Raw genomic sequence first — 56,082 nt, 5'->3', positions numbered from 1 at the left:
CACGCCTCGGGCTTCTGCGTCTACAACGACGCCGCCATCGCGATCTCCTGGCTGCTCGACAACGGCTTCGACCGGATCGCCTACATCGACGTCGACGCCCACCACGGCGACGGCGTCCAGGCCCAGTTCTGGAACGACCCGCGGGTGCTCACCGTCTCCCTGCACGAGGACCCCCAACACCTGTGGCCCAACACCGGCTACCCGACGGAGCTCGGCGGTCCCGAGGCGCGTGGCACGGCCGTCAACATCCCGGTGCCCGCGTTCTGCCCCGATGGGCTGTGGCTGCGTGCCTTCCACGCCGTGGTCCCGTCGATCGTCCGCGAGTTCCGGCCCCAGCTCATCGTGAGCCAGTGCGGCTGCGACTCCCACGCGTCGGACCCACTGACCGACCTCTCGCTCACCGTCGACGGGCAGCGCGCCGCGATCCTCGCCATGCGCGACCTCGCCGACGAAGTGTGCGACGGCCGATGGCTCGCGATCGGTGGAGGCGGCTATCAGCTCGTGCACGTGGTGCCCCGCACCTGGACCCACCTGATCGGTGCCGTCGTCGGGGTCGACATCGATCCGGCCACACCCATTCCCGAGGAGTGGAAGGAGTTGGCCGCGAGCTTGCCCACCGACCAGGTCGGCGCCGTGAGCGGCCTGCCGGACACGATGGGCGAAGGCGGGGTGACCGCGTTCACCCCGTGGGAGCCCTCTTCCTACGACCCGACCGCCGCCCCCGTGGAGGCCACCGCCGACCGCTTCATCGCCCGCGCCCGCTCCGCTGTCTTCCCTCTCCACGGACTGGACCCGGAGGATCCTCGTGACTGACGACATGCCCCTGCACCCCTCGGGTCCTGCCACCGAGCCGTTCCCAGCGCCGAGCCCGCAGGCACCGTCGGGACCGTACGAGTTCCCCGCGCACTGGGTCGCCGACGTGCTGGCCTCCGACGGCGGCGTCGTCCACCTGCGGCCCGTCGTGCCCGACGACGCCGACGACATGGTCGCCTTCCACGCCGGACTCTCCGAGCGCACTCGCTATCTGCGCTATTTCGGTCCCTATCCGGTCATGCCGCCGCGCGACGTCGCCCGGATGACCACCGTCGACCACGAGCAGCGCGTCTGCCTGCTCGCGATCCTCGGCGGCAAGATCATCGCCGTCGGGCTCTACGAGGGCCTTGCCGACACCGGCAAGCCGACCTCGGCGGAGGTCGCCTTCGTCGTCGCCGACGAGCACCAGGGCCGCGGCCTCGGGCCCATCCTGCTCGAGCACCTCGCCGGGGCCGCGGCCGAGAACGGCTTCCACCGCTTCGAGGCGGAGGTGCTCGCCGAGAACCGCTACATGGTCAATGTCTTCAAGGCCGCCGGATACGAGCTGCGGCGCAGTTTCGACGGCAGCGTGGTGCACGTGGAGTTCGGCATCGACCCCACCGAGGCACTGGTCGCGGTGCGCAACGCCCGCGAGCTCGCCTCGGAGGCGCGCAGCGTGAGCAATGCGCTACGGCCGGAATCGATCGCCGTGATCGGTGCGTCGGCCACCCCCGGCAAGGTTGGCCACGCGGTGCTGCGCAACATCATTGCGGGCGACTTCGCCGGCCCCGTGTACCCGGTGCACCCGGAACGCCGTTCCGTGGCGGGCATCCGCGCCTACGAGTCGGTGCGCGACATCCCGGACCAGGTCGACCTCGCCGTGGTCGCCGTGCCCGCCGACAACATGGACCAGGTTCTCGACGACTGCCTCGCCAAGGACGTACGGACGCTACTCGTCGTCTCGTCCGGCTTCTCCGACGCTGGAGGCCGGGGCAAGGAGTCGGAGCGGCGACTGCTCAAAGCCGTACGCTCGCACGGGATGCGGTTGATCGGCCCCAATGCGCTCGGCGTCATCAACACCGACCGCGCGGTACGGATCAACGCGACCCTCGCCCCCGTCGTCCCCGGGCGCGGCAACGTGGGCTTCTTCTGCCAGTCCGGCGCCCTCGGCATCGCCATCCTGGACACCGCGGCGAAACGCGGTGTGGGCCTGACGACTTTCGTCTCCGCCGGTAACCGTGCCGACGTCTCGGGCAACGACGTCTTGCAGTACTGGGATACTGACGACGCCACCGAGGTGGTGCTGCTCTACCTCGAGAGCTTCGGTAACCCGCGCAAGTTCGGCCGCATCGCGCAGCGGCTGTCCCGGCAGAAGCCGATCGTCGCCGTGCATCGTGGCGGGATCGACGCCGACCGTCGCCGCCGCGGCTCGGAGGCGCTGTTCGAGAACTCGGGTGTCGTCCAGGTCGATTCGATCCCCGAGCTGTTCGACTGTGCGACCTTCTTCAGCTATCAGCCGCTGCCCGTTGGCCCCCGAGTCGCTGTCATCGGCAACTCGACGGCCCTCGGGATCCTCGCCACACACACCGGAATCCGCGCGGGGCTCGACGTCGCGCAGCCCGTCGACCTCGGCGCCGCGGCCACGCCCGAGGAGTTCGGCGCCGCAATCGACGCCGCGCTGGCCGACGACGCGGTGCACGCGATCATCGCCGTCTTCGTCCCACCGGTGGAAGCGCCCCCCGAGGCGCACGCAGCGGTCCTGCTCGAGGCCTCCCGCAAGCAGATCAAGCCGATCGTCTCGACCTTCCTGGCCTTCGACGGCGTCACCGAACTGCTCGCCGTCACCGACGAGGACGGCGTGCGGGTCCGCGGCTCGGTCCCGTCATACCCCGAGCCCGAGCGTGCGGCCCGGGTCCTCGCCCACGGCTGGCGGTACGCGCAGTGGCGCGCCCGGCCCGTCTCCGACACCGCGCGGCCCGACCGCACCGACGTCGAGACGGCCCGTACCCGCGTCCGGGAGTGGCTGCCAGGCAATGGCGCCGACACGGGCGCCGTCACGCTGAGCTTCGATCAAAGCGCGGAGCTGATGGGGCTGTACGGGATCGGCGTCGTCGCCTTTGACGTGGCTTCCACACCGGAGGCAGCGGCGGCGGCAGCGGACAGGCTGGGGTACCCCGTCGCGGTCAAAGCGATGGGAGAGCGTTGGCGCCTGCGCGCCGACCTCGCGGCGGTCCGCCTCGACCTCGCGAGCCCGCAGGCCGTGGCGGACGCCTTCGCCGAGCTCGCCGAGGCGACGGGGGAGTCGACGCTGCATGTGCAGCGGATGGCGCCCAAGGGCATCGGCTGCGCCGTCGGCTACGAGAACGACCCGCGGATCGGTCCGCTGCTGTCTTTCGGTCTCAGCGGTGCCGTGCCGGAGCTGTTGGGGGACCGTGCCTACCGGCTGCTACCGCTGACCAATGCTGCGGCCGCGGATCTCGTCACGGCCACCCGTTCGGCCCCGCTGCTGGACGGTTTCGCTGGCGAGTCCGGTGTCGATCGCGCGGCGCTCACCGACGTGGTGACCCGCTTGGCGGCCCTGGCCTACGAAGTGCCCGAGATCGCCTCGATCGACTGCCAACCGATCCTCGCCACGACCGACGGCGCCTCGGTGCTGTCCGCGGTGATCCGCATCGGCCACGCCAGCGACGTTCTCGCCCAACAAGCGGAACCGCGCCGGCTGTGACAGCCGACGCGGTTCCTGAGAGAGTGGTTCGGGACTAGCTCGCGTATGCGCGCAGCCGGTCGGCCCGCTCGCCGTTGCGGAGCTTGCTCATGACCTCGCGCTCGATCTGACGCACGCGCTCGCGGGACAGCCCGAAGAGCTTGCCGATCTGGTCGAGGGTACGCGGCTGGCCGTCGTCGAGGCCGTAGCGCAGCCGAATGACCTGCTGCTCCCGCTCGTCGAGAGTGCCGAGCACTGAGCGCACGTCGCTGTGCATGAGTCGCGAGATCACGGCGGACTCTGCGGACGCCGCTTCCGCGTCCTCGATGAAGTCACCGAGCGGCGCCTCCTCGTCGGACCCGACCGGCATGTCGAGGCTTACCGGATCACGCGAGTGGTCCATGAGGTCGGCGATCTTCTCCGCCGGGATGCCCGACTCCTCCGCGAGTTCCGCGTCCGTGGCCTCGCGGCCCAGCTGCTGGTGCAGCTCGCGCCGGATGCGGGCCAGCTTGTTCACCTGCTCCACGAGGTGGACGGGCAGGCGGATGGTGCGGGACTGGTCCGCCATTCCGCGGGTGATCGCCTGCCGGATCCACCAGGTGGCGTAGGTCGAGAACTTGAAGCCCTTGGCGTAGTCGAACTTCTCCATCGCGCGGATCAGGCCGAGGTTGCCCTCCTGGATCAGGTCCAGCAGCGGCATTCCGCGCCCGGTGTAGCGCTTGGCCAGCGACACCACGAGGCGCAGGTTGGCCTCCAGCAGGTGCTGGCGGGCCGCCTGGCCGTCGCGCACGATGAACGCCAGGTCGCGCTTCTTCGAGGCGGCCATCCGCTTTTTAGTGGCAAGGAGGTGCTGTGCGTACAACCCCGCCTCGATGCGCTTGGCCAGATCAACCTCGTCCTCCGCGGACAGCAGCGCGGTGCGGCCGATGCCGTTCAGGTACACCCGCACCAGATCCGCGGCGGGACTCTGTGCATCGAGATCGGCCTCGGTCAGCGGGGGCCGCACCCGATCAGCGGGGCGGGCTGCGGTGCTAGCAGTGTTGACGCGGTGTGCCATGTGGCTGCCTCCTGTTCGCCGGTACATCAGGTTCAACGGACGGCGGGCGCACAGAGTTCCCGAGCCCGGATCCCCTGACCTGCGAAAACAGCGAGGCGTTCTGAGAAGTTGCTTAGAGGAAGGTTACGAATCCGTGCCGGTGCAGGTCGGCGAGCAACCGGCGGGCCGGATCTGCCAGGTCGTCCTCACCCGTGGCCGCCTCGAGCAGGACGACGAGGTCTTCGGTGGGGAGTTCGCCGCGGCATCCGGCGAGCAGGCGTGCGCCGGCGTCGTCGAGCTCGTGCACCCAGCGCGGGCCCGACATCCGGGTCACGCGCACCGCCACCTCGTCCCAGCCCTCGTCGCCGGTCACCGACACGCGCTCGAGCGCGACGTCGTCGCCGAGCAGCGGGCGGGCGGCGTCCAGGTCGGCGTCGCGCAGCCACGCCATCCGCGCGAAGTGCGCGGGGACCTCGTCGCCGAGGGGATCGTCGAAGGGCTGGCTCAGCTCCTCGCAGACCACCTCCGACGGGCCGTCGATCGCCCGGAGAAGCACGAAGCCGAAGCCGATGCCGGTCACTCCGGCGTCGGCGAGGTGGGCGAGCCAGCGGTCGGACTTCGCGCGACCCTCGCCGACGCGGGGGTCGAGTCCCTCATCGCGGAGCCAGGTGCCCACGTACAGCGCGGGATCGGCGACGTCGCGCTGCAGCACCCACGCGGCGATGCCGTCCGCGGGCAGCCAGGACGCGACCCGGGCCTGCCAGGTCTCGTCGTCGCCGTGCACCCACGAGGCGAGCAGCGCCGCGGTGCCGCGCGGCGCCAGATGATCGGGCGCGCCCCGCACCACCAACTCGGAGGCGCCGTCGAGATCGAGGCCGGAGTCGCGATAGGTGTGGTCGACCCGGCCCTCGCCCACGACGAAGGGCGGGTTCGCCAGGAGCAGGTCGAACCGGCGTCCCGCGACGGGCGAGAACCAGTCGCCGGTCAGTACTTCGACGTCCGCGCCGTTCAGCGCGGCGGAGGCGGCGGCGAAGCCGGCGGCCCGCTCGCTCAGGTCGGTGGCGGTGACCGCGCCCGCGAACCGGGTCGCGGCGCACGCGTGCACGCCGCAGCCGGTGCCGAGGTCGAGGACGGTGCCCACCGGCTCGCGGGGCGTGGCCCGCAGCAGCGACTGCGAGGCGTGGCCCACGCCCAGTACGTGCTCGCGGTGCTGCGCGTGCGGTCGCATGAGGCCGTCGAGGTCGGAGAGGAACCACTGCGGACCGTCGGGCAGGTCGAGCGGCCGCAGGCTCAGCGCGGCCCGCACCCGCGAAGGGTCCTCGGGATCGGCCTCCAGCAGGCCGGCTGCCAGGGCCTCGTCGACGGTGACGGGAGCCAGGGCACCGTCGACCTGCGCGCGGGGGACCGGCGCGGCGGCGAGGAACAGGCGGATCAGCACGTCCAGGGGCGCGCCGCCGGAGGCCGCGGCCTCGACGGGGCCGGGCTCGCCGCGCGAGAGGCAGCCGTAGGCGTCACCCAGGCGGCCGGCGACGGCGGCTTCCGAGAAGTCGGCGGCGGCCAGCACGGGGCCGAGCCGACGGCACAGTGGTGCCAGGCCGGGGGAGAGCAGCACCTAGTCGCCGCGCGTCGAGACGGTCGTGATCGGGTGACCCTGCAGGGCGAGGCGATCCAGCTTGCGACGGGTGAAACGGTCGGGCTCGCCCTTGCGTTTCTTGGGCCGGTCGTTGGCGCGGATCACGGCGATCCACGGGATGGGGATGGAGCCGCCGAGCACGGCGAGCGCGATCATCCAATTGCCGGTGGCCGAGTAGATCCACGCGGAGATGACGAGGGCGGGAATGCGGATCGCCATGATCATCAGGTAGCGGCGGACGCGCCGCCGATGCTGCTCGTCGTACGAGTCCTCCGCGTCCGTGATGACGTAGGTGTTCTCACCTTGGTTTCCCACACTTCGATCGTCCCACTGCGGCTGGCAGAATGAAAGTCATGAGTACGAAGACCCTGGAGAAGCCGGACGTCGACGTCGACGCCGATACCGGCACCGACGACGACACCCCCAAGTTCTTCCACTACGTGCGGAAGAACAAGATCGCCGAATCGGCCGTGATGGGCAACTACGTGGTCGCGCTCTGCGGCGAGACCTTCCCGGTCACCAAGTCCGCCAAGCCCGGCTCGCCGGTCTGCCCCGAGTGCAAGAAGATCTACGACCGCATGAAGAAGTAGCCGCTCACCGCGGCTCCACCTCGCGCGGGGGCCGGGCAGGCGGCACGCGTGGGGCCTCGGGCTCGACGGTGCGCCGCGCCGGCACGTCGGTCTCGACGGTGCGCTGCGGCGCGACGGCACTCGGCGCGGCGGCGGGCGACCCTCCGGAGACCGGCGTTTCGGTGTCGGCGGACGGTTCGTCGGCCTCCGCCCGCTGGCGCCGGCGGATCGGGTCGGTCGCGCGGCGCAGGCCCTCGGCGGCGGCTTTGCCGGGATCGGGAATCCCCGCCTCTTTGATCTGCTCGACGACCCAGTCCCGCAGCTGATCGGTGCGGATCTCGCGCGCGGGCCAGCGGTTCTGCAGCGCGGCGTTGAATTCGGCGCCGACCATGACCGCGAAGCCGAGGAAGAACGTGAACAGCAGGAAGGCGATCGGCGTCGCGAGCGCGCCGTAGGAGATGCCGCTTCCCGACGCGATGAACGACAGGTACACGCGGAGGCCGGTCGAGGCCACGAGGAAGATCAGCGCGGCGAGCGCTGCACCCGGCACGTGCCGGTACCAGGGCAACGGCCGCGGCAGCGCCTGCCGATAGAGCAGCGCGAGGCCGCCGACCAGCATGAGCACGACGAAGGGCAGGTACCCGAAGTCGATCAGCTGGGCGACTGCGGGGTGCCACGACGCGGGGATGTACTTGATGATGAAGCTGGGCCCCAGAGCGACGAGCGGCAGCGTGAACACTGCGATCACCAGGAACTCGAGGTAGAGCACCAGTGCGAACAGCCGCTGGTACACCGGATTGCGCACCGTGTGCTGATCGTGCGCCATGCTGATCGAGTCCACGTACGACGACAGCGCCGACGACCCGGCCCACAGCGCGAGGATGAAGCCCACTGAGACCACGTCGCCGCGGCCCTGCTGGAGCACCCCGTCGACCATCGGCCGGATGATCTCGTCCACCACGTTGGGCGTGAAGACCCGCAGGCCGAAGGAGATGAGCCGGTCATGGATCACCCCGATCGTGTCGGGGCCGAACCAGTTCGCCACGTAGCCGATGAGGCCCATCAGTGCCAGCAGTAGCGGCGCCAGTGACAGCGTGGTCCAGAAGGCCGCCTGGGCGCTGTGCCCGACGATCGAATCGTCCCAGGACTTCACGACGGTGCGCCACAGCACCTGCGGCATGCCCTTGACGACGCCCCACGCCCGGGTGGGGAAGGAGGCGCGCCGGGGCCGATCCAGGTCCTGGGTGTGCGGACCCGGATCGCGTGGCTCGGCGTCCTGTGCCGGGCCCGGTTGCCGGCCTCCCGGCGTGCCGTGTGCGTCGTCCATCATGTTCAGTCTTCCGCACCGGGGCCGATCACGCCGTAACCGGGATCGCCGCGTGTTGCGAGTAGACTGCTCCCGGGTTCACGATCGACCCGCCCGCGCCGCGGACTCGCGCCGGACGGGCTTCTCTCGCGGTTTAGGGGTGCGTTTCTCGATGGCGGTTTCACTTCGTGTCTGGCAGCGCCGTGCGCTCACGAAGTACCTGACCTCGAAGCCTCAGGACTTCCTCGCGGTCGCGACTCCCGGCGCCGGAAAGACAACGTTCGCGCTGCGCGTCGCCGCCGAGCTGCTGGCCGATCGCACCGTCGAGCGGATCACCGTCGTCGCGCCGACCGAGCACCTCAAGTACCAGTGGGCCGAGTCGGCCGCGCGGAACGGCATCAACCTCGACCCGAACTTCACCAACTCGGGCGGCAGCACCTCGTCGGACTTCGACGGTGTCGTCATCACCTACGCCCAGGTGGGCATGCACCCGTACAAGCACCACGCGCGCACCTCGGCTTACAAGACGCTTGTCATCCTCGATGAGATCCATCACGCCGGTGACGCGAAGAGCTGGGGCGAGGGCGTGCGCGAGGCCTTCGCGCCGGCGACGCGACGGCTCGCCCTCACCGGTACCCCGTTCCGCAGCGACGACAACCCCATCCCGTTCGTCACGTACGAGCCGGAGTTCGGCGGCGGCCAGCGCTCCAAGGCCGATCACGTCTACGGCTACTCGGACGCGCTCGCGGACGGCGTCGTCCGCCCCGTCGTCTTCCTGGCCTATTCCGGGCAGGCGAGCTGGCGCACGAGCGCGGGCGAAGAGTTCACCGCCCGCCTCGGTGAGCCGCTGAGCAAGGAGCAGACGGCCCGCGCCTGGCGCACCGCCCTCGACCCGCACGGCGACTGGATCCCCGCGGTGCTGCACGCCGCGAACACGCGGCTCGAGCAACTGCGTCGTGCGATGCCCGACGCGGGCGGCCTGGTGATCGCCACCGATCAGACGACGGCGCGCGATTACGCCGAGCTGCTCGAGGAGATCAGCGGCGAGAAAGTCACCGTCGTGCTGTCCGACGACCCGACGGCGTCGAAGCGGATCTCCGCCTTCTCCGAGGGCACGGACAAGTGGATGGTCGCCGTCCGCATGGTGTCCGAGGGCGTCGACGTGCCGCGCCTCGCCGTCGGCGTGTACGCGACGAGCGCCTCGACGCCGCTGTTCTTCGCTCAGGCCATCGGGCGTTTCGTGCGATTGCGCGTGCCGGGCGAGACCGCGAGCGTCTTCCTCCCGTCGGTCCCGGTCCTGCTGGACCTCGCCGCGAAGCTCGAGGAGCAGCGCGACCATGTGCTCGGCAAGCCGCACCGCGAGTCCGACGGGCTCGAGGACGCGCTGCTCATCGACGCGAACAAGCAGAAGGACGAGCCCGGCGAGGAGGAGAAGGCGTTCGTCTCGCTGCACGCCGACGCCGAGCTGGATCAGCTGATCTACGACGGCTCCTCGTACGGCACCGCCACTTTCGCGGGCAGCGAGGAGGAGGCCGACTACCTGGGGCTACCGGGGCTGCTGGATGCTGAGCAGATGCGTGCGCTCCTCAAACAGCGTCAGAAGGACCAGGTGGACACCCGCTCGGTCGAGGCCGAGCGCCCCGCGGCGCCCGCGCAGGTCGAGGAGCGGGCGACCGCCGGCGCCCAGCTCTCCGCGCTGCGGCGTGAGCTGAACTCGCTGGTCGCGATGCATCACCACCGGACCGGCAAGCCGCACGGCGTCGTGCACAACGAACTGCGTAGCAGGCTCGGCGGACCTGTGACCGCGATGGCATCGGCGGATCAACTGCGCGAGCGGATCGCCGCCCTCCGCACCTGGAAGTGACCCGGCGCCCGCACGGCACCGGCGGAAAGACGGCGACGGCGCCGTGCACCCGGAAGTAGGGCGGGTGCACGGCGCCGTCGCGTCGGAGGAACCTAGACGGTGGCGGGCTCGCCTGTGATGCTCGCGCCCTGCGCCTCGAGCTTCGAGCGGTGCTCGCTGAAGTGGTGGCCGCAGAAGAGCAGCTCGAAGCCCGACGGGAGTACCGCGCGGACCTGAGCGGCCGCCGAGCAGCGATCGCAGCGGTCGGACGCCGTCAGGGGAGCGAGGGCATCGCCCGTAGGGGCCTCTGAAGTGACTGTGTTGGTCATGACTCCTCCGTTCCTCACGAACCGTTCTTACATCTCTATATACGTCCGAGGGTACCCATTTGTTCCACCACACCGGGGAGGCGGGCGGCATGTTCTCCCAGGGTGAACAACTCTCCGGCGGGCAAACGAGGTGCGGGGCGAACGCACGGTCCCTTAGGGTGAGCCGCGTGACACCGCTGATGATCCCCGCGATGTTCGTGATCGGGGCGATCAGCCAGTATGTCGGCGCCTCCCTGGGCGTCGGTCTGTTCGAACACCTCTCGCCTGTCGCGGTCGCGTGGTTGCGCGGCGCCGGTGCAGGCCTGATCCTGCTGATCGCGCTGCGCCCCCGCCGCGCCGACTGGACAGCGGCGCGGCTGCGTGCCGCCGCCCTGTTCGGCACCGTCACCGTTGCCATGAACATGGCCTTCTACGAGGCGATCGACCACATCGACCTGGGCACGGCCGTCGCGATCGAGTTCCTCGGCCCGATCGCGGTGGCGGTCGCGGGCTCCCGGCGCACGGTGGACCTGGTCGCCGCCGCGGCGGCGCTCGTCGGAGTCGTGTGCGTCGCGGGCGTCAACCTCGACGGTGCGGGCCTCGGCTCCGGCGGCGCGATCGGGATCGCCTGCGCGCTGCTCGCGGCTGCCTTGTGGGCGGGCTACATCGTGCTCGGCAAGCGGGTCGCCGACGCGGGCGGCGGCATACAGGGGCTCGGCGTCGGTCTGGCGGCCGGTGCGCTCGTCCTCGCCCTCCCGGGTCTCGGTCCCGACCTCGTGAGTCGCCCCGAGGCCTTCCTCGGCTGGGAGGTGTGGGTCCTCGGCCTGGGGCTCGGCCTGCTCAGCTCGGTGGTCCCGTACGCGCTCGACCAGGTGGTCCTCTCCCGGGTCGGGCGTGAGCGGTTCGCGCTGCTCCTCGCCCTGCTGCCGGTGACCGCCACGGGCGTCGGCGCGGTGATGCTGGGCCAGCGGCCGGGATGGCTCGAGGCCGTCGGCATTGCGCTCGTCGTGATCGCCATCGCCCTCACCTCGCGGCGGACGCCGGCGCCAGACTCGGGTGGTTAGCGTGTCGCACCATCCTCGCCGTCGATCGGGTTAGATTCGGGTATGCAGATCGGTGATCCCCATTCGTCCGCCCACCCGCCCCGCCCGGATCGCGACCCGTTCGGCGCACCGTCGGGCGGGCTCGACCGCCGGCGGTTCCTCGCCGGCTTCGGCGTGCTCGCGGGCACCGCTGTCCTCGCGGCCTGCGGCGTATCGGGGCCCGGCGGCGGATCGCCGTCCTCCTCCGCGAAGCCGCCGCGGCCGCTGACGGGGCCCGACCTGAGCGGCGCGGCGCCCGGCGTGCGCGTGCAGGACGACCTGTTCCGGCACGTCAACGGCGCTTGGGCCGACGGCTATCGCATCCCCGCGGACAAGGCCTCCTTCAACACCTTCACGGACCTGTCGGACCGCGCGCTGGACCAGCTCAAGGCAATCATCGAGAGCATCAAGGACCCGCGAACCCGCAGCGACGAGGCGAAGATCCGGGACGTCTACGACTCCTTCATGGACACCTCCCGGATCGACCGAGAGGGCGCCGGCCCGATCAAGCCCGATCTGGAGGCGATCGACAAGGCCGCCGACAAGGCGGCCCTCCTCGACGTCATCGGTGCGCACGAGAAGCAGGGCGTGGACGGGCTCGTCGGCTTCTACGTCGACACCGACCAGAAGGACTCCTCGAAGTACGTGCTCAGCCTGGTGCAGTCGGGCATCGGCCTGCCCGACGAGGCCTACTACCGCGATGCGAAGTACGCCGAGGTGCGCGACAAGTACCGCGCGTACCTGGAGAAGGTCGCCTCGCTCGCGGGCCTGGCCGATGCGCCTGGCGTCGCGGCCCGGGTGTTGGCCTTCGAATCGTCGGTGGCCAAGGGGCATTGGGACCGGGTCCGCTCGCGCGACGCCACCGCAACCTACAACCCGTACCCGTGGGCCGAGCTCGCGAAGCTGGCCCCGGGCTACGACTGGGACCGCTGGCAGAAGGCGGTGGGCATCAAGGCCGACGATGCCAAGAACGTGGTCGTCTCGCAGCCGAGCTTCCTCACCGCCGCGGCGAAGCTGTGGGGGGACACCGACCTGAACACCCTCAAGGACCACGCCCGGATCCAGGTGGTGCGGGCCTACGCGGCCTACCTCTCCGAGCCCTTCGTCACGGCGAACTTCGAGTTCTACTCCAAGACCCTCAGTGGGGTCGAGCAGCAGCGCGACCGCTGGAAGCGGGGTGTCGCCGTAGTCGAGGGCGCGCTCGGCGAGGCGCTCGGAAAGCTGTACGTCAAGAAGCACTTCCCGTCCGACTCGAAGCAGCAAGCCGAGCAGCTGGTGAACAACCTCCGCAGTGCCTACCGCGCCAGCTTCGAGGACCTCGACTGGATGACCCCGGCCACCCGGCGGGCCGCCTCCGCCAAGCTGGAGAAGATCCGCACCAAGATCGGCTACCCCGACCAGTGGCGCGACTATGGCGATCTCAAGACCGACGGTACGTCGATCGTCGCCAACGTCCGTGCCTCGGGCGAATTCGAGAACGCGTACCAGCTGGCGAAGCTCGCCAAGCCGGTGGACAAGGGCGAGTGGCTGATGACGCCGCAGACGGTGAACGCCTACTACAACCCCGGTATGAATGAGATCGTCTTCCCAGCGGCGATCCTGCAGTCGCCCTTCTTCTCGCCGGACGCGCAGGCCGCGGTCAACTACGGCGGAATCGGCGCTGTGATCGGTCACGAGATCGGCCACGCCTTCGACGATCAGGGCGCCAAGTACGACGGCGACGGCAACCTCAAGGACTGGTGGGAGCCGGCCGACCGGGCCGAGTTCGACAAGCGCACCAAGGCGCTCATCGCGCAGTACGACGCGCTGGTCCCCGCCGGGCTGCCGCCGACCAACAAGGTCAACGGCGGTCTCACGGTGGGGGAGAACCTCGCCGACCTGGGCGGCCTATCCATCGCCATCGCCGCCTACCGGATCGCCGTGGCGAATCGTGACGTCGGCACCGAGGGCGCGGCATCGGCGAGCGGCGCACCGTCGGCCGGCGCGAGCGCCTCGCCGAGCGCCGGAGCGGCCGCCGGGCCGGACCTGACGCCGCTGTTCCTGAGCTGGGGCCGGATCTGGCGGAACAAGGCGCGGGAGGCTTCCGCGATCCAGTCGCTGGCGACGGACCCGCACGCGCCGAACGAGTTCCGCGCGAACCAGGTGGTGAAGAACGTGGGAGCGTTCGTCGAGACCTTCGGCGTGAAGCCCGGCGACAAGGAGTGGCTGGAGCCGCAGAACCGCGTCAAGGTCTGGTGACGGTCCTCCCGCCGGGCTCGTCGGGCCCGGCTGGGTGGAACCGCCAGGTCCAGTCCGCGGTGCGGCGGCGGACGGCGGGGATCCGGGTGACGGGCCAGAGCAGGTAGCCCAGGAGCACCGCCCGCAGGTGCCCGAGCGTCGAGTACATGCCGAAGAAGGGCAGCGTCAGCCGTACCAGCACGGGCAGAGCCAGCATCGCGGCGAGCCGCCAGCGCCATCGCGGGATCCGGTAGACGAGCAGTCCGAGCACGCACAGACTGCCGTAGCTGACGCCGACGTCGATCATGCCGCGCAGGTCGAGATCGTCGGTGATGATCCCGTGCGCCAGCAGGCGATTCGCCGAGAGCACCGAGATCAGCGATGCGGTCGCGCTGCCGGCGAAGTAGATCAGCGGCATCCCGATGTGCCCCAGCCAGCGCTCGGCGGGCCCGAGGACGAGCACCGTCATCAGTGTGGCGAAGACGATGTCGACGGGCTCGATCCACAGCGCCGAGGTGATGAGCGCCTGTAGCGGGTGGGTGCCGAACCGGTCGAGGTTGGTGCTGTGCACCTGCAGGACCTCGTCGGCTAGGCGGTCCGGCAGGCCGAGCAGCATCACGGCGTTGACCGTGACGACGAGCCACAGCACCGCCGCGACGGGGCTCGCGATGACCCACGCCCGGGCGTACCGGGCCGAGCGGAGCATCCACCCCGATCCGGGCCCGGCGCGCCGGACGTTCCCGACGGCGGCCCAGAGGAGCGCGACGGCGATCAGGCCGATCAGCAGGTCCATGTGCCCAGTACAGCACCGTCGTGCGGGGTGAGGGCTACAGGCCCATGTCCTTGGCGATGATGGTCTTCATGACCTCGGACGTGCCGCCGTAGATGCGGTTGACGCGGTTGTCGGCGTAGAGCCGGGCGATGGGGTACTCGTTGATGTAGCCGTAGCCGCCGTGCAGCTGCAGGCAGCGGTCGATCACGTCGGAGGCGGCCTCGGTGCAGAACAGCTTGAGCGAGGCGGCGTCGGCGGCGGTCAGCTGGCCCGCGTCGTGCAGCTCGAGGCCGCGGTCGACGCTGGACTCCATGGCGTCGACCTTCGCCTTGCACGCGGCGAGCTCGAACTTGGTGTTCTGGAACGAGGCGACGGACTTGCCGAAGATGTTGCGGTCCTGCGTGTACGCCTGCGCGAAGCGCACGGCGGCGGAGGCCTGCGAGTACGCGCCGACGGCGATCGACAGGCGCTCCTGCGGCAGGTTCTGGCCGAGGTAGGAGAAGCCCTTGTTCTCCTCGCCGAGCAGGTCCGCGACGGGCACCTTCACGTCGGTGAACGAGAGCTCGGCGGTATCGGAGGTGCGTAGGCCGATCTTGTCGAGCTTGCGGCCGACCGAGTAGCCCTCGAGCGCGGTGTCCACGACGAAGAGTGAGATGCCGTGGCGACGGTCCTCGGGGGTCGACGGTGCGGTGCGCGCGCAGACGATCACGCGGTCGGCGTTCACGCCGCCGGTGATGAAGGTCTTGGCGCCGTTGAGGACGTAGTGGGTGCCGTCCGCGGAGAGCTTGGCGGTGGTCTTCATGCCCGCGAGGTCGGAGCCGGTGCCGGGTTCGGTCATGGCGATGGCGAACATCAGCTCGCCCGCGGCCATGCCGGGCAGCCAGCGTTGCTTCTGCTCGTCGGTGGCGAGGCCGGTCAGGTAGGGCAGGCACAGCGCGATGTGCACGCTCGAGCCGCCGAAGGAGACGCCGGCGCGGCCAAGTTCCTCGCTGATCACGGCCTGGTACTTGAAGGACTCGATGCCCGCGCCGCCGTACTCCTCGGGCACCTCGATGCCGAAGACGCCGAGTTCGCCGAGCTTGGGGTAGAAGTCCTTCGGCACGATGCCGTTGGCGTACCACTCGTCGTAGTGCGGCACGACCTCCGCCTCGATGAAGGCGCGGAGGGTCTCGCGGAAGGCCTCGTGATCGGCGGTGTAGACGGTGCGACGCATGGTGGTTCTCCTCAGGTTCTCTACTTCGGGGTGTCGGTGGTGTTCGCCCCAACGGTGCGCAGGGCGAGGTCGGCGTAGAAGTCGCCGATGCGGTCGGGGGTGATCTCGCCGCCGTCGTGGTACCAGCGGCCGATGTCGATGCCGCTGGAGAGGACGGCGATGGTGGCCATCCGCGGGTCGGGCGTGTCGAAGGAGCCGTCCGCGACGCCGGCGTCGACGATCGCGCGCAGCCGGCGGGTGATCTCGCGGCGGAGGCCGCCGATCTCGGCGCGGTGTTCCTCGGTGAGCGCGTCCAGTTCGTAGTTGACCACGCGGACACTGGTGTGCGACGACGCGTGGTGCGTCGCGAACGCCCGCATCGCGGCGGTGAGCCGCCGAGCGGGGGTGTCAGCGTGGTCGTCGACGGCGTCGATCGCGTCGATGATCCGTTGGTGTCCGACGCGCGAGAGCTGGTGCAGCAATTGTTCTTTGGACTTGTAGTGCACGTACACGGCGGCGGGGCTCATGCCGGCGGCCGAGGCGATGTCGCGGGTGGTGGTGCCGTGGAAGCCGCGTTCGGCGAAGGCCGCCGCGGCGGCCGACAGCAGCCGCGCGCGGGTGGCGTCCGCGCGGGATGGCGCTTCGGGTTCGGTCATCGTTTCCCTCCGGCGGCACCGCGATGCGGCACGTCGACGCGGTGTCTCTAGTGTGAACGGGACCACAGAGATCGGTCCGTTGACGACCGGCTCTCAGTGGTGCACAGTAGATGGTACACCGCTAAGCGAGCGCTTAGTTAGTAATGGTTCAACTCGGAGGTCATCCCATGCCCGAAGCCGTCATCGTCTCCACCGCCCGGTCGCCCATCGGGCGTGCAGCGAAGGGCTCGCTCAAGGACGTCCGTCCGGACGACCTCTCGGTCCAGATGGTGCGCGCCGCCCTGGAAAACGTGCCCGGGCTCGACCCCCGCGAGATCGACGACCTGATGTTCGGCTGTGGGCAGCCCGCGGGCGAGTCCGGCTTCAACATCGCCCGCGTCGTTGCCGTCGAGGCCGGCCTCGATCACCTGCCCGGCGTCACCGTCAATCGCTACTGCAGCTCGAGCCTGCAGACCACGCGCATGGCCTTCCATGCGATCAAGGCGGGGGAGGGCGACGTCTTCATCTCCGGCGGCGTCGAGACCGTGAGCCGCTACATCAAGGGCAACGCCGATGGCCTGCCTGACACCAAGAATGCTCTCTTCGCCGACGCCGAGGCGCGCACCGCGACCTTCGCGGGCGGCGGCCAGACCTGGGTCGACCCGCGCGAGGCGGGCGTCCTGCCGGACGTCTACATCGCGATGGGTCAGACCGCCGAGAATGTCGCCCAGTTCAAGAACGTCAGCCGCCAGGACCAGGACGAGTGGGGCGTGCGCAGCCAGAACCGCGCCGAGGCCGCCATCGCCTCGGGCTTCTGGGCCAAGGACATCACGCCGGTCACGCTCGCCGACGGCACGGTCGTCTCGACGGACGACGGTCCGCGCGCCGGCGTCACGTACGAGGGCATCGCCGGGCTCAAGCCGGTCTTCCGCCCGGACGGCACCGTCACGGCCGGCAACTGCTGTCCGCTCAACGACGGCGCGGCCGCCGTGGTGATCATGTCCGACGAGAAGGCCAAGGCGCTCGGCCTGACGCCGCTCGCGCGCATCGTCTCCACCGGCGTCACGGGCCTGTCGCCCGAGATCATGGGCCTCGGCCCCGTCGAGGCGTCGAAGCAGGCGCTGCAGCGCGCCGGCCTGTCGATCGGCGATATCGACCTCATGGAGGTCAATGAGGCCTTCGCGGCGCAGGTTATCCCGTCGGTGCGCGACCTCGGCATCGACGCCGACAAGGTCAACGTCAACGGTGGCGCCATCGCCGTGGGCCACCCCTTCGGCATGACGGGCGCGCGCATCACCAGTACGCTCATCAACTCGCTGCAGTGGCACGACAAGCAGTTCGGCCTCGAGACCATGTGCGTCGGCGGCGGCCAGGGCATGGCGATGATCATCGAGCGGCTCAGCTGATCCGCTTCTGACTCTTCCTAGAGCGGCCCGCACGTCCTCGACGTGCGGGCCGCTCCGTCGTTTCCGGGTGTGCGCACATAACGATCCGTACTGTGAGGAGCGTCACAGGAGTTCATGCACTCAAGAGGGTCGTCACACGCCGCGGTGTGTCGTAGGCTACAAACTAAGCGAGCGCTTAGTCAGTTTGAACGGAAGGTGTGTGGAGCATGACCCGATTCGCCGGGAAGACCGCGATCGTCACGGGAGCGAGCCGCGGCATCGGCCTGGCCATCGCCCAGAGGCTGGTGGCCGACGGTGCGAAGGTCGTCATCACGGCCCGCAAGCAGGAGGCGCTCGACGCCGCGGTCGCCGGGCTGGGCGGCCCCGAGGTGGCCGTGGCCGTGGCGGGTTCGGGCGACGACGAGGCGCACCAGGACCACGTGATCGCCACCGCGATCGAGACCTTCGGCAGCGCCGACTTCTTCGTCAACAACACCGGCATCAACCCGGTCTACGGCCCGCTCATGGAGATCGACATGGCGGCCGCGCGCAAGATCTTCGAGGTCAACGTGCTCTCCACCCTGTCCTGGACCAAGAAGGTGTACGCCGCATGGCAGAAGGAGCACGGCGGCGCCATCGTCAACGTCGGTTCCGTCGCCGGCCTGCGCCCTGCGCCCGGCATCGCCTTCTACGGCGTCTCCAAGGCCGCGGTCATCCACCTCACCGAGGAACTCGCCGTCGAGCTCGGCCCGGACATCCGGGTGAACGCCGTCGCGCCCGCCGTCGTCAAGACCAGGTTCGCCACCGCCCTGTACGAGGGCCGCGAGGAGCAGGTCTCCGCCGCGTACCCGCTCAAGCGGCTCGGCGTGCCCGACGACATCGGCTCGGTCGTCGCCTTCCTGCTCTCCGACGACGCCGCCTGGATGACCGGCCAGACGCTCACCGTCGACGGTGGCGTCCTGCTGACCGGCGGGGTGTAGCCCGTGGCAGGCTTCGACCCGAAGGACAAGGGCGTCGTCGTGACCGGTGCGGGCAACGGTATCGGCGCGGCACTCGCCCGCGAGCTCGCCGCGCGCGGGGCTCGCGTCGTCGTCGCGGACCTCGACGCCGACGGTGCCGCACGGACCGTCGCCGAGATCGCCGCTGCCGGCGGCTCCGCGTACGTCGCGCCCGGCGACGCCGCCTCTGAGGAGGGCGTCACCGCCCTCGTCGAGACGGCGCGCCGCGAGCTCGGCGCCATCGACGCCTGGTACGCCAACGCCGGCATCGACCGCGGGCGCGGCCTCGAGACCCCGGAGTCCGACTGGGCGCTGTCGCTGGACGTCAACGTGATGGCCCACGTGCGTGCCGCCCGGCTGCTCGTGCCCGAGTGGGCCGCGAGTGGCGGCGGCAGGTTCGTGGTCACCGCCTCCGCGGCAGGGCTGCTCACCATGCTCGGCGCCCCCGCCTACTCGGTGACCAAGCACGCCGCCGTCGCCTTCGCCGAGTGGCTCTCCACGACGTACCGCCATCGCGGCGTGGTGGTCCAGGCGATCTGCCCGCAGGGCGTGAAGACCGGCATGCTCGAGCGCTCCGGCGAACTGGAGGAGCTGCTCAGCCGCGACTCCGCCCTCACGCCCGAGCAGGTCGCGACGCTCGCCGTTGACGCCCTCGCAGGCGATGAGTTCCTGATCCTCCCGCACCCCGAGGTGGCGGGCTACTACGCCGTCCGCGCGACGGCGACCGACAAGTGGCTGCACGGCATGAACAAACTGCAGCAGCGACTCGAGACGAAGGAGAGCGGCCGATGAGGGCCTGGCAGGTACAGGAACTGGGGGAGCCGCTCGCGGTGCTCCGCGAGGTCGACGCCCCGAAGCCGGATCCGGGTCCCGGACAGCTCACCGTCCGCACGCTCGCCGCGGCGGCGAACTTCCCCGACGTGCTCATGTGCCGCGGCCTCTACCAGGTCAAGCCCGACCTGCCCTTCACCCCCGGCGTCGAGCTGTGTGGCGAGGTCGTCGCCGTCGGCGAGGGCGTCGACGGCTTCGCCGTGGGTCAGCGGGTTCTCGGCGGCTCGGCGCTCCCGTCGGGGGGATTCGCCGAGTACGCCCTTCTCACTGCGGCGCAGACGTTCCCGGCGCCGGCGTCGCTCGACGACGCCCAGGCCTCGTCGCTGTACATCGGCTACCAGACCGGATGGTTCGGGCTGCATCGTCGTGCGCACCTACAGGCCGGCGAGACGCTCCTCGTGCACGCCGCCGCCGGCGGCGTCGGCAGCGCCGCGATCCAGCTCGGTAAGGCCGCGGGCGCCAGGGTGATCGGCGTCGTCGGCGGAGCGGACAAGGCCGAGGTCGCGCGCGCCCTGGGCGCCGATGTCGTCGTCGACCGGCGCACTGACGACTTCGTCGAGGTGGTCAAGGCGGAGACCGGCGGACGCGGCGCCGACGTGATCTACGACCCGGTCGGCGGCGACACCTACAAGCGCTCCACCAAGTGCATCGCCTTCGAGGGCCGGATCCTCGTCGTGGGCTTCGCCGGTGGCACCATTCAGGAGGCCGCCCTGAACCACGCGCTGATCAAGAACTACTCGATCGTCGGACTGCACTGGGGCCTGTACAACGCCTACGACCCGGCCGCGGTGCAGCAGTGTCACGCGGAGCTGACCGCCCTCGCCGACCAGGGCCTGGTGAATCCGCTCGTGAGCGAGCGCCTCGCCTTCGACGCCGTCCCCGACGGCCTGCAGCGCCTCGGCGACGGCACCACGGTGGGCCGCGTGGTCTACCAGGCGGCGCAGTGACCGCCGCGAGCCGTGAGGTGGACGCCGTCCTGTTCGACTTCGGCGGCGTCCTCACCGAGCCGATGCGGCACAGCATCGAGGCGTGGATCGCGGACGAGGGCATCGAGCCGGCGAGCTTCACCGCGACCCTCAAGGCCTGGCTCGGCCGGGATGCCCACGCGGGCAGCCCCATTCACCGGCTCGAGACCGGCGAGCTGCCCGAGCCGGAGTTCGACGCCGCCTTCGCCACGGCGCTGCGCACCCGCTCGGGCGTGCCGGTGAACCCCGATGGGGTGTTGCGTCGCATGTTCGCTCGGATCCAGGAGGATCCGGCGATGTGGGCGCTGGCCGCCGACCTGCGCGCCGCGGGCGTGCCCGTCGCGATCGTCTCCAACAGCTGGGGTGGCGGGAACCTCTACCCCCGTGAGCGTCTCGCGGCCCTCTTCGCGCCCGTGATCATCTCGGAGGAGGTGGGGCTGCGCAAGCCCGACCCCGCCATCTTCCGGCTCGCCCTCGACCGGCTCGGCGTGCCGCCCGAGCGTGCCGCTTTCATCGACGACGCGACTCCCAACGTCGCGGGCGCGGCGGCCCTGGGCATCCGCGCGATCCACCACACCGACGCCGGCACCACCCGGACGGCGCTGCGGGAACTCGTTCCCGCACTGGCCGACACCCCCATCCACCCCTGAAGGAGAACACCATGACCCAGCGCATCGCCATCGTGACCGGAGCCGCCCGCGGCATCGGCGCCGAGGTGGCCCGCCGCCTCGCCTCCGACGGGCACGCCGTCGCCGTCCTCGACCTCGACGAGGCCGCCTGCCAGGCGGTCGCCGAGCAGATCACCGCCGCCGGCGGCCGCGCCATCGGCGTCGGCGTCGACGTCTCCGACGAGGAGAAGGTCACGGCCGCGGTCACCCGCGTCGCCGACGAACTCGGCGCCCCCACGATCCTGATCAACAACGCCGGGATCCTCCGCGACAACCTGCTGTTCAAGATGTCCGTCTCCGACTGGGACCAGGTCATGGCCGTCCACCTGCGCGGCGCCTTCCTCATGTCGCGCGAGGTGCAGAAGTATCAGACCAAAGAGGGCTGGGGTCGCATCGTCAACCTGTCCTCGACCTCGGCGCTGGGCAACCGCGGCCAGGCGAACTACTCCGCGGCGAAGGCCGGCATGCAGGGCCTCACCAAGACCCTCGCCATCGAGCTCGGCAAGTTCGGCGTGACCGCGAACGCGATCGCCCCCGGCTTCATCGCGACCGACATGACCGCCGCGACCGCCGAGCGCATCGGCGTGCCCTTCGAGGACTTCAAGGCCTTCTCCGCGAAGGAGATCCCCGTGCAGCGCGTCGGCGAGCCCGCGGACATCGCGCACGCCGCCAGCTTCTTCGCCAGCGAGGGCGCGGGCTTCGTCTCGGGCCAGGTGCTGTACGTGGCCGGCGGGCCCAAGGACTAGGTCCGAACAGGACGAGGAGACGAGAAACATGCGGGTACTCAACGGACTCGAGGAACTGCAGGCGGCCGTGGGGGAGCACCTCGGCTACAGCGACTGGGTCGAGATCGACCAGAAGCGGATCGACCTGTTCGCCGAGGCGACCGGGGACCACCAGTGGATCCACGTGGACCCGGACAAGGCAAAGGCCGGCCCGTTCGGCTCGACGATCGCCCACGGCTACCTGACCCTGTCCCTCATCCCGATGCTGGTGTGGCAGATCTACACCGTCGAGCGCACGAAGATGGGCGTCAACTACGGCAGCAACAAGGTTCGCTTCCCCTCACCGGTGCCCGTCGGCTCGCGCGTGCGGGCAGGGGTCGAGCTGGTCTCGGTCACCCCGGGCGGCGGCGGTCAGCAGGTCGTCGCGCGCGTGACCATCGAGCGCGAGGGCGGCGACCGGCCCGCTTGCGTCGCCGAGACCGTCTCCGTGGTGGTCTTCTGATGGCGGAGCAGCACCCGGGCCTCGATCTCGACGTCCTCGGCACGTGGCTCCCGCAGCACGTGCAGGGCGCGGGCTCGCAGCTCGCGGCCGTCCTGATCGCGGGCGGCAAGTCCAACCTCACGTACCGCATCTCCGACGGTGCCTCGTCCTGGATCCTGCGCCGCCCACCGGTCGGCAAGCTCCTGCCGTCGGCGCACGACATGGGCCGCGAGTACCGGATGATGTCCGCGCTCGGCGGCACCGCCGTGCCGGTCCCGGTGATGTACGCCTACTGCGACGACCCCGAGGTGCTCGGCGCGCCGTTCTACGTGATGAGCGAGATCGACGGCGTGCCGTACCGCCGCGCGACGGAGCTGGGGGCGCTCGGCGCCGACCGCACCCGCGCCATCTCCGAGCGGCTGGTCGACACCCTCGTCGAGCTGCACCACGTCGATCCCGCGAGCGTCGGGCTCGGCGACTACGGCCGCCCCGAGGGCTTCCTGGGCCGGCAGGTGCAGCGCTGGCGCAAGCAGTTCGCCGCGGCGCACACCCGCGACCTGCCCAAGGTCGACGAGCTGTTCACCGCGCTCGAGGGCCGGGTGCCCGCGGACGCGGTGCCCGGCATCGTGCACGGCGACTACCGCCTCGACAACGTGCTGGTCTCGCCGCAGGACGAGCCCGCCGCGGTCGTCGACTGGGAGCTCGCGACCATCGGCGACTCGCTCACCGACCTCGCCCTGATGGTGGTCTACGGGCGCCTGGCGAAGATCTCCGCCGGCACCGTCAGCGACGTGAGCGAGGCGCCAGGCTTCCTCGACGAGCAGCAGATCATCGATCGCTACGCTGCCGGATCCTCCCGGGAACTCGGGGATTTCGGCTTCTACATCGCCCTCTCCTGCTTCAAGCTCGCAGGCATCGTCGAGGGCATCCACTACCGCTACGTCAACGGCCAGACCGTGGGCGAGGGCTTCGCGGAGGCCGGGGAGGCAGTGAATCCGCTGCTCGACGCCGGACTCGACGCACTGAAGGAGAATTGACATGGATTTCGCGTACGACGCCAAGACCACGGAGTTGATCGGACAGGTCAATGACTTCATGGACAGCCACGTCTACCCGGCGGAGGAGACCTTCCAGCAGCAGCTCGGCGCGCTGGAGAATCGGTGGGCCTGGGACAGCGCCCCGGTGCTGCACGAGCTACGCGCCGAGGCCCGTAGCCGCGGCTTCTGGAACTTCTTCCTCCCCGGCGAGAACGGTGCGGGCCTGACCAACTTGCAGTACGCGCCCCTCGCCGAGATCTCCGGTCGGAGCCTGCACCTCGCGCCCGCGGTGTTCAACTGCGCCGCCCCGGACACGGGGAACATGGAGGTGCTGAGCGAGTTCGGCACAGCCGAGCAGAAGGAGCAGTGGCTGACCCCGCTCCTGAACGGCGAGATCCGTTCCGCCTTCGCGATGACGGAGCCCGACGTCGCCAGTTCCGACGCCACCAACATCGGCCTGTCGATCGTCCGCGACGGCGACGACTACGTGATCAACGGCCGCAAGTGGTGGATCACGGGCGCCATGAACCCGAACTGCAAGATCTTCATCGTCATGGGCAAGACGGCGCCCGACGCCGAACGCCACCGCCAGCAGTCGCAGATCCTCGTGCCGCGGGACACCCCGGGCCTGGAGGTGCTGCGCGGCATGGAGGTCTTCGGGTATGACGACCACAGCCACGGCGGCCACGCCGAAATGCGGTTCACCGACGTCCGTGTCCCCGCTGCCAACCTGATCGGCGAGGAGGGCGACGGTTTCGCCATCGCGCAGGCCCGCCTCGGGCCCGGCCGCATCCACCACTGCATGCGCTCGATCGGCGTGGCGGAGCGGGCCGTCGAGCTCATGTGTGACCGGGTGGCGGGCCGCACCGCGTTCGGCAAGCCGTTGTCGGAGCAGGGCGTGATCCGCGACTGGATCGCCGAGTCGCGCGTGCGGATCGAGCAGCTGCGCCTGCTGGTGCTCAAGACCGCGTGGCTGATGGACACCGTGGGCAACCGCGGCGCCCACACCGAGATCCAGGCGATCAAGATCGCCACCCCGCAGACGGTGCAGTGGATCCTCGACAAGGCCATCCAGGCGCACGGCGCCGGCGGACTGTCGCAGGACTTCCCGCTCGCCGAGTACTACGCCGGGATCCGCACCCTGCGGTTCGCCGACGGCCCCGACGAGGTGCACAAGAACTCGCTGGCCCGGGCGGAGCTCAAGCGCGTCGCCGCCAAGAAGGCGCAGTGACGGCGCCGGGCCCGGAGGAACTCGCCCGGAAGGTCGACGACTTCCTCGCCGCGCACCCGCCGGCCACGACGGATCCGCTCGAGTTCCTCCGCGCCCGGTACGACGCGGGTCTGGCGTGGGTCGCCTACCCCGAGGGGCGCGGCGGCCTGGGGCTCTCGCGATCGCTGCAGCAGGGCGTGGACGCCCGGTTCGCGGCGGCCGGCGCGCCCGACAACCGCAGTCATGTCAACGGGATCGGCCTCGGGATGGCGGCGCCGACCATCCTGGCCTTCGGAACGCAGGACCAGATCGACCGCTTCCTGCGGCCGCTGTGGACCGGCGAGGAGATCTGGTGCCAGTTGTTCAGTGAGCCCGGCGCGGGCTCCGACCTCGCGGGCCTCGCGACCCGCGCGGTCCGCGACGGCGATGACTGGATCGTCACCGGGCAGAAGGTGTGGACCTCCGGCGCGCACAACGCACAGTGGGCGATCCTCGTCGCCCGCACCGACCCGGACCTGCCGAAGCACAAGGGCCTCACCTATTTCCTGTGCGACATGTCCGACCCGGGCATCGACGTGCGGCCCCTGCGGCAGATCACCGGCGAGGCGGAGTTCAACGAGGTCTTCCTCGAGGGCGTCCGCATCCCGGACGCGCATCGCCTGGGCACGGTGGGACAGGGCTGGCAGGTCGCGAACGCCACGCTCAACAATGAGCGGGTCGCCATCGGCGGCCGGGCGTCGCAGCGCGAGGACGGCATGATCGGCGTGGTCGCCGACACCTGGCGCGAGCGGCCCGAGCTACGCACGCCGGACCTGCACGACGATCTGCTCCGCCTGTGGGTGGACAGCGAGGTCGCCCGCGTGACCGCGCTGCGCCTGGGCCAGAAGCTCGCCTCGGGGCAGCCCGGCCCGGAGGGCGCGGCGATGAAACTCTCCTTCGCCCGGCTCAACCAGAAGCTCTCCGGCCTCGAGCTGGAGCTGCTCGGCGAGGACGGCCTGCGGTACGGCGACTGGACGATGGTCCGCCCCGACCGGGTGGACTTCTACGGCCGCGACGCCGGGTACCGGTACCTGCGTGCCAAGGGCAACTCCATCGAGGGCGGCACCTCGGAGATCCTCAAGAACATCGTGGCGGAGCGCGTACTGGGGCTTCCGCCGGAGCACCGGGTCGACAAGGACCTGCCGTGGAAGGACGTGCCCAAGTGAGCTTCACCCCCCAGCTGCTGAGCAGCGACATCGAGGACGACCTCCGGGCCGCGGTCCGCGACCTGGTCGACCGGCGGGTCGCGCCGGCGGACCTGATCGCCGCCTACGACGGTGCCGCTGCCCCCGGCCTGCAGGCGGAGCTCGCGGAGATGGGCGTCACCGGCCTCCTCGTCCCGGAGGAGCTGGGCGGTGCCTGGGCGGGCGCCGCCGTCGCGGGCGTGGTCGCCGAGGAGCTCGGCTCCGCCTGCGCGGCGGGGGACTTCCTCACGTCGGCGATCGCAGCGTCGGTCGCGGTCGCGGCGGGCGCACCGGTCCTGGCCGGGCAGCTCGCCGAGGGTGCGCGGATCGCCGCGTTGGTCGTGCCGTTCTCGGTGGACCCGCACGGGACGGCGCCGGCCGTCTCCGTCGCCGACGGCGCCCTCTCCGGCACCGTCCGGTCGGTGGCCGGCGCGGTCGGCGCGGAGATCCTGCTCGTGCTCGACTCCGACGGTGCCCTGCAGGCCGTTCCGGCGGCCGACGCGCGGATCGAGGTGGTGTCGTCGCTCGACATGACGCGGCAGGTGGCGGACGTGACCTTCGACGGAACCCGGGGCACGGTCCTCACGTCCGATGGTGTCGCCGCCGTCCGCGCGGGCCTGCTCACGGGGGCCGCGCTGCTCGCCGCGGAGCAGGCCGGGGTGGCGCGATGGTGCGTCGCCACGACGGTCGAGTACCTGAAGCAGCGCAAGCAGTTCGGGCGTGTGGTAGGCGGCTTCCAGGCCGTCAAGCACCGCCTGGCGGAGCTCTACGCCGACGCGGAATCCGCCGCCGCGGTGGCGCGGTCGGCGACGGTGGCCCTGGCGGAGCTCGGGACCGAGGACCCGGAGACCGTGATCGCCGTGGCCGTCGCGGCCGCGTACTGCTCGGACCTGGCTGTGCGCGCGGCGGAGGAGGCGGTGCAGCTGCACGGCGGCATCGGCATGACCTGGGAGGCGCCGGTGCACCTGTACCTCAAGCGCGCCAAGGCGGACCAGATCGGTCTCGGCACCCCGGGGCGGCACCGCGCCGCGCTCGCGGGCCTGATCGACCTCCCCGCCTGAGAAGAAGACACCGTCGGAAAGTAGGAACCATGGGAGTCGTCCACACCGTCACCGGAGACGTCGACGCCGCCGATCTCGGCGTCACGCTCATGCACGAACACGTCTTCGTGCTCACTCCGGACATCCAGCAGAACTATCCGGAGGACTTCGGCGACGAGGACGCCCGGGTGGACGACGCCGTCGCGCAGCTGCAGAAGGCGTACGAGGCCGGCGTGCGCACCATCGTCGACCCGACGGTGGTCGGTCTCGGACGGTACATCCCGCGGATCCAGCGGATCGCCGAGCGCACGCCGGTGCGGATCGTCGCGGCGACGGGCGTCTACACCTATCGCGACCTGCCGCGCTACTTCATGTATCGCGGTCCCGCCCTGACCGCGATGACGGGGATCGACTTCCCGGATCCGATGGCGGACATGTTCGTCCGCGACATCACGGAGGGCATCGGCGAGACCGGGGTCAAGGCCGGCATGCTCAAGTGCGCGATCGACCACCACGGCCTCACCGAGGGCGTCGAGCGGGTGATGCGGGCGGTCGCGAAGGCGCACAACGCCACCGGCGTGCCGATCACCGTGCACACGCACCCGGGCTCGGAGACCGGTCTGCTGGTGAAACGGGTGATGTGCGACGAGGAGGGGGTCGACCCGAGCCGGATCGTGCTGGGGCACAGCGGCGACTCCACCGACGCCGAGCACCTGTCGGCGCTCGCCGACGCCGGCTTCACGCTGGGCTTCGACCGGTTCGGCATCAACCTGGAGACCACCTTCGAGGCCCGCAACGACACCCTCATCGAGATGGTGCGCCGTGGCTACACCGAGAAGATCGTGCTGTCCCAGGACGCCTCCTGCTACATCGACTGGATCGACCCGAACGTCAAGGCGGGCATGCTCCAGTGGCACTACACGCACGTCTTCGACGACGTCTTCCCGTACGTGCTTGAGCGCGGCGTGAGCCAGGACCAGATCGACACCATGCTCGTGGACGTACCGCGCCGCGTGCTGACCGGAGAGGCGTAGATGTCCTTCAACCTGGCGACGATGCTGCGCGAGTCGGCATCGTCGACGCCCGACGCGCCCCTGCTGTTCTTCGGTGATCGCGAGATCAGTTACTCCCAGCTCGACGAGCAGTCGGGGCGCCTCGCGGCCTCGCTGCTGGCCCGCGGCCTCGTCCCCGGCGACAAGGTCGCCGTCCAACTGCCGAACCTGCCGGAGTTCGTGGTCGCCTACTTCGGGATCCTCAAGGCGGGCCTGACGATGGTGCCGCTCAACCCGCTGTTCACCGCGCCGGAGATCGGCTACCACCTCGGCGACAGCGATGCGAAGCTGCTCGTGGCCTCCGACTTCTCCGCCGAGGCCGCGCTCGTCGGCGCGGCGGAGGCGGGCGTCGGCGACGTGGTCGTGGTCCCGCTGGGCGCGCCGACCCCGTCGGGCGCGACGCCGTTCGCCGAGCTGCTGGCCGAGCCGGACACGGGGGAGATCCACCCCACGAGCTCCGACGACACCGCCGTGCTGCTGTACACCTCCGGCACCACCGGTCGGCCGAAGGGCGCTGAGCTCACGCATTTCGAGCTCTACATGAACTGCACGATCGCGCCGCAGCTGTTCGGGATGCGCGACGACGACGTCGCACTAGGTGCCCTTCCGCTGTTCCACGTCTTCGGCCTGTCCAGCGTGCTCAACGCGGCGGTCCGCTACGGCGGTTCGGTGGCCCTGGTGCCGCGGTTCGAGGCGGAGGCGGTGATCGACGTCATCGAGCGCCGCCGGGTCACGGTGCTCTCCGGCGTGCCCACGATGTACGTGGCGCTGCTCGGGGTCGACCTCGCCGGCCGCGACGTCTCCAGCATGCGCGCCGCCGTCTCGGGAGGCGAGTCGATCCCCGGCGGCGTGATCAGCGCCTTCGAGGAGAAGTTCCCGGGGCTGGCGATCCTCGAGGGCTACGGGCTCTCGGAGACCGCGTCGACCGCGACCTTCAACATCAGCGCCGAGCAGCGCAAGGTCCTCTCGATCGGCAAGCCCATCTGGGGTGTCCAGATGCGGGCCGTCGACCTCGACGGTGCCGAGTTGCCGCCCGGGGCGGACAACATCGGCGAGATCGTGGTCCGTGGACACAATGTCATGAAGGGGTACTACAAGCGTCCCGAGGCGACTGCGGAGGCGCTGCGCAACGGCTGGTTGCACACGGGCGACCTCGGCTACCGCGACGAGGACGGCTACTTCTTCATCGTCGACCGGCTGAAGGACCTGGTGATCCGCGGCGGCTACAACGTGTACCCCCGCGAGGTCGAGGAGGTGCTCTACGCGCACCCCGAGGTCGTCGAGGCCGCCGTCGTCGGCCGCCCCGACGACAGGCTGGGGGAGGAGGTCGTCGCCTTCGTCGTCCTGCGTCCGGGTGCGAGTGCGGACGCCGCGGGCCTCACCGAGTTCAGCCGGGAGCGCCTGGCGGCGTACAAGTACCCGCGCGAGATCCACCTGCTCGCCGAGCTGCCGAAGGGCGGCACCGGCAAGATCCTCAAGCGGGAGCTGCGCGCGAGGTAGTTCTCGGAGGCGGCGGCTCGGCGGTGACCGCCGGAGCGCCGCCTCCGTTCCCCGTCAGGCGATCACGCGCTCGACGAAGGCGAGGAGCTCGGCGGCCACGTCGTCGCGGGTCTCGGGCTCGTTGTGCACCTCGTGCCGCACGCCGGGGTAGACGCGGGTCCGCACGTCGGGATGTCCGGAGGCGACGAGGGCGTTGGCCACGTGGTACGCGCCTTCGCCGTAGTTGGTGACCGGGTCCTGGTCACCCGCGAGAATCAGCACGGGCGTCTCCGCACGGAGCGCGGCGTAGAAGGCGTCGCCGTTCGCGGCGTCGTACAGCTCGATGAAGCCGCGCAGGAACCGGGCCGACATCGGAGCGCCGAAGTTGTTGAACGGGTCGACCGCGTGGTCCCGCACGACGTCTGCGTCCCGCGCGACCCAGTCGGTCGGGCCCGCTCCCGCGCCGAACCGGGAGACGAAGCCGTCGAACAGCTCTCCGACGTAGCGCGCCGGCGCGGGCCCGGCCTGATCGGGTTCGGCCGCGAGCGCCGCGCGGTCGACGACACCGTCGATCCCGGCGATCTGCGCGGCGATCCCGCACAGGACCAGGCCGTCGATCCCGTCGGGCTGCGCGGTGGCGAGACCGCGGGCGATCATCGAGCCCATCGAGTGCCCGAAGGCGACGTAGGGCAGGCCCGGGTGGAGTTCCTGAACCTTCGCGCGGAGCGCCGCGGCGTCGGTGACGAGGACGTGCGCCGCGTCCTCGCCTGCATCGCCCCACACGCCCGAGGCCATCGCCGTCGCGCCGTGTCCCGCGTGGTCCTCGGCGGCCACCACGAAGCCGGCGTCGAGCAGCGTCGTGACGAGGCGCAGGTACCGGCGCGAGTGCTCGCCCAGGCCGTGGATCACCTGCACGATCGCGCGGGGCTCGCGGACCGGCGTGTAGATCCAGGCGTGGACGGTGTCGCGGCCGTTGGCGGACGGGAAATCGGGTTCGACGAGTGCCATGTGCTCTTTGTACGTGATCGAGGTCGGCGCCGGTGTCGAACGGGTCCGAAGCCCTGGAAACGGTCTCCCAACTGCGTAAGCAAACGCTTAGCAATTTTCGAGAATCGGTTGACACGAACGTCAACGTCAAGCATTCTCTGTGTCGGGGATCACAATTTTGACGAAGGGCCATCCATGACACAGACCAGCGAGCCCGGTGCCGTCGCGCCGGTGAAGAAGAAGTCGCACGGCAAGCTGCTCACCGCCGGGCTGGTGAGCAGTTCGATCGAGTGGTACGACTTCTTCGTCTACGGCACCGCCGCAGCCCTGGTGTTCGACAAGGTCTTCTTCCCGGACCTCTCGCCGCTGATGGGCACGCTGATGGCCTTCGCGACGTTCTCGGTGGGCTTCATCGCCCGGCCGCTGGGCGGAATCCTGGCGGGGCACTTCGGTGACAAGATCGGCCGCAAGCCGATGCTCATCTGGTGTCTGACCGCGATGGGGGCGGCCACCTTCCTCATCGGCTGCCTGCCCACCGCGAGCGCGATCGGCTCGCTCGCCCCGATCCTGCTGGTGTCCCTGCGCTTCGTCCAGGGCCTCGCGTGCGGCGGCCAATGGGGCGGCGTGGTGCTCCTGCTCACCGAGTCGGCGGGACCCAAGAAGCGGGGATTCGCCGGGACCTTCGGGCAGATGGGCGTTCCGCTCGGCCTGCTGCTGGGCAACCTGATGATGATCCTGATGAACGGCATCCTCGACGACGCCGCGTTCCTGAGCTGGGGCTGGCGCGTGCCCTTCTGGGCCAGCGCGATCCTGGTGCCCGTCGTGATGTACATCCACAAGAAGATCGAGGATTCGCCGGAGTTCCTCGCCCTGCAGCGCGAGGTCGCGGCCAAGAACGCGGGCAAGGAGACGGTCGCCGCGGCGCCGCTGTCCGAGGCGATCCGTGGGCACTGGGGCAAGATCCTGCTCGGCGCCGGGCTGCTGGCCGGCACCAACTCCGCGTTCTACGTCTCCATCGCCGGCTTCGTGAGCTACGGCAGCAAGAAGCCGTCCGCGGGCGGCCTGGGCATGAGCAGCAACTCGATCCTGGCGTGCGTGCTCGCGACCTCGGTCGTCATGCCGCTCGTGATCATGGCCGCGGGTGCGGTGTCCGACCGCGTCGGTCGCCGGCCGCTGATCCTGATCGGCGGCGCCGTGCTCATCGCCTGGGCGTTCCCGTTCTTCTGGCTCGCGGAGACCACGAACATCGGGCTGCTGCTGGTCGCGATGTTCGTCTCCAGCTTCGGGCAGGCGCTCACCTACGGGCCGCTGGCCGCGTTCATGGCGGAGCTGTTCGAGCCACGGATCCGTTACTCGGGCGCCTCGCTGGCCTACCAACTGGCGGCGGTCGCCGTCTCGGGTGTTGCACCGCTGATCATGACGGCAATCATCGCCGAGACGCAGTCCAGCACGTTCGTCTCGGTCTACCTCGCCGCCATGGGGCTGGTGACCCTCGCCAGCGCGTACTTCCTCAAGGAGACGAACGACAGGGCGGTGCGCGAGGATCCCAACGCGGTGCCCGGGATCCCCGCGTCGGTATGAGCCGGCACCGGCGTCCTTGAAGGTCCGAGCGGAGCCGAGCAGACTCGTGAGCGTGACGATCAGCGAATCGCAGGAGCGGGCCCGCGCGAACCGCAAGGACGCCGGTGGCGCCCGCCGGGAGGAGCTACTCCGGGCGGCCGCCGAGTGCTTCGACGACCTCGGCTATGCGGCCACCACGGTGGAGCTCATCGCGGCCCGCGCGCAGACCTCCCGGCCCACCTTCTACGCCTACTTCCGGTCCAAGGACGAGATCCTCCTCGCCCTCGTGGACCGGATCGGCGCGGAACTCGAGGCGACGCAGATGCTGGACGGCATCGAGACCGACGTGCCGCGCGAGGTCATCGCGGCCACGATGCGGGCCTACGCCGACGCGGTCTTCGCGAACGGCGGCCTCGTCGCCCTGTTCGACGCGATGGCCCCAGTCCGGGAGGACGTCGCGGCGGTCTGGGACCGCACGACGCGGCGCACGCACCGCCGCTACACCGCCTATCTCGAGTCCCTCGATCCCGGCACCGTCGACCTGTGCCTGCCGCCCGCGGCGCTGGTCACCATCCTCAACGACACCATCCACCACGGCGCGAAGCGCGTGGCGCGCGACAGTCCCGCCGCGCGCGAGCGCTTCATCGCGGATCAGATCCGCGTCGCTGAACGACTGATCGGCTTCTGACGGAGCCGACGCACCGAAGGAGACCCATGACCGACCGGACCACCGGCGTCGCCGCGGCGCTCGACGCCGCCGCCGACGAGATCCGTGCACTGCGCCTGAAGAACTGGCCGGCGCAGGTGCCGCGCACCGTCGAGTACCCGGCGGGAACGCCCGCGATGGTGGAGCACCTCCGGCACTGGGCGCGGCACCGGCCCGACGCCGTCGCGATCGCCTTCTACGGTCGCGAGGTCACCTACGCCGAGTACGACGAGCTGTCCGACCGGTTCGCGGGCCTGCTCCGTGAGGAGGGGGTCCGCGCGGGCGACGCGGTCGGCGTGTACCTGGGCAACTGCCCGCAGTTCGCGATCGCCATGCTCGGCATCCTCAAGGTGGGCGCCGTGCACGTGCCGGTCAACCCGCTGCTCAAGGGGCGCGAGCTGCAGCACGAACTGGACGACGCCGGCGTCGGCGTGCTGCTGGCGCAGACCGACCTCCTGGACCTGGTGGAGACGGTGCGCGCGCAGACGCCGGTGCGCACGGTGCTCGCCACCGCCGTGGGCGATCTTCTCGCGGACACCGCGCCGCTCCCGGACGCCCCGGCGCCCTTCGACATCGCGCCCGACCCGCGCAGCGACTGGCGCCGTGTGGTCGCCGCCGCGCCCGCGCCGGTCCGGGACTCCGACCCGGATGCGCTCGCCGCGCTCAACTACACCGGCGGCACCACCGGTCTGCCCAAGGGCTGCGAGCACACCCAGCGGCACATGGCCTACACGGCGGCCACCGCCACCGTGGCGGGCGGTGCCGCCGTGGGGGAGAGCGCCCCGGTCGGGCTGAACTTCCTGCCCGTATTCTGGATCGCCGGTGAGGATTTCGGCATCCTCAAGCCGCTGCTCAACGGCCAGACGATCGTGCTCATGACCCGGTGGGAGCCGTCGGTCGCCGCCGCGCTCATCGCGCGGTACGGCGTGACGGACACCGTCGCCACGGTCGACAACTACGTCGAGCTCATGGACCTGCCCGGGTTCGACGGTGCCGCCTTCCGCACCGTCGTGAACCCGCTGGCCGTCTCCTTCGTGCTCAAGCTGACCCCGGAGCTGCGGGCCCGCTGGCGCGCCCTGACCGGCGGAGTCCTGCGCGAGGCCTCCTACGGCATGACCGAGACCCACACCGCAGACACGTTCACGCTCGGCTTCCAGGACGGCGACCGAGACCTCACCACCGACCCCGTCTTCTGCGGGCTCCCCGTACCCGGCACCGACATCCTCGTCGTCGACCCCGACGGTGCGTCCGTTCCCCTCGGCGAGACCGGCGAGATCGTGGTGCGCAGCGAATCGATCCTCACGGCCTACCACCGCCGGCCCGACGCGACCGCCGAGGCGATCCGGCACGGCTGGTTGCACACCGGCGACGTGGGGAAGATCGACGACTGGGGCGCCGTCCACTACCTCGCGCGAACGAAGGAGATGATCAAGGTCAACGGCATGTCGGTCTTCCCGTCGGAGGTGGAGGCGCTGCTCAAGGATCATCCGTCGATCGGCTCGGTCTCGGTCGTGCCGCGGCCCGACGCGCGCAAGGGCCAGGTGCCCCTCGCCTTCGTCGTCTCGGCGGGGCCCGTGGACGTCGCCGAGCTCACGGCGTGGGCGCGGGAGAACATGGCGGGCTACAAGGTGCCCGACTTCGTGGTCGTCGACGCGCTGCCGATGACGGCGACAGGCAAGGTGCGCAAGGGTGTGCTGTTCGAGAGGGCGGCGCAGATCGCAGGCGCGGCATCAGAGGGAAGTCCTGCGGTGGCCGCGGAGAACGTGGCGGCCGCGTTCAACCAGGGGGAGTCGAAGTGAAGCTGCTCATCGCCAATCGCGGGGAGATCGCGCTGCGGATCATCCGCACCGCACGGGAACTCGGCATCCCGACCGTGGCCGTCTACGCCGCGGACGACGCCGACACCCCGCACGTCGCCGCCGCCGACGATGCCGTCGCACTCGCGGGCTCCGGCCCCGCCGCGTACCTGGACCGCGACGCGATCGTCGCGGCCGCCGCGAGCACGGGCGCCGACGCGGTGCACCCCGGCTACGGCTTCCTCGCGGAGAACGCAGATTTCGCCGCGGCCTGCGCCGCCGCCGGCCTGACCTTCGTCGGCCCCGATCCCGACGTTCTCCGCACCTTCGGCGACAAGGCCGCCGCCCGCTCGGCCGCCGTCGCCGCGGGGGTCCCGGTGCCCGCCGCGACCGACGGCGGGGCCGACCTCGAGGCGGTGCGCGCCTTCGCCGCCGGCCGCCCGGCCGGCGTCATGATCAAGGCCGTCGCGGGCGGCGGAGGCCGCGGAATGCGCGCCGTGCCGCCCGGTCCCCGGTACGACGAGGACCTCGAATCGGCCTACCGCGCCTGCGTCTCCGAGGCCGAGCTCGGTTTCGGAGACGGTCGCGTCTTCGCCGAGGAACTGCAGACCGGCGCCCGGCACATCGAGGTCCAGGTCGTCGGCGACGGCACCGCCGTCGTCGCCCTCGGCGACCGCGATTGCAGCGTGCAGCGCCGCAACCAGAAGCTGATCGAGGTCGCGCCCGCGCCGGCGTTGGACGGCGACCTGCGCTCCGCGCTCCACGGTCACGCCGCCCGGCTGTGTGCCGCCGCCGGCTACCGCGGGCTCGCGACCGTCGAATTCCTGGTCCGCGACGGCGGGGCCGTCTTCCTGGAGGTGAACCCCCGGATCCAGGTGGAGCACACCGTGACCGAGGAGGTGACCGGCGTCGACCTGGTGGCCGCGCAGCTCGCCCTCGCCGAGGGCGCTCCGCTCGACGACCTCGGCCTGCCGCCCGCGATCGGGTGCCGCGACGGCGCCGTCAGCGGGACGCCCGCCGCCGCCCACGGCACCGCCGTGCAGGCGCGCGTGAATCTGGAGGTGCCGCAGCGCGACGGCACCGTGCTCCCCGCCGCGGGCGTCCTCGCCGGCTACACGCCGCCGACCGGCCCCGGCGTCCGCGTCGACGGCTACGGCCGGCCGGGCCTGGCCACCTCCACCCGGTACGACTCCCTGCTCGCCAAGGTGATCGTGCGGGCCGCCACGCCGGCGCGCGCCTACGCCAAGGCCGATGCGGCGCTGGGGGAGTTCGTGATCGACGGCCCCGGTACCAACGTCGCCCTTCTGCGTGCCGTCCTCGCCGACTCCGAATTCCGTTCGGGCCCCGTCGACACCGGCTATCTCGCGCGCCGGATCGGCGACCTCGTGCCCCAGACCGCCGCCCCCGCATCGACGCCCGCCGTCGAGCTCGACGGCGACGTGCTCACCGCGACGCTGACCGGCACCGTCGTCGCCGTCGCGGAGGCCGGAGCCGCCGCCGAACCCGGCACCGCGCTGGTCGTGCTCGAGGCCATGAAGATGGAGCACGAGCAGGCGCTGCCGGTCCCGGTCACCGTCGGCGAGGTGCTGGTGCGGCCGGGGGAGACGGTGGCCGCGGGGACGCCGCTCCTGACGTACGCCGCAGCCGACGGCGCGACGACCGCCGCCGACGCGGCCGACGCCCTCGACCTCGACCGGCCCCGCGCGGACCTCGACGAGGCGCGCGAACGGCACCGCGTCACCCTCGATGAGGGCCGCCCCGACGCCGTGGCCAAGCGGCGCCGGATCGGCCGGCGCACCGCCCGCGAGAACATCGAGGACCTCGTCGACGAGGGCAGCTTCACCGAGTACGGGGCGCTGCTCCTCCCCGCTCAGCGGGCCCGACGCTCCGAGGAGGAGCTCATCGCCACCGGCGCCGCGGACGGGCTCATCGGCGGCCTCGCGACGATCGGCGGTGCCGAGGCGATGGTGATCTCGTACGACTACACCGTGCTCGCGGGCACGCAGGGCTGGCGCAACCACGCCAAGACCGACCGGCTCATCGACGTCGCGAACCGCAGGAACGTGCCCATCGTGCTGTTCGCGGAGGGCGGCGGCGGCCGCCCCGGCGACACCGATCTCGACATCGTGGCGGGCCTCGACGTCCCCACGTTCCGGTCGCTCGGCGCGCTGCGCGGGCGGGTGCCGCTGATCGCCGTCGTCTCCGGCCGCTGTTTCGCCGGGAACGCGGCGCTCGCGGGCATCTGCGACGTCGTCATCGCCACGCCCGACGCCAACCTCGGCATGGGCGGGCCGGCGATGATCTCGGGTGGCGGCCTCGGCGAGTTCCCGCCGGAGGCCATCGGCCCCATCGACGTGCAGCGCCGCAACGGCGTCGTGCACGTCGTCGCCGACGACGAGGCCGACGCGGTCGATCGCGCGCGCCGATACCTCGGCTACTTCGCCGGGCCCGTCGACGCCTGGACCGCGCCCGACCCGCGCGCCGCGCGCCACGTGGTCCCGGAGAACCGGCTGCGCGCCTACGACGTCCGCGCCGCGATCGCCGCGATCGTCGACGAGGACTCGACGCTTGAGCTGCGCCGCGACTACGGCGTCGGCATCATCACCGCGCTGGTCCGGGTGGAGGGGAAGCCGTACGCGCTTATCGCGAACAGCACCCGCCACCTGGGCGGCGCGATCGACGGCGAAGCCGCGGACAAGCTCGCTGACTTCCTGGAACTGGCACAGGCGCACGGGCTCCCGATGATCTCGCTCTGCGACACCCCCGGGTTCATGGTCGGGCCCGAGACCGAGGAGCAGGCCACCGTCCGGCGGTTCTCCCGGCTGTTCGTGCTCGGCGCGCGGCTCACGGTGCCGCTCGGCGTGATCGTGCTGCGCAAGGGCTACGGTCTCGGCGCGATGGCCATGACCGGCGGCAGCTTCCACGCCCCGCAGTTCACCGTCGCCTGGCCCACCGGCGAGATCGGCGGTATGGGCCTCGAGGGAGCGGTGCGGCTGGGCTTCAGCAGGGAACTCGCCGCCGCACCCGACGAGGGCGCTCGCGCTGAGCTCTTCGACCAGCTGCTGGCACTCGCGTACCAACGCGGCCGGGCCCTGCACGCCGCCACCACCTTCGAGCTGGACGACGTGATCGACCCCGCCGCCACCCGGAACTGGATCCGTACCCTCACCCGGTGAGGGAGTGAGGGTACGGATCCTCCGCGGTCGCCGGCCGCGCCGGCGACCGCGGGTCCCGCGGTGATCAGCGCACGCGGCGGAACAGCGCCTCCAGGGCGATGACCAGCACCACGGCGATCACCATGTGCATCAGCGAGAGCATCACCGTCGACGGCCCGTCGAAGTCGGCGGCCAGGGTGCCCGCGATGGTGCCGAGCGACGCCGCGGCGCCGACCACGGCGGCGACCCGCAGGATCGGGGCCCACAGCTTCGAGAGCAGCACAGCCGCGGTCATGCCGACGGCGAGCGGAGCCACCGTCATGAGGACGACGCCGCCGGGGGCGACCGAGGCGCGGACGCCGGCCTCGTCGGTCATGGTGAAGTCGCCGCCCGCGACGAGGCCGATCAGCCACAGGGCGAGGTTGATCAGTAGCGACAGGCCGACGGTGCCCAGCACGGCGGTCGTGCGGGTCAGGCGGAAGGTCGACGGGGCTGCGGTGTCGATGGCGGTCATGATGTCTCCTCGGGTCGTTTTCCGGAACGAGTCCATCACATAACCCGAAGCATTGTTGAGGTCAAGCCCTAGTTCAAACCGGATTGTGCGGCGACCACCGCGGCCTGCACCCGCGACTGCACGCCGAGCTTCATCAGCACTCGCGAGACGTGTGTCTTCACCGTCGCCTCGCCGATGTCGAGACGCCGCGCGATCTGCTGATTCGACAGGCCCTCGCCGAGCCCGGCCAGGACGTCGCGCTCGCGGTCGGTGAGCGCGCTGAGGTCGACGGCCGCCGGCTCCGCGCCGGGCCGGGGGATCGCCGCGATCACTGCGCGGGTCACCTTCGGGTCGAGCACGGCATCGCCGGCCGCCACGGCCAGGACGGCGCGGATCAGCTCGTCGCCGCCCGCCGACTTGAGCAGGAAGCCGCTGGCTCCGGCGCTGAGTGCGCCCAGCACGTACTCGTCGAGATCGAAGGTCGTCAGCACCAGGACGGCGCTGTCGGTCTCGGCCACGACGGAGGCGGTCGCCGCGAGGCCGTCGACCCGCGGCATCCGCACGTCCATCACGACCACGTCGGGCTTGAGGGCCCGCGCCTGCCGCAGGGCGGCGGCACCGTCGGCCGCCTCGCCGATCACCCGCACCTCGCCGGTCGATTCCAGGAGCAGGCGCAGGCCCGCCCGGATCGCCGCGTGATCGTCCGCCAGGACGACGGTGGCCGTCACCGCGCCACCTCCATCGGGATCCGTGCCCGGACCACCCAGGCCCCGTCGTCCGGGCCCGCGGTCGCCGACCCGCCGATGGACTCCGCGCGGAAGGCGATGTTGCGCAAGCCGTCCCCCGAGCCGGTCGGTCCGGGCGGCAGGGCGTTCACGGCGGTCATGGTCAGGTGCTCCTCGGCGACGGCGACGTCGACCTCCAGCGCGGCGCCGGGGGCGTGTTTGGTGGCGTTCGTGATGACCTCACCGAGGATCCGAGTGAGGGTGGCCTCGACGGCGGTGGGCAGCGGACCGTCGGGCAGTCGGACCCGGACGGACACGCCCGCGGCCCCCGCGGTCTCGATGAGCGGCTCCAGAGATTCGAGGGTCGTGCGGACGGCGGCGTCGTCGGGGGAGGTGAGCAGGTTGATCGTGGCCCGCATCTCCTCGAGCGCGGCGAGGCTGCCGGACCGGATCGACTGCAGCACCGCGGGGTTCTCGGGGGTGCGCTGCGCGGCGTCCGCGAGGATCGCGACCGCGGAGAGGTGTCCGGCGACGGTGTCGTGCAGCTCGCGGGCGAGGCGGCGCCGCTCGTCCGCGAGTGCCGTGGCGCGCCGGGACTCGCCCTCCTCCCGCTCGAGCTCCGCGAGCCTTCGGTAGGCGAGCACCGCCCGGCCGTAGCCGATCGGCGACCAGACCACGGCGATGAGGATCAGGACGGCGTACATGCCGGCCTTCACCCCCACGAACACGGTCGCGCCGACGCCGAGCACCGCGGTGAGGACCAGCACCGTCACCGAGACCACGTCCCGCAGCCGTTCGGACCCCGTCGCCACGGCGAGGTAGATCACGTCCGACAGGGCGATCCACAACACCACGGACGGCCCGAAGGTGAAGTCCCAGGCGACCAGCGCCAGCATGAGGCCGAAGGCCGCGGCCGCGCGACGCCGGGCGAGCAACTGGATCGCCAGTGCGCCGCCGAGCAGTCCGAGCTTGACCTGCCAGGGGTAGAAGTCCTCGGTCCTCGAGTTGACGGACCAGCCGCCGGCGCCCCAGAGTACGGCCCCCACCAGGCAGATGCCGAAGGCCGGCACGGCGGCGTACTCCGACGACCACCCGCTCAGCACCGACCTCATGCGCCCATTGCAGCACATCGCCGCAGCCGGCGGGTCCACCGAAAGGGGGAGGGCCCACGGGCCACCGGGAGGACGACGACGGTGCGCGTGCGCGGCACAGTGGGCGGTATGGGAGAGCTGAACAGTCCGGTGCTGTGGACGATCGCCGCGTGCGAGATCGGTTTCTGGGTCCTCGTGGTCGGGGGCCTCGCGATGCGGTACATCCTGCGCTGGCGCCGCCCGGGGATGATCTCGCTGGCGCTGGTGCCGCTCCTCGACGTGGTGCTCATCGCCGCCGTCGCGATCGACCTGTACCGCGGCGGCGAGGTGGGCTTCGCCCACCGGCTCGCGGGCATCTACCTTGGATGCACCGTCATGTTCGGGCACCGCATGATCGCGTGGGCGGACGAACGCTTCGCCCACCGCTTCGCCGGCGGGCCCGCGCCGCGCAAGGTGCCCAGGCTCGGGCCCGAGCGGACCCGCAAGGAGTGGTCGGACTTCTACCGCTGGCTCGGGGCAGTCGCCATTGCCGGAGCCGTCTCGCTGGGGCTGGGGTACACCGTGGCGGACGACACGCAGCGCGAAGCGCTCATGGGCGTCTTCGGGACACTCGGCGTGATCACCGTCATCTGGCTGGTCACCGGACCGCTGTGGGTGGCGGGTCGAGGAGAGAGCGCGAGCGACTAAGTCGCTGTCGGTCCGCTCCGGTGCGCGGGCCAGAACGTCACCCGCTCGAGGACGATCGCTTCGAGCCGGTCTGCGCCGTACTCCCAAGTCTCGTCACACGCGTCGCATGAACAGACCGGATAGTGCGCAGTCACATTGGGCGCGATTCGTACGCCGGCGGATGGGTAGTCGGTCAGCAGGAAGTCGATCGCGTCCTCGGGCGCTGTGCGCGGCGCGACCCGAGTCTGCCGCACCGTGGCGTTGATGTAGTCGGAAACCGGCCCCAGATCCGTGACGACGTCGTAGGTCGCGACGAGGTGATCGACGAGGGCGTTCGCCACGGTGTGGAGAGGTGCGAACCGCTCGGGATGGCGCTCCCGTGAATAGCTGTCTTCGGGTGGGTCCTCATCGAACGACCAGCGATCGCCGTAGGGGATGGGAGTTCCCTCGTCATCGACGAACGCGGGAAGCTCGATCGACGGGCGGGCGTACACACCGCAACGGTACTCGGAGGGCGAACACGCCGAACGCCCGACGGCGTACCGTCGGGCGTTCGGGAACGGGACCTAGTCCAGGTAGTCGCGCAGGACCTGCGAGCGCGACGGGTGGCGCAGCTTGCTCATCGTCTTCGACTCGATCTGGCGGATGCGCTCGCGCGTCACGCCGTAGACCTGACCGATCTCGTCTAAAGTGCGCGGCTGACCGTCGGTGAGGCCGAACCGCAGCCGCACCACGCCCGCTTCGCGCTCGGACAGCGTGTCCAGCACGGACTGGAGCTGGTCCTGCAACAGCGTGAAGGACACCGCGTCGACCGCGACGACGGCCTCCGAGTCCTCGATGAAGTCGCCGAGCTGGCTGTCGCCCTCGTCGCCGATGGTCTGGTCCAGCGAGATCGGCTCACGCGCGTACTGCTGGATCTCCAGCACCTTCTCCGGCGTGATGTCCATCTCCTTCGCCAGCTCCTCCGGGGTGGGCTCGCGGCCCAGGTCCTGGAGCAGCTCGCGCTGGATGCGGCCGAGCTTGTTGATGACCTCCACCATGTGCACCGGGATGCGGATGGTGCGGGCCTGATCGGCCATAGCTCGGGTGATCGCCTGACGGATCCACCAGGTGGCGTACGTCGAGAACTTGTAGCCCTTGGTGTAGTCGAACTTCTCGACCGCGCGGATCAGGCCGAGGTTGCCCTCCTGGATCAGGTCCAGGAAGGCCATGCCGCGGCCGGTGTAGCGCTTGGCCAGCGACACCACGAGGCGCAGGTTGGCCTCGAGGAGGTGGTTCTTCGCGCGGTTGCCGTCGCGGGCGATCCAGTTCATGTCGCGCCGGATGCCGATCGCGGGCTTCTCGCCGCGCTCGAGCCAGCGGTTGATCTGCTGCTCAGCGAACAGGCCCGCCTCGATCCGCTTGGCGAGCTCGACCTCCTCCTCGGCGTTGAGCAGGGCGACCTTGCCGATCTGCTTGAGGTAGGCGCGCACGGAGTCCGCCGAGGCGGTGAGTTCGGCGTCCTTGCGGGCCTGGCGCAGCGCCTCGGACTCCTCCTCGTCCCAGACGAAGTCGCCGGAGGCCTTGTCCTGCTCGGACGGCTCCTCGTCCTCCGCGTCCGCCGGGGCGGGCTTGGTGACGGCGCTCTTGCCCTTCGCATCCGGGGTGTCGTCCGCCGTGTCGTCGGCGTCGAGCGCCACGTCCTCGTCGGAGAGCTCCGTGGGATCGGGATCGCCGTCGAGCTCGGGATCGACCTCGTCCTCGGCGCCGCCCCCGGCACCGGCCGCCGAGGCGTCCTTCTTGCCGGCGGCCTTCTTCGCCGTGCGCTTCGCGGGACCGGCGGCCGCCTTCTTGGCCGGCGCCTTCTTCGCGGGGGCCTTCTTCGCCGCCGCCTTCTTGGCGGGGGCCTTCTTGGCCGGCGCCTTCTTCGCGGGAGCCTTCTTGGCGGTGGTCTTCTTGGCGGTGGTCTTCTTGGCGGGGGTCTCCGCCGAGGTGGCCGAACCGTCCACGCCGTCTGTCGACGGTGCGCTGGAGCTGGTCTGCGTCGCTGCCACGTACGCCCTTTCCTACTGTGCCTGCATGCGCCGGAACCGCTTCCCGGGCGCGACAACAGCACCTGTTCCGAGCCGTGTGCGGCATCGGTGGTGGCTGAGGCGTCCGGAGGCGAGGGAGACCGGCGTCTGTTCCGGCGTTTCGACGCCGGCACCCCATTGTAACGATTCGGTCGCTCCGCCCGCATTCACCTGCGGTCAAAGCGCCCGAACCGGACGGATCAGCCGCGTTGCGACGCCATCGCCGCGCCCACGATGCCCGCGGTGTTCAGCAGCTTCGCGGGAATCACCGGCGTCTTCACCTCGAGCAGCGGGACCCACTTGTCGGCCTTGCGGCTGATGCCGCCGCCGACGATGATCAGGTCCGGCCACAGCAGCTTCTCGTACTCGCGGAAGACGCGGCTGACCTGGCCCGCCCACTTCTCGTAGCTCCAGCCCCGCCGATCCTTCACCGAGCTCGCCGCCCGGTGCTCGGCCTCCTTGCCCTCCACCTCGATGTGCCCGAACTCGGTGTTGGGCACCAGGGTCCCGCGATAGATGAGCGCCGAGCCGATGCCCGTGCCCAGCGTCAGGAGCAGGATCACCCCGTCGAAGTCGCGGCCCGCTCCGTACCGGTCCTCGGCGAGCCCCGCCGCATCCGCGTCGTTGAGCACTGTGACCGGACGATCGAGGGTGGACGTGAAGAGCTCGCTCGCATCGGCGCCGATCCAGCCCGGGTCGATGTTCGCCGCGCTGCGGACAGTGCCGTTCGTCACCACCGCCGGGACAGTGATCCCGACCGGGCCCGCCCAGTCGAAGTGCTCGATGACCTCGCGGACGGCGCCGGCGCACGCGCCCGGCGTGGACGGCTGCGGCGTGGGCACCTTGAAGCGCTCACCGACGAGCTCGCCCGTGTCCATATCGACGACGCCGCCCTTGATCCCGCTGCCGCCGATGTCGACACCGAACCCCAGATTCTCCGCCATTGCCCGCTCCACATTCCTCGACGTGCCGGACAGTGGTCCTTCCGTCCGGGTGCACTCGGCGCTGTCAAAGTACCGCGGATTGTGGTTCTGTGGTGGGCGTGCAACTGAACCGATGGGAGTTGTCAGAGATCGCCGTCACCGTCGTCACGGAGGCCGCGCAGCGCGTCGCGGCCCGCCGAGCGGAGGTCTTCGGCGCCAATGCATTCGACGGTGCCGATGGGACGCGTCCGGACGGTGTGACCACCAAGTCGACCCCCACCGACCCGGTCACCGTCGTCGACACGGAGACCGAGCGATTCGTGCGGGACCGGCTCGCGGAGTTGCGGCCGGACGACGCCGTCCTCGGCGAGGAGTTCGGTGGTGAGCAGGGGGAGCCCGGCGCTGTCCGCTGGGTCGTCGACCCCATCGACGGCACCGTCAACTTCCTCTACGGGGTGCCCGCCTACGCGGTCTCCCTCGGCGCCCAGGTCGACGGCGTGTCCGTCGCCGGGGCCGTGGCCGACGTGGTGCAGGGCACCGTCTACGCGGCCGCTCTGGGCGGGGGCGCGCGCGAGATCGCCCCCGATGGCACGGTCCGCGTGCTCCGCGCGAACCCGATCACCGATCCTGCACTGGCCCTGGTCGCGACCGGCTTCGGTTACGCCCGCGAACGTCGCGAGAAGCAGGGCCGAGTCCTCGCGCAGCTGCTACCCGCCGTCCGCGACGTGCGACGCATCGGCTCCGCAGCCCTCGACCTGTGCATGGTGGCGGCTGGACGCGCCGACGCGCACTTCGAGCACGGCCTCAGCCCGTGGGACTGGGCCGCCGGCGCCCTGATCGCGCAGGAGGCGGGTGCTGTCGTGATCGTGCCCGCCGCGGACTCCACCAGCGATGACGGCGCGCTCACCCTCGCGGTCGCACCGGGCATCGCCGATACGCTGATAGCCCTGCTCCGCCAGGCCGGAGGGCTCGAGGCGCTCTAGGTCGCTGCACGGCTCCGCGGCGGGATCGTCTCAACGGTTGCAGGATTGGCTATGCACCGCCGAGACGAGGGCGGGATTCGCCCCGCCATCCGCAGCGCCGGCCGGCGCCGCCCGCAGGATGCGCAGGATCTCCTGCGCGTCGGTGCTCGGCTCCAGATCGGTGAAGAATGTGCCCAGAACGAGATCGACTGAGTTGTCGCGGCGTCCGTCGTCGACCAGCTCCGCGCACGGCGCGATGATCCACGCCGCCGCCGCGGCCGCCCGGCCCGAATCGCCGAACCGCAATTGCGCCTGGCAGGCCATCTCGGAGTAGACCGGATCGTTGCCGTAGGCGCCGGTGGTGGGTGCGCTGAACCCGTAGTCGGCGAGTTTGTTCAGGGTGGTCTCCGCGCGACCCGCCTGTCCCGAGGCGTTGAGCACGCGCACCGTCGAGGCGGCGAGGGGAGCGGGCCGGACCGAAACCAGGTCGTCGGGGGAGACGATCTCGAACTTCTCCGACGCGGGCGCGGGCGCCGGTGCGGTGGCCCCCGCGCGCGCCGCAGCTCCGGCCGTCGCTGTCGCTGTCGCCGTCGCCGAGTCCGACGTGGCCGGCGGCGACGGGCAGGAGACGGGGGCGGCGGTCTCCTCCTGGGAGGACATGGCGCGTGCCCAGGTCGCGATGGCGACTACGGCGAGGACGGCGATCACGATGAGGATGGGGAGCGTGTTGCGCCGCCGGAACGGTTCACCGTTCCGGTCGAATCGCCGGCCCGTGCCGGTGAGCTGGGAAACCACGGCCCCGACTGTACGGGAGGGCGCAACCCGGACAGGGGAGGCGGCGCGGGAGTCGCCGCGGGAATCATCCGGGCCCATCGTGCGTTGGAGGGGCAACGAGCGGTGGAATTCGGAGCGTCACGTAAAACCGTGACAACCGATTTCGAGTGCGCTACACTCTGGCCGCTCGCGCGGGAAACAACGCGCCCGGCGGTCTCGGAAACCCCGAGACCCAGGGGTACGAGCAAGGATGGGGATGACACGGCATGGCAACTGATTACGACGCTCCACGGCGCTCCGAGGCGGACGAGATCTCGGAGGATTCGCTCGAGGAGCTGAAGGCCCGTCGCAACGAGGGTCAGTCCGGCACGGTGGACGTGGACGAAGGCGAGACCGCCGAGTCCTTCGAACTCCCCGGTGCCGACCTGTCGGGCGAGGAGCTGAGCGTCCGGGTGGTGCCGAAGCAGGCTGACGAGTTCACCTGTACCAGCTGCTTCCTGGTGTACCACCGCAGCCGGCTCGCCGATCCGGACGGCACCGAGCTGATCTGCATCGACTGCGCCTGATGGCGATCTCTCCGCGGCGGCCCGCTCGCTAGCCGAGCGTGGTCGCGGCGGGGATCAGCGCGAGCATCTTCTCTGGACGCCGGGTGGAGACCATCCAGTACGGCGTCGGATCATCCGGGTCGTCGAGGACCACGACGATCATCGTCTTGATCCAGCCCTTGTGGTAGATGAACGCAGCCGGATCGAGCTGGCGGCCTAGCGCCGCGCTCTTCGCCTCCGCCGGCACCGCCGCGGCGCGGGAGATCAGCTCCAGCGGAAGGTGGGCGTTGCCCGCCCAGAGCTCGCCGTCGCGCACGCCGACGCTGCCGCGGCCCATCGACCACAGCAGTACTGCGATCACGGCGACGATCAGCACGAACGCGCCGATCATCCAATCCCCCCACCTCGCGGCGAGAGTCACCTCGAAGCAGAGCAGACCCGCAACGACAGCTCCCGCGAGCCACCAGTACCACGGCACCGTCAGCCTCTCGGCGTAGTCGTTCGGCTGCTGCGAGGTCTTCACTGTTCGATCGTCCGACACGGCTTCAGCGTAGTCTGCATCCCATGGTGAGCCAGATACCCCTACTGCGGCTCGACGAGGGCCTCCCACTCCCCAAGCGCGCCCATCCCGGCGACGCGGGCGTGGACCTGTACTCGACGACCGACGTGCGGATCGAACCCGGCGCCCGCACGCTCGTCGCCACCGGCGTGGCGATCGCGCTGCCGCACGGCACCGTCGGCCTGATCCACCCCCGTTCGGGCCTCGCCGCGAAACACGGTCTCACCGTGGTCAATACGCCCGGCACCATCGACGCCGGCTACCGCGGCGAGATCAAGGTGTGCCTGCTGAACACCGATCGTGAGACGGCCGTCGACATCAAGCGCGGCGACCGGATCGCCCAACTGCTCGTGCAGCGCGTCGAGTTGCCCGACTTCAAGGAGGTCTCGTTCCTCGACGAGACGGTCCGCGGCGCTGGCGGCTACGGCTCCTCGGGCGGGCACGCCAGCCTCGAGTCCTCCCACTAACGTTCCCACCGAACCTTCGAAGACCCAAGGAGCACCGTTCATGGCCCTCGGCCGCCGCAAGTCCAAGCAGCGCAGCACCGCGAGCGTCGACCCGTACGCCACGATCGGGCAGCCCGAACACCACACGGCGCCGGTCCCCGCCGACGACGACGAGGTTCAGGAGCTCGGCACCGGCGCCGGCCCGTACGACCTCAGCTCCCTCGAGAGCGCCGAGGGCCTCGACGACGGCCGGCTCGATCTCGGATCGATCATCCTGGCCATGCCGCCCGAGTCGCAGCTGCAGGTCGAGATGAGCCCCGAGGGCGTTCCCGTCGGCGTGCACCTCGACACCCCGGTCGGCAGGATCACGCCGGGCGTCTTCGCCGCGCCCAAGTCGGGCGGGCAGTGGCGCGAGGTCGTCACCGAGCTGGCCGATTCGCTCCGCGAGAACGGCGCCCAGGTCACGATCGAGGACGGCCACTGGGGCCGCGAGGTCGTCGGCACCCAGCCCGACGGCGTGCTCCGTTTCATCGGCGTTGACGGCCCGCGGTGGATGGTCCGGATCGTGGTCGCCGCGCCGCTCGAGAACGCCGATCAGGCCGCGCAGCTCGCGCGCGCCATGCTCGCGGAGACGGTGGTCCGCCGCGGCACCGATCCGCGCCCCGCCCGCGACCACCTGGAGATCGAGCTCCCCGCCGAGCTCGTGCAGCAGCTGCAGGAGGCGATGGCCGCCCAGCAGGCGCAACAGGAGCAGGCTGCTGCGGCGATCGCTGCGCAGGTCGCGCAGCGCGCCGCCGCCGACGGCCCCGCCGCACTGCGGCAGAGCAACCAGGACCGGCTCACCCAGGGGTCCGCGCTGACCCGGCTCAACAAACAGCAGTAAGGCCGGCAAGCCCGGCCCGGCCCAGGACGGCCGGGTCGGGGCCGAGGTCGGCCAGGTCGACGACCTCGACGGTGGCGTGGGGGATCGCCGCGGCCCACGCGTGCGCGGTGGCGACGGGGTGGATCAGATCGCCCTCCGCGCCGACCACGACGGCGCGCCCGACCAGCCCGCCGAGCGCGACCTCCGTTGGGGCGGCGTACCCCGACGCCTCCCGCAGGGCCGGTGCGAGGAAGTCGCCGTGCGCGGCCCATGACCGGCTCAGTTCGCGCGCCAGCCACGGCGGGCTCCCCGCTCGCATCCGGGCGATCGCCTCCGTTGCGCCGACCTCGTCGATGACGTTCGCGGTCACCCTCGCGGACATCGCCGCGGGCACATCCGGCCCGGCCGCGCCGCACCACGGCGGCAGGGTGAGCACCAGCGTCACGTCCGCGCCGGGGTGCTCGAGCGCCCAACTCGCGCCGACCGCCGAACCCAGGGAGACGCCGCAGATGAGCAGCGGACCATCGGAGGTGGCCTCGTCCAGCGCTGCACGGTAACCGGCCACCACCGACGGCGGCGTCGCGTCGACGGCCACGGTGCGCGCGCACAGCGCGGTGAGGGGCGCGAAGGCGCGGAGCGCGAAGTCGGCGTCCGAGCCCGAGCCCGGCAATAGGACGGCGGTGGTGTGCGGGGGGAACTGCATGGGCCGAGCATGCCAGGACGTCGCTGCCCGCCAGTGCGGGCACCGACGGCGGGCGGTCGTCGCCGCGCCGCCGCGTAGTGTGATCGTGTGACAGATGGTGCAGAGCAGGAGCCGGATACGGCGGCGGACGACGCCCCCGAGCCTTCGATCACGGATCAGGTGCTCGAGCAGATGGGCGGCTGGCAGGGGATGGTGTACTCCGCGCTGCCGGTGATGGCCTTCGTGCCCGCGAACGCGGTCTGGGGGCTCACGGGCGGCGCGATCGCGGCCCTGGTGGTGGCCGCCCTCGTCGCCGTGATCCGGCTCGCCACCCGAACGTCCATCCAGCCCGCGATCTCGGGGTTCTTCGGCGTCGCGGTGTGCGTCGTGATCGCGATGGTCGTCGGCGGCAACGGCAAGGGCTACTTCCTGTACGGGATCGTGATGCAGGCGGTCTTCGCGGTCGTTTTCGCGGTGTCGTTGGTGGTGCGGTGGCCACTCGTCGGGGTGCTGTGGCACCTCTTCGACGAGCGGAAGAAGGAGCCCACCGGCTCGGAGACCGCGGACGTCGGCCACGACTGGCGGGCGGACCGGCATCAGTACCGCGCGTTCGCGTGGCTGACCGTCCTGTGGTTCGCCATGTTCGTCGTGCGGTTCGCCGTCCAGTTCGCGCTGTACCAGAACGACGACGTCGGCGGGCTCGGTGTCGCGCGCATCGCCATGGGGTGGCCGATGTTCGCCGTCGGCCTGTTGATTACCTTCCTCGTCGCCAGGAGGACGACGCATGCTCGCACAGAATGACGTGCTCGAGCTGACGTGCGGCGCGCCGGGGCACGGCGGCTTCGTCATCGCCCGGCACGAGGGCCGCGCCGTCTTCGTGCGCGGAGCACTCCCCGGGGAGACCGTGCGTGCCCGGGTCACCGAGGTCAAGAAGTCCTACGCCCGCGCGAGCACCGTCGAGGTCCTCGAGGCCTCGTCGCACCGAGTGCCCGAGGCGTGCGCCGCCGCGGCCGCCGGCGCCGGCTGCTGTGACCTGACCTTCGCGGCGCCCGCCCACCAGTGGCAGATCAAGGCGCAGGTGCTTCGCGAGCAGTTGCAGCGCGTGGGCGGTTTCGACGCCGAGTACTTCGGCCCCGGCTGGGACTCGATCGTCGTCCCCCTCGCCGGCGGGCAGTCCGGATGGCGGCACCGCGCCCGCCTCGTCGCCGACGGTGACGGCCGCCTCGGGCAGCACGCGCACCGCAGCGATGCCGTGGTGGTGGCGCCGTGCACGCAGCTCCCCGTCGAACTGACCGAGCTGGCGGCCGCGCTGCGCGCCGAGCCCGGTGCCGAGGTGGCGCTCGTCCTCGACGACGCCGGGAACGCCCATGCGGCGGTCCCGGCCCGCCGGGGCCGTCCGGCGAAGGTGCTGTCCGGTGCCGGGCTCGCCGAGTACCGAGTGGGTGATCGCTCGTGGGTCATCCCCGTGGGCGGCTTCTGGCAGGCGCACCGCGATGCCGCGACCCGGTACGCACAGCGCGTCGCCGCGTACGTCGGCCGCTTCGGCCCGGGTTCCGGGGTCGCCTGGGACCTGTACGGCGGGGCCGGCGTGTTCGCCGGTGCGCTGGTGGACGAGGGCCACACGGTCGACGTGATGGAGACCTCTGGCGGTGCGATCGCCGCCGGTAAGCAGGTGTTCGACGGTGCGCCGGTGCGGTTCCACCGGGGCGATGTGGCCACCCGTCTGAAGGGGCTGCGGGCGCCGTCGGTCGTGGTGCTGGACCCGCCCCGGGCGGGCGCGGGGAAGGCCGTGATGGCCGCGGTCACGGCAGCGGCGCCGGAGGTCATCGTGCACGTGGGCTGTGATCCTGCGGCCTTCGCGCGTGACGTCGGGGTCGCGTGCGACAACGGCTACCGAATGGTCGAAAGGGACGTCTTCGACGCCTTCCCCGGGACGCACCACGTGGAGGCGATCGCGGTGCTGGTCCCCGGGGTACAAGCCTGGCGCGGTCGGTAAAGTGGCGGGAACACCTCTCACGGGAGTAGACACGAGCGATATGAACCTGCTGAGCACCATCGAGTCCCCACGCGACCTGCGTCGGCTGGACCAGGATCAGCTCACCGAGCTGGCCGGGGAGATCCGTGACTTCCTCGTGGAGAAGGTCTCGGCGACCGGTGGGCACCTCGGCCCGAACCTGGGCGTCGTCGAGCTGACGATGGCCATTCACCGCGTCTTCGACTCGCCGACCGACCCGGTGCTCTTCGATACGGGCCACCAGGCCTACGTCCACAAGATCCTCACGGGCCGTCGCGACGGCTTCGACACCCTGCGCCAGGCCGGCGGACTGTCCGGGTACCCGTGCCGCGCCGAGTCCGAACACGACTGGGTCGAGTCCTCCCACGCCTCGGCCGCCCTCAGCTACGCCGACGGCCTGGCGAAGGCCTTCGCGCTCAAGGGTGAGCAGCGCACCGTCGTCGCCGTGGTCGGCGACGGAGCCCTGACCGGCGGCATGTGCTGGGAGGCGCTCAACAACATCGCGGCGTCGGACCGCCCCGTTGTCATCGTGGTCAACGACAACGGCCGCTCCTACGCGCCCACGATCGGCGGCCTTGCGACGCACCTGTCGGGCCTCCGTACCCAGCCCGAGTACGAGCGACTCCTGGGCGAGGCCCGCCGCCGGCTCCGGAACCTCCCCGTGGTCGGCGAGCCCGCGTACTCGGTGCTGCACGGCATGAAGGCCGGGATCAAGGACATGGTGAGCCCGCAGGCGCTGTTCGCGGACCTCGGCCTCAAGTACGTCGGCCCCATCGACGGTCACGACGAGCTGGCCATCGAGGCGGCCCTCCGCCGCGCCAAGGACTTCGGCGGGCCCGTCGTGGTGCACGCGATCACCCGCAAGGGCAACGGATACGAGCACGCCGAGAACCACGAGGCTGACCAGATGCACGGCATCGGCGTGATCGACCCCGCCACCGGCTTGCCGGTCGGTGGTGCCGCCGGCACCCGCGACTGGACCTCGGTCTTCGCGGAAGAGCTGGTCGCGCACGGCGAGCGGCGCGACGACGTGGTCGCCATCACCGGCGCCATGGCGGAGCCGACGGGTGTCGCAGACTTCGGGCGCAAGTTCCCGGATCGCATGTACGACGTGGGCATCGCCGAGCAGCACGCCCTGACCTCCGCCGCCGGCCTCGCGCTGGGCGGCATGCACCCCGTGGTCGCCCTGTACGCCACCTTCCTCAACCGTGCCTTCGACCAGCTCCTCATGGACGTCGCCCTGCTCGGCCAGGGCGTCACCGTGGTCCTGGACCGCTCCGGCGTCACCGGCCCCGACGGCGCGAGCCATCACGGCATGTGGGACCTCTCGCTCGCCGCCATCGTCCCGGGCCTGCGCGCCGCGGTGCCCCGCGACGCGGCTCGGCTCCGAGAGGAATTCGCCGAGGCACTCGCCATCGACGATGCGCCGACCCTGATCCGCTACGGCAAGGGCGCGGTGCCCGCCGACCTGGAGGCCGTGCGCCGCCTGCCCGACGGTGCCGACGTGCTCGTCGAGGACGGCGACGGCGCCGCGGACGTGCTGATCGTGGCGGTCGGTGCCTTCGCCCACGTCGCGGTCGACGTGGCGACGCGCCTGCGCGATCAGGGCATCTCGGCGACCGTCGTCGACCCGAGGTGGGTGCTGCCGGTGCCCACGTCGATCGTCGACTTGGCCAGCTCCCACCAGCTGGTCGTCACGCTCGAGGACAACGGCGTCGCGGGCGGTATCGGTGCGTCCGTGACCGCCGCGCTGCAGCGCGCCGAGGTCGACGTGCCGACCCGCGTCCTCGGGATCGAGCAGAGCTTCCTCGATCACGCCTCCCGCGGCGAGATACTCACCGACCTGGGGCTCACCCCGTCGGAGATCGCCTTCCGGATCACCGGCTGGGCCACCGCGTGCGCGCACGTGACCGTGCCCGCCGAGAAGGCCACGCCGGAACAGGTCCGCTGAGGCGGATCCGGATCGGTCAGTCGGAGGCGAGCGCGGCCGCGACAGCGGTGATCGTCAGCCGTCGCTGCCAGTTCCGCGCGCTCGAGGCGGTGAGGGCGTCGTCGATGGCGTCGAGGTCCCGAGCGGTGCCGTCCCAGCACAATTGACGGACCGCGTCGGTCGGGAGCAGGTTCTCCACGGGCACCGCGACCTCGTCGGAGATCTTGGCCAGCGCGGCGCGCACCTTGGCGAGGCGCTCCGCGGCCTCCGGGTTCGACTTGGCCCAGCGGTTGTTCGCGGGCACCCCGTTCCTGGGACCGTGCAGCGGGGGGAGCGAGGCGTCCGGGAGGGCGTTGGCCCGGTGGATCGCCCCGAGCCAGCGCTTCGCCGACCGCCGCATCCGCGGCCCGCCGAAGACCGGCAGTGCCGTGAGCTCCGCCTCGGTGGTGGGGTTCTTCGCGGCGGCGTTGATGATCGCGGCGTCCGGAAGGGTGCGCCCCGGCGCGACGTTGCGCTGCTCGGCCATCTCGTCGCGGGCCATCCACAGTTCCCGCGCGCGGGCCAGCTGGCGCCGGTTGCGCAGCGTGCTCAGCCCGGAGAGCCGGCGCCACGGATCGGGCTTCGGCGGCGGGTCCGGGCGGGTGCGCTCGTACTCGAACTCCTCGAGCGCCCACTCCAGCTTCCCGGCGTCCTCCAGCCGCTCGTAGGCCTCGTCGCGCAGGTCGACGAGCACCTCGACGTCGAGTGCCGCGTAGTTGAGCCAGTCATGCGGCAGGGGCCGGGTGCTCCAGTCGGCGGCGCCGTGCCCCTTCGCCAGCGCGTAGCCGGTGTACTCGGAGGTCATCGCCGCGAGGTTCACGCGCGGCGCGCCCAGCAGGCGGCCCGCCAGCTCGGTGTCGAACAGCTCATCGCACTCGAAGCCGTCGTCCCGCAGGCACGGCAGGTCCTGGTCCGCCGCGTGCAGCACCCACTCGACGCCCCGCATCGCCTCGATCACCGGCGCCAGGCCCTCCGGCTCGTGGATCGGGTCGAGCAGGAACAATCCGGAACCCGACCGCTTGATCTGGATCAGGTAGGCGCGGGAGGAGTACGTGAAACCCGAGGCGCGCTCGGTGTCGACGGCCACGGGGCCCGTGCCCCGGCGCAGCGCCGCCGCGCACTCCGCGAACTCCTCGACGGTGGTCAGGGGCTCGGGCACGCCCTCGGCGGGTTCGGTGAGCGGAATCCCGGGAACCGGTTCTGACGAGGCCTTGCCCACGTCGGCGCCTACCCCGAGCCCAGCCGGGTGATACCGGCAGGGGGGAGTCCGGCGGCGGTCTCGAGCACCGCGCAGAAGGCCTCGACGTGGCCGGACAGGTCGTCGCCCAGCGGCGTCCATGAGGCTCGCAGTTCGAGCTGGTGGGCGCGCGGGGGACCGGCGATGTCGCCGTAGCGCACCGAGGCGGTCGCGGTGACGGTACCGCCCAGCGCGGTCACCTCTTGGCCGCGCTCGGCGAGCGCGTCGGTCAGCCAACTCCAGGCGACCTCGGGGAGGAGCGGATCTGACGCCAGGGACTCGTCGACCTCGGACTGCACGTACGCAACGAGTCGCATCAGGCCGTTCCACGCCTCGTGGCCGTGTGGGTCGTGGAGCAGGATCAGGCGCCCGAAGGTCTCGCCGTCGGAGTGCTCGGGCACCACATCGGTCTCGGGCGCGCGGACTTCGGCGCCGAGCGCGTAGCTGTACGGTGCGAGTCTCTGCGGCGGCCGGATGCTGCCGATCTCGATCTCGGGGCGGATCGTCGCCGTGTGCAGGGACTCGACGGCGACGCGGAACGACTCCGGCTCGGCGCCGCGCGTTCCCGCACCGCCCGCCGCTTCGTCACCCGTTCCTGGTTGGCTCACAAACCGTGACCGTAGCCGCTCGGAAGGCCGCACAGGCGGAGGCGCGCCGCAGGCCTCGGCCTGCGGGCGCGGAGGTCATGACATGATCGTTGACGATGAGTAACGAGGATCGATCGACGACGGCCGCGGCGACGGCGTACCCGCTGCTCGATGCGGCGGCGGGGCGCACTCCGGAGCACCGCCCGGTGTGGTTCATGCGGCAGGCCGGGCGCTCGCTGCCCGAGTACCGGAAGGTGCGCGAAGGGATCGGCATGCTGCAGTCGTGCTTCCGCCCCGACCTGGTGTGCGAGATCACGCTGCAGCCGGTGCGCCGGCACCGCACCGACGCGGCGATCCTGTTCTCCGACATCGTGGTCCCGCTCAAGGCGGCCGGCATCGACCTCGACATCGTGAGCGGGATCGGCCCCGTCATCGAGCAGCCGGTCCGGGACGCCGAGGCCGTCGCGGCCATGCCGAAGCTCGACGCGGCACAGGTCGAGCCCATCGCCGAGGCCGTGCGGATGCTGCGCGGCGAGCTGCCCGCGGGCGTCGCGCTCATCGGCTTCTCGGGGGCCCCGTTCACGCTGGCCTCGTACCTCGTGGAGGGCGGGCCCAGCCGCAACCACGAACGCACCAAGGCGCTGATGTACACCCAGCCCGAGACGTGGCATGCGCTGCTCGACGCGCTCGCGGACATCGCGATCACCTTCCTGCGGGTTCAGGCCGACGCCGGCGCGCAGGCCTTCCAGCTGTTCGACTCCTGGGCCGGCGCGCTCTCGCTCGCCGATTACCGGAAGTACGTCCAGCCGCACTCCGCTCGGGTCTTCGCGGCACTCCGCGAGAGCGCTCCGGCCCTGCCCGCCTTCCACTTCGGGGTGGGCACCGGCGAGCTGCTCGGCGCCATGGGCGAGGCCGGAGCGGACGTCGTGGGCGTCGACTGGCGCGTCCCGCTCGACGTGGCCGCCGGCCGCGTCGGCCCCGGGAGGGCCCTGCAGGGCAACCTGGACCCCGCCACCCTGATGGCCGACCGCGACACCATCGACGCGCAGGTCCGGCGCGTGGTCGCGGACGCGGACGCGGCCCTCGCGGCGGGCGCCACCGGGCACGTCTTCAACCTCGGTCACGGTGTGCTCCCATCGACCGACCCCGACGCGCTCACCCGCGTTGTTGAACTGGTGCACGCGCTATGAGCAACGTCGCCGTCGTCGGGGCGGGCATCTCCGGGCTGGTCGCCGCCCTGCGCCTGCAGGAGGCGGGCGCGCGCGTCACCGTCTTCGAATCGGGTAACCGTGTGGGCGGCAAGCTGCGCTCGGAGACCATCGGCGGCGAGCGTCTCGACGTGGGCGCTGAGGCCTTCGTGCGCCGCCGCCCGGAGGTGATCGACCTCGCGACCGAGCTCGGTCTCGCCGACCAGCTCGTCGAGCCCGCCGGGCGCCGCCCGGCGCTGTTTGCCGACGGTGCCCTTCGCGGCGGCTTCGGCCGCACGGTGATGGGCATCCCGGGCGACGCTGACGAGGTGCGGATCCCGTTGCGCTGGAACCCCGGCGCCGACGCGTCGATCGGCGCGCTGGTCCGCTCCCGCCTCGGCGACGAGGTGGTCGAGCGCAGCGTCGACCCGATGGTGGCGGGCGTCTTCGCCGCTCACGCGGACGACGTCTCCGTGCGCGCCGCGCTGCCCGCGCTGGCCGCCCGCCTCGACGAGGGAGCCGCGTCGCTCGGTGAGGCCGTGCGCGACGTCCTCGGCGAGCCCGACGGCAGCCCCGTCTTCGGCGCCTTCCGTGGCGGCTACCAGCAGCTGCTCGACGCGCTCGCCGAGCGGCTCGGCGACCGGATCATGCTCGGCGCGCCCGTGCCCGAGGTACGGCCCGGCTGGAGCCTGCGCGGCTCGATGTTCGATGCAGTCGTACTTGCGGTGCCCGCGCCCCAGGTGGGTCGCCTCGTCGGGCTGGGCCTGCCCGAGCTCGGCGCAGCCGTGGGTTCCATCCCGGCGGCGAGCTCGGCGCTCGTGACGATGCGGCTGCCCGAGGATGTCGAGCTGCCGGACCTCTCCGGCGTGCTGGTCGCGAGCCGCGAGCAAGTCAGCGCCAAGGCCCTGACGCTGTCGGGGCG

General features: G+C 71.2%; 53 protein-coding genes (2 of these 53 cut by a window edge). 33 read left to right on the top strand and 20 right to left on the bottom strand.

Going from position 1 to position 56,082, the window contains the following annotated elements; genetic code table 11:
• Both HNP44_RS08775 and HNP44_RS08770 read left to right on the top strand, forming a co-directional pair.
• Window positions 1-813: the 3' portion of an acetoin utilization protein AcuC gene (locus HNP44_RS08775; RefSeq protein ID WP_259140153.1), read on the top strand. 417 nt of this gene lie to the left of the window's left edge; 813 of the gene's 1,230 nt are visible here — the last part of the coding sequence; the start codon falls outside the window, past its left edge; its stop codon occupies window positions 811-813.
• Window positions 814-817: 4 nt separating this feature from the next.
• The gene (locus HNP44_RS08770; protein ID WP_445515052.1) at window positions 818-3,517 is read left to right on the top strand and encodes a bifunctional acetate--CoA ligase family protein/GNAT family N-acetyltransferase; all 2,700 of its coding nucleotides are present in this window, start codon (window positions 818-820) and stop codon (window positions 3,515-3,517) included.
• 34 nt (window positions 3,518-3,551) lie between these two features.
• On the opposite strand, the gene HNP44_RS08765 is transcribed toward HNP44_RS08770, so the two are convergent.
• The 3 genes from HNP44_RS08765 to HNP44_RS08755 all read right to left on the bottom strand — a co-directional run bounded on the left by HNP44_RS08765 (window position 3,552) and on the right by HNP44_RS08755 (window position 6,480).
• Window positions 3,552-4,553 carry a sigma-70 family RNA polymerase sigma factor gene (locus HNP44_RS08765; protein ID WP_259140156.1) on the bottom strand — a complete coding sequence of 334 codons (1,002 nt, stop codon included), beginning with the start codon at window positions 4,551-4,553 and terminating at the stop codon, window positions 3,552-3,554.
• 112 nt (window positions 4,554-4,665) lie between these two features.
• Complete coding sequence (locus HNP44_RS08760; protein ID WP_259140158.1) at window positions 4,666-6,144, bottom strand: DUF7782 domain-containing protein; 1,479 nt, start codon at window positions 6,142-6,144, stop codon at window positions 4,666-4,668.
• The gene (locus tag HNP44_RS08755) at window positions 6,145-6,480 is read right to left on the bottom strand and encodes a DUF3099 domain-containing protein (RefSeq protein WP_224645750.1); all 336 of its coding nucleotides are present in this window, start codon (window positions 6,478-6,480) and stop codon (window positions 6,145-6,147) included.
• 38 nt (window positions 6,481-6,518) lie between these two features.
• Between HNP44_RS08755 and HNP44_RS08750 the strand changes: the two genes are divergently transcribed.
• A complete protein-coding gene (locus HNP44_RS08750; protein ID WP_068525069.1) occupies window positions 6,519-6,755 on the top strand; it encodes a DUF3039 domain-containing protein in 237 nt (78 codons plus the stop codon).
• A 4-nt stretch (window positions 6,756-6,759) separates the two neighbouring features.
• Here the strand turns inward: HNP44_RS08750 and HNP44_RS08745 are convergent, their stop codons facing one another.
• Window positions 6,760-8,061: a YihY/virulence factor BrkB family protein gene (locus tag HNP44_RS08745; RefSeq protein WP_259140160.1), complete on the bottom strand. Its 1,302-nt coding sequence runs from the start codon at window positions 8,059-8,061 to the stop codon at window positions 6,760-6,762.
• 151 nt (window positions 8,062-8,212) lie between these two features.
• Between HNP44_RS08745 and HNP44_RS08740 the strand changes: the two genes are divergently transcribed.
• On the top strand, window positions 8,213-9,904 hold the full coding sequence (locus HNP44_RS08740; RefSeq protein ID WP_259140161.1) for a DEAD/DEAH box helicase: 1,692 nt from the start codon (window positions 8,213-8,215) through the stop codon (window positions 9,902-9,904).
• A 92-nt stretch (window positions 9,905-9,996) separates the two neighbouring features.
• Here the strand turns inward: HNP44_RS08740 and HNP44_RS08735 are convergent, their stop codons facing one another.
• Window positions 9,997-10,212, bottom strand: a complete 216-nt coding sequence (locus tag HNP44_RS08735) for a DUF7455 domain-containing protein (protein WP_259140162.1) — start codon at window positions 10,210-10,212, stop codon at window positions 9,997-9,999.
• A gap of 167 nt (window positions 10,213-10,379) precedes the next feature.
• Here HNP44_RS08735 and HNP44_RS08730 point away from each other — a divergent pair, with 167 nt between their 5' ends.
• Both HNP44_RS08730 and HNP44_RS08725 read left to right on the top strand, forming a co-directional pair.
• Complete coding sequence (locus tag HNP44_RS08730) at window positions 10,380-11,255, top strand: EamA family transporter (protein WP_310437666.1); 876 nt, start codon at window positions 10,380-10,382, stop codon at window positions 11,253-11,255.
• A gap of 42 nt (window positions 11,256-11,297) precedes the next feature.
• Window positions 11,298-13,511 (top strand): M13 family metallopeptidase, encoded by a 2,214-nt coding sequence (locus HNP44_RS08725; RefSeq protein WP_259140164.1) that lies wholly within the window; start codon window positions 11,298-11,300, stop codon window positions 13,509-13,511.
• On the opposite strand, the gene HNP44_RS08720 is transcribed toward HNP44_RS08725, so the two are convergent.
• The 3 genes from HNP44_RS08720 to HNP44_RS08710 are packed head-to-tail and all read right to left on the bottom strand — an operon-like array spanning window position 13,498 to window position 16,110.
• Window positions 13,498-14,283 (bottom strand): rhomboid-like protein, encoded by a 786-nt coding sequence (locus HNP44_RS08720; protein ID WP_259140165.1) that lies wholly within the window; start codon window positions 14,281-14,283, stop codon window positions 13,498-13,500. The genes HNP44_RS08725 and HNP44_RS08720 overlap by 14 nt on opposite strands.
• A gap of 34 nt (window positions 14,284-14,317) precedes the next feature.
• On the bottom strand, window positions 14,318-15,475 hold the full coding sequence (locus HNP44_RS08715) for an acyl-CoA dehydrogenase family protein (protein WP_259140166.1): 1,158 nt from the start codon (window positions 15,473-15,475) through the stop codon (window positions 14,318-14,320).
• A gap of 20 nt (window positions 15,476-15,495) precedes the next feature.
• Window positions 15,496-16,110, bottom strand: a complete 615-nt coding sequence (locus tag HNP44_RS08710) for a TetR/AcrR family transcriptional regulator (protein ID WP_259140167.1) — start codon at window positions 16,108-16,110, stop codon at window positions 15,496-15,498.
• Between the two features lie 167 nt (window positions 16,111-16,277).
• On the opposite strand from HNP44_RS08710, the gene HNP44_RS08705 reads away from it, so the two are divergent.
• From HNP44_RS08705 to HNP44_RS08645, 13 genes are all read left to right on the top strand, one after another.
• A complete protein-coding gene (locus tag HNP44_RS08705) occupies window positions 16,278-17,495 on the top strand; it encodes an acetyl-CoA C-acetyltransferase (protein ID WP_259140169.1) in 1,218 nt (405 codons plus the stop codon).
• Between the two features lie 206 nt (window positions 17,496-17,701).
• Window positions 17,702-18,454, top strand: a complete 753-nt coding sequence (locus HNP44_RS08700) for an SDR family oxidoreductase (protein ID WP_259140170.1) — start codon at window positions 17,702-17,704, stop codon at window positions 18,452-18,454.
• Window positions 18,455-18,457: 3 nt separating this feature from the next.
• Window positions 18,458-19,264 (top strand): SDR family NAD(P)-dependent oxidoreductase, encoded by an 807-nt coding sequence (locus HNP44_RS08695; protein ID WP_259140171.1) that lies wholly within the window; start codon window positions 18,458-18,460, stop codon window positions 19,262-19,264.
• A complete protein-coding gene (locus HNP44_RS08690) occupies window positions 19,261-20,250 on the top strand; it encodes an NADPH:quinone oxidoreductase family protein (protein ID WP_259140172.1) in 990 nt (329 codons plus the stop codon). Before HNP44_RS08695 ends, HNP44_RS08690 begins: the two co-directional genes overlap by 4 nt.
• Window positions 20,247-20,918 (top strand): HAD family hydrolase, encoded by a 672-nt coding sequence (locus HNP44_RS08685; RefSeq protein WP_259140173.1) that lies wholly within the window; start codon window positions 20,247-20,249, stop codon window positions 20,916-20,918. Before HNP44_RS08690 ends, HNP44_RS08685 begins: the two co-directional genes overlap by 4 nt.
• A gap of 11 nt (window positions 20,919-20,929) precedes the next feature.
• On the top strand, window positions 20,930-21,682 hold the full coding sequence (locus tag HNP44_RS08680) for an SDR family oxidoreductase (protein ID WP_259140174.1): 753 nt from the start codon (window positions 20,930-20,932) through the stop codon (window positions 21,680-21,682).
• 28 nt (window positions 21,683-21,710) lie between these two features.
• The gene (locus HNP44_RS08675) at window positions 21,711-22,163 is read left to right on the top strand and encodes a MaoC family dehydratase (protein WP_259140175.1); all 453 of its coding nucleotides are present in this window, start codon (window positions 21,711-21,713) and stop codon (window positions 22,161-22,163) included.
• Window positions 22,163-23,179, top strand: coding sequence for a phosphotransferase family protein (locus HNP44_RS08670; protein WP_259140176.1), 1,017 nt, complete (start codon window positions 22,163-22,165; stop codon window positions 23,177-23,179). The genes HNP44_RS08675 and HNP44_RS08670 overlap by 1 nt, the downstream gene beginning before the upstream one ends.
• Before the next feature lies 1 nt (window position 23,180).
• Complete coding sequence (locus tag HNP44_RS08665) at window positions 23,181-24,410, top strand: acyl-CoA dehydrogenase family protein (protein ID WP_259140177.1); 1,230 nt, start codon at window positions 23,181-23,183, stop codon at window positions 24,408-24,410.
• Complete coding sequence (locus HNP44_RS08660) at window positions 24,407-25,594, top strand: acyl-CoA dehydrogenase family protein (RefSeq protein ID WP_259140179.1); 1,188 nt, start codon at window positions 24,407-24,409, stop codon at window positions 25,592-25,594. The genes HNP44_RS08665 and HNP44_RS08660 overlap by 4 nt, the downstream gene beginning before the upstream one ends.
• Window positions 25,591-26,673 (top strand): acyl-CoA dehydrogenase family protein, encoded by a 1,083-nt coding sequence (locus HNP44_RS08655; protein ID WP_259140180.1) that lies wholly within the window; start codon window positions 25,591-25,593, stop codon window positions 26,671-26,673. Before HNP44_RS08660 ends, HNP44_RS08655 begins: the two co-directional genes overlap by 4 nt.
• 29 nt (window positions 26,674-26,702) lie before the next feature.
• Complete coding sequence (locus HNP44_RS08650; RefSeq protein WP_259140181.1) at window positions 26,703-27,686, top strand: phosphotriesterase family protein; 984 nt, start codon at window positions 26,703-26,705, stop codon at window positions 27,684-27,686.
• Window positions 27,687-29,204, top strand: coding sequence for a long-chain-fatty-acid--CoA ligase (locus HNP44_RS08645; protein ID WP_259140183.1), 1,518 nt, complete (start codon window positions 27,687-27,689; stop codon window positions 29,202-29,204).
• A 54-nt stretch (window positions 29,205-29,258) separates the two neighbouring features.
• Here HNP44_RS08645 and HNP44_RS08640 read toward each other — a convergent pair whose 3' ends face one another.
• On the bottom strand, window positions 29,259-30,191 hold the full coding sequence (locus HNP44_RS08640; protein WP_259140185.1) for a lysophospholipase: 933 nt from the start codon (window positions 30,189-30,191) through the stop codon (window positions 29,259-29,261).
• Window positions 30,192-30,365: 174 nt separating this feature from the next.
• Between HNP44_RS08640 and HNP44_RS08635 the strand changes: the two genes are divergently transcribed.
• From HNP44_RS08635 to HNP44_RS08620, 4 genes are read left to right on the top strand one after another with little or no spacing between them, the layout of a single operon-like run.
• Entirely contained in the window at window positions 30,366-31,751 is a 1,386-nt protein-coding gene (locus HNP44_RS08635) for an MFS transporter (protein ID WP_259140187.1), read from the top strand.
• 52 nt (window positions 31,752-31,803) lie between these two features.
• Window positions 31,804-32,418 carry a TetR/AcrR family transcriptional regulator gene (locus HNP44_RS08630; protein WP_259140189.1) on the top strand — a complete coding sequence of 205 codons (615 nt, stop codon included), beginning with the start codon at window positions 31,804-31,806 and terminating at the stop codon, window positions 32,416-32,418.
• 26 nt (window positions 32,419-32,444) lie between these two features.
• The gene (locus HNP44_RS08625) at window positions 32,445-34,235 is read left to right on the top strand and encodes an AMP-binding protein (protein ID WP_259140190.1); all 1,791 of its coding nucleotides are present in this window, start codon (window positions 32,445-32,447) and stop codon (window positions 34,233-34,235) included.
• Complete coding sequence (locus HNP44_RS08620) at window positions 34,232-37,408, top strand: acetyl-CoA carboxylase family protein (protein ID WP_259140191.1); 3,177 nt, start codon at window positions 34,232-34,234, stop codon at window positions 37,406-37,408. Before HNP44_RS08625 ends, HNP44_RS08620 begins: the two co-directional genes overlap by 4 nt.
• 64 nt (window positions 37,409-37,472) lie before the next feature.
• Here the strand turns inward: HNP44_RS08620 and HNP44_RS08615 are convergent, their stop codons facing one another.
• The 3 genes from HNP44_RS08615 to HNP44_RS08605 all read right to left on the bottom strand — a co-directional run bounded on the left by HNP44_RS08615 (window position 37,473) and on the right by HNP44_RS08605 (window position 39,717).
• Window positions 37,473-37,901 (bottom strand): DUF6069 family protein, encoded by a 429-nt coding sequence (locus tag HNP44_RS08615; protein WP_259140192.1) that lies wholly within the window; start codon window positions 37,899-37,901, stop codon window positions 37,473-37,475.
• Between the two features lie 68 nt (window positions 37,902-37,969).
• On the bottom strand, window positions 37,970-38,608 hold the full coding sequence (locus HNP44_RS08610) for a response regulator (RefSeq protein WP_224645717.1): 639 nt from the start codon (window positions 38,606-38,608) through the stop codon (window positions 37,970-37,972).
• On the bottom strand, window positions 38,605-39,717 hold the full coding sequence (locus tag HNP44_RS08605) for a sensor histidine kinase (protein ID WP_259140193.1): 1,113 nt from the start codon (window positions 39,715-39,717) through the stop codon (window positions 38,605-38,607). The genes HNP44_RS08610 and HNP44_RS08605 overlap by 4 nt, the downstream gene beginning before the upstream one ends.
• 108 nt (window positions 39,718-39,825) lie before the next feature.
• Here HNP44_RS08605 and HNP44_RS08600 point away from each other — a divergent pair, with 108 nt between their 5' ends.
• Complete coding sequence (locus tag HNP44_RS08600) at window positions 39,826-40,383, top strand: hypothetical protein (protein WP_259140194.1); 558 nt, start codon at window positions 39,826-39,828, stop codon at window positions 40,381-40,383.
• On the opposite strand, the gene HNP44_RS08595 is transcribed toward HNP44_RS08600, so the two are convergent.
• The 3 genes from HNP44_RS08595 to ppgK all read right to left on the bottom strand — a co-directional run bounded on the left by HNP44_RS08595 (window position 40,380) and on the right by ppgK (window position 43,357).
• Window positions 40,380-40,856: a DUF6226 family protein gene (locus HNP44_RS08595; RefSeq protein WP_259140200.1), complete on the bottom strand. Its 477-nt coding sequence runs from the start codon at window positions 40,854-40,856 to the stop codon at window positions 40,380-40,382. The two genes, HNP44_RS08600 and HNP44_RS08595, sit on opposite strands and share 4 nt — an antisense overlap.
• 72 nt (window positions 40,857-40,928) lie before the next feature.
• The gene (locus HNP44_RS08590) at window positions 40,929-42,395 is read right to left on the bottom strand and encodes an RNA polymerase sigma factor (protein WP_259140201.1); all 1,467 of its coding nucleotides are present in this window, start codon (window positions 42,393-42,395) and stop codon (window positions 40,929-40,931) included.
• A 218-nt stretch (window positions 42,396-42,613) separates the two neighbouring features.
• On the bottom strand, window positions 42,614-43,357 hold the full coding sequence (gene ppgK, locus HNP44_RS08585) for a polyphosphate--glucose phosphotransferase (protein WP_259140202.1): 744 nt from the start codon (window positions 43,355-43,357) through the stop codon (window positions 42,614-42,616).
• 98 nt (window positions 43,358-43,455) lie between these two features.
• Between ppgK and HNP44_RS08580 the strand changes: the two genes are divergently transcribed.
• Window positions 43,456-44,319 (top strand): inositol monophosphatase family protein, encoded by an 864-nt coding sequence (locus HNP44_RS08580; RefSeq protein ID WP_374758758.1) that lies wholly within the window; start codon window positions 43,456-43,458, stop codon window positions 44,317-44,319.
• A gap of 30 nt (window positions 44,320-44,349) precedes the next feature.
• On the opposite strand, the gene cei is transcribed toward HNP44_RS08580, so the two are convergent.
• Window positions 44,350-45,093 (bottom strand): envelope integrity protein Cei, encoded by a 744-nt coding sequence (gene cei, locus HNP44_RS08575; protein WP_259140206.1) that lies wholly within the window; start codon window positions 45,091-45,093, stop codon window positions 44,350-44,352.
• Window positions 45,094-45,338: 245 nt separating this feature from the next.
• On the opposite strand from cei, the gene HNP44_RS08570 reads away from it, so the two are divergent.
• Window positions 45,339-45,638, top strand: a complete 300-nt coding sequence (locus HNP44_RS08570) for a DUF4193 domain-containing protein (RefSeq protein WP_068525100.1) — start codon at window positions 45,339-45,341, stop codon at window positions 45,636-45,638.
• 28 nt (window positions 45,639-45,666) lie between these two features.
• Here the strand turns inward: HNP44_RS08570 and HNP44_RS08565 are convergent, their stop codons facing one another.
• Window positions 45,667-46,158, bottom strand: coding sequence for a DUF3093 domain-containing protein (locus HNP44_RS08565; protein ID WP_259140207.1), 492 nt, complete (start codon window positions 46,156-46,158; stop codon window positions 45,667-45,669).
• Window positions 46,159-46,181: 23 nt separating this feature from the next.
• Here HNP44_RS08565 and dut point away from each other — a divergent pair, with 23 nt between their 5' ends.
• Both dut and HNP44_RS08555 read left to right on the top strand, forming a co-directional pair.
• On the top strand, window positions 46,182-46,643 hold the full coding sequence (dut, locus tag HNP44_RS08560; protein ID WP_212553016.1) for a dUTP diphosphatase: 462 nt from the start codon (window positions 46,182-46,184) through the stop codon (window positions 46,641-46,643).
• A gap of 40 nt (window positions 46,644-46,683) precedes the next feature.
• A complete protein-coding gene (locus tag HNP44_RS08555; protein WP_259140209.1) occupies window positions 46,684-47,505 on the top strand; it encodes a DUF3710 domain-containing protein in 822 nt (273 codons plus the stop codon).
• Here the strand turns inward: HNP44_RS08555 and HNP44_RS08550 are convergent.
• Window positions 47,489-48,187, bottom strand: a complete 699-nt coding sequence (locus tag HNP44_RS08550; protein WP_259140212.1) for an alpha/beta hydrolase — start codon at window positions 48,185-48,187, stop codon at window positions 47,489-47,491. The two genes, HNP44_RS08555 and HNP44_RS08550, sit on opposite strands and share 17 nt — an antisense overlap.
• A gap of 87 nt (window positions 48,188-48,274) precedes the next feature.
• On the opposite strand from HNP44_RS08550, the gene HNP44_RS08545 reads away from it, so the two are divergent.
• The 3 genes from HNP44_RS08545 to dxs are packed head-to-tail and all read left to right on the top strand — an operon-like array spanning window position 48,275 to window position 52,131.
• Window positions 48,275-48,967, top strand: a complete 693-nt coding sequence (locus HNP44_RS08545) for a DUF3159 domain-containing protein (protein WP_259140214.1) — start codon at window positions 48,275-48,277, stop codon at window positions 48,965-48,967.
• Window positions 48,951-50,162: a class I SAM-dependent RNA methyltransferase gene (locus HNP44_RS08540; protein WP_259140216.1), complete on the top strand. Its 1,212-nt coding sequence runs from the start codon at window positions 48,951-48,953 to the stop codon at window positions 50,160-50,162. The genes HNP44_RS08545 and HNP44_RS08540 overlap by 17 nt, the downstream gene beginning before the upstream one ends.
• Before the next feature lie 40 nt (window positions 50,163-50,202).
• Window positions 50,203-52,131 (top strand): 1-deoxy-D-xylulose-5-phosphate synthase, encoded by a 1,929-nt coding sequence (gene dxs / locus HNP44_RS08535; RefSeq protein WP_259140217.1) that lies wholly within the window; start codon window positions 50,203-50,205, stop codon window positions 52,129-52,131.
• A gap of 16 nt (window positions 52,132-52,147) precedes the next feature.
• On the opposite strand, the gene HNP44_RS08530 is transcribed toward dxs, so the two are convergent.
• Both HNP44_RS08530 and HNP44_RS08525 read right to left on the bottom strand, forming a co-directional pair.
• Window positions 52,148-53,368, bottom strand: coding sequence for an HRDC domain-containing protein (locus tag HNP44_RS08530; protein ID WP_259140218.1), 1,221 nt, complete (start codon window positions 53,366-53,368; stop codon window positions 52,148-52,150).
• Window positions 53,369-53,376: 8 nt separating this feature from the next.
• On the bottom strand, window positions 53,377-53,994 hold the full coding sequence (locus HNP44_RS08525; RefSeq protein ID WP_259140220.1) for a DUF3000 domain-containing protein: 618 nt from the start codon (window positions 53,992-53,994) through the stop codon (window positions 53,377-53,379).
• A 95-nt stretch (window positions 53,995-54,089) separates the two neighbouring features.
• Between HNP44_RS08525 and hemE the strand changes: the two genes are divergently transcribed.
• Together hemE and hemG are read left to right on the top strand one after the other, a co-directional pair.
• Window positions 54,090-55,163: a uroporphyrinogen decarboxylase gene (gene hemE, locus HNP44_RS08520; protein ID WP_259140222.1), complete on the top strand. Its 1,074-nt coding sequence runs from the start codon at window positions 54,090-54,092 to the stop codon at window positions 55,161-55,163.
• A protein-coding gene (gene hemG / locus HNP44_RS08515) for a protoporphyrinogen oxidase (protein WP_259140223.1) crosses the window boundary here: on the top strand, window positions 55,160-56,082 show its 5' portion. It continues 343 nt past the right edge of the window; the window shows 923 of its 1,266 coding nt (coding positions 1-923); the start codon lies at window positions 55,160-55,162; the stop codon falls past the right edge of the window. Before hemE ends, hemG begins: the two co-directional genes overlap by 4 nt.

This window comes from Tsukamurella ocularis, assembly GCF_024807615.1.
GTDB lineage: Bacteria > Actinomycetota > Actinomycetes > Mycobacteriales > Mycobacteriaceae > Tsukamurella > Tsukamurella ocularis.
This window is presented reverse-complemented; position numbering and strand designations above follow the sequence as displayed.

Excerpts from the sequence above, each read along its gene's own strand:
- HNP44_RS08710 (WP_259140167.1), bottom strand. The coding sequence starts at position 16,110 with ATGACCGAACCCGAAGCGCCATCCCGCGCGGACGCCACCCGCGCGCGG.
- HNP44_RS08550 (WP_259140212.1), bottom strand. The coding sequence starts at position 48,187 with ATGCAGTTCCCCCCGCACACCACCGCCGTCCTATTGCCGGGCTCGGGC.
- HNP44_RS08770 (WP_445515052.1), top strand. The coding sequence starts at position 818 with ATGCCCCTGCACCCCTCGGGTCCTGCCACCGAGCCGTTCCCAGCGCCG.
- ppgK (WP_259140202.1), bottom strand. The coding sequence starts at position 43,357 with ATGGCGGAGAATCTGGGGTTCGGTGTCGACATCGGCGGCAGCGGGATC.
- HNP44_RS08635 (WP_259140187.1), top strand. The coding sequence starts at position 30,366 with ATGACACAGACCAGCGAGCCCGGTGCCGTCGCGCCGGTGAAGAAGAAG.
- HNP44_RS08725 (WP_259140164.1), top strand. The coding sequence starts at position 11,298 with ATGCAGATCGGTGATCCCCATTCGTCCGCCCACCCGCCCCGCCCGGAT.
- HNP44_RS08765 (WP_259140156.1), bottom strand. The coding sequence starts at position 4,553 with ATGGCACACCGCGTCAACACTGCTAGCACCGCAGCCCGCCCCGCTGAT.
- HNP44_RS08680 (WP_259140174.1), top strand. The coding sequence starts at position 20,930 with ATGACCCAGCGCATCGCCATCGTGACCGGAGCCGCCCGCGGCATCGGC.
- HNP44_RS08645 (WP_259140183.1), top strand. The coding sequence starts at position 27,687 with ATGTCCTTCAACCTGGCGACGATGCTGCGCGAGTCGGCATCGTCGACG.
- HNP44_RS08670 (WP_259140176.1), top strand. The coding sequence starts at position 22,163 with ATGGCGGAGCAGCACCCGGGCCTCGATCTCGACGTCCTCGGCACGTGG.
- HNP44_RS08625 (WP_259140190.1), top strand. The coding sequence starts at position 32,445 with ATGACCGACCGGACCACCGGCGTCGCCGCGGCGCTCGACGCCGCCGCC.
- HNP44_RS08735 (WP_259140162.1), bottom strand. The coding sequence starts at position 10,212 with ATGACCAACACAGTCACTTCAGAGGCCCCTACGGGCGATGCCCTCGCT.
- HNP44_RS08605 (WP_259140193.1), bottom strand. The coding sequence starts at position 39,717 with ATGAGGTCGGTGCTGAGCGGGTGGTCGTCGGAGTACGCCGCCGTGCCG.
- HNP44_RS08665 (WP_259140177.1), top strand. The coding sequence starts at position 23,181 with ATGGATTTCGCGTACGACGCCAAGACCACGGAGTTGATCGGACAGGTC.
- HNP44_RS08675 (WP_259140175.1), top strand. The coding sequence starts at position 21,711 with ATGCGGGTACTCAACGGACTCGAGGAACTGCAGGCGGCCGTGGGGGAG.
- hemE (WP_259140222.1), top strand. The coding sequence starts at position 54,090 with ATGAGTAACGAGGATCGATCGACGACGGCCGCGGCGACGGCGTACCCG.
- HNP44_RS08720 (WP_259140165.1), bottom strand. The coding sequence starts at position 14,283 with ATGGACCTGCTGATCGGCCTGATCGCCGTCGCGCTCCTCTGGGCCGCC.
- HNP44_RS08715 (WP_259140166.1), bottom strand. The coding sequence starts at position 15,475 with ATGCGTCGCACCGTCTACACCGCCGATCACGAGGCCTTCCGCGAGACC.
- HNP44_RS08570 (WP_068525100.1), top strand. The coding sequence starts at position 45,339 with ATGGCAACTGATTACGACGCTCCACGGCGCTCCGAGGCGGACGAGATC.
- HNP44_RS08555 (WP_259140209.1), top strand. The coding sequence starts at position 46,684 with ATGGCCCTCGGCCGCCGCAAGTCCAAGCAGCGCAGCACCGCGAGCGTC.
- dut (WP_212553016.1), top strand. The coding sequence starts at position 46,182 with ATGGTGAGCCAGATACCCCTACTGCGGCTCGACGAGGGCCTCCCACTC.
- HNP44_RS08540 (WP_259140216.1), top strand. The coding sequence starts at position 48,951 with ATGCTCGCACAGAATGACGTGCTCGAGCTGACGTGCGGCGCGCCGGGG.
- HNP44_RS08740 (WP_259140161.1), top strand. The coding sequence starts at position 8,213 with ATGGCGGTTTCACTTCGTGTCTGGCAGCGCCGTGCGCTCACGAAGTAC.
- HNP44_RS08750 (WP_068525069.1), top strand. The coding sequence starts at position 6,519 with ATGAGTACGAAGACCCTGGAGAAGCCGGACGTCGACGTCGACGCCGAT.
- HNP44_RS08615 (WP_259140192.1), bottom strand. The coding sequence starts at position 37,901 with ATGACCGCCATCGACACCGCAGCCCCGTCGACCTTCCGCCTGACCCGC.
- HNP44_RS08600 (WP_259140194.1), top strand. The coding sequence starts at position 39,826 with ATGGGAGAGCTGAACAGTCCGGTGCTGTGGACGATCGCCGCGTGCGAG.
- dxs (WP_259140217.1), top strand. The coding sequence starts at position 50,203 with ATGAACCTGCTGAGCACCATCGAGTCCCCACGCGACCTGCGTCGGCTG.
- HNP44_RS08705 (WP_259140169.1), top strand. The coding sequence starts at position 16,278 with ATGCCCGAAGCCGTCATCGTCTCCACCGCCCGGTCGCCCATCGGGCGT.
- HNP44_RS08745 (WP_259140160.1), bottom strand. The coding sequence starts at position 8,061 with ATGGACGACGCACACGGCACGCCGGGAGGCCGGCAACCGGGCCCGGCA.
- HNP44_RS08690 (WP_259140172.1), top strand. The coding sequence starts at position 19,261 with ATGAGGGCCTGGCAGGTACAGGAACTGGGGGAGCCGCTCGCGGTGCTC.
- HNP44_RS08700 (WP_259140170.1), top strand. The coding sequence starts at position 17,702 with ATGACCCGATTCGCCGGGAAGACCGCGATCGTCACGGGAGCGAGCCGC.
- HNP44_RS08640 (WP_259140185.1), bottom strand. The coding sequence starts at position 30,191 with ATGGCACTCGTCGAACCCGATTTCCCGTCCGCCAACGGCCGCGACACC.
- HNP44_RS08650 (WP_259140181.1), top strand. The coding sequence starts at position 26,703 with ATGGGAGTCGTCCACACCGTCACCGGAGACGTCGACGCCGCCGATCTC.